Origin of the sequence: Streptomyces sp. NPDC000594 (genome assembly GCF_040299965.1) — a bacterium.
GTDB lineage: Bacteria > Actinomycetota > Actinomycetes > Streptomycetales > Streptomycetaceae > Streptomyces.
In genome coordinates this window covers 56,516-97,172 of the sequence record NZ_JBEPCY010000029.1, presented here as the reverse complement: position 1 = coordinate 97,172, position 40,657 = coordinate 56,516, and the positions used below count along the sequence as shown (strand labels likewise).

General features: G+C 71.6%; 34 protein-coding genes and 1 pseudogene (1 of these 35 only partly in view). 12 read left to right on the top strand and 23 right to left on the bottom strand.

The genetic code is table 11. The features are described from left to right. A pseudogene (locus ABT354_RS29350) lies at positions 1-215 on the top strand (2-oxoacid:ferredoxin oxidoreductase subunit beta); the annotation flags it as partial. Positions 216-381: 166 nt separating this feature from the next. On the opposite strand, the gene ABT354_RS29345 reads toward ABT354_RS29350, so the two are convergent. The 3 genes from ABT354_RS29345 to ABT354_RS29335 form a co-directional block, all read right to left on the bottom strand. Continuing rightward, on the bottom strand, positions 382-2,628 hold the full coding sequence (locus tag ABT354_RS29345) for a bifunctional serine/threonine-protein kinase/ABC transporter substrate-binding protein (protein ID WP_351499246.1): 2,247 nt from the start codon (positions 2,626-2,628) through the stop codon (positions 382-384). Between the two features lie 3 nt (positions 2,629-2,631). Then, complete coding sequence (locus ABT354_RS29340; RefSeq protein WP_351499244.1) at positions 2,632-4,839, bottom strand: bifunctional serine/threonine-protein kinase/ABC transporter substrate-binding protein; 2,208 nt, start codon at positions 4,837-4,839, stop codon at positions 2,632-2,634. A 269-nt stretch (positions 4,840-5,108) separates the two neighbouring features. Beyond that, positions 5,109-5,969 (bottom strand): hypothetical protein, encoded by an 861-nt coding sequence (locus tag ABT354_RS29335; protein WP_351499242.1) that lies wholly within the window; start codon positions 5,967-5,969, stop codon positions 5,109-5,111. A 275-nt stretch (positions 5,970-6,244) separates the two neighbouring features. On the opposite strand from ABT354_RS29335, the gene rarD reads away from it, so the two are divergent. Together rarD and ABT354_RS29325 are read left to right on the top strand one after the other, a co-directional pair. Beyond that, the gene (gene rarD / locus ABT354_RS29330) at positions 6,245-7,279 is read left to right on the top strand and encodes an EamA family transporter RarD (protein WP_351499239.1); all 1,035 of its coding nucleotides are present in this window, start codon (positions 6,245-6,247) and stop codon (positions 7,277-7,279) included. A gap of 160 nt (positions 7,280-7,439) precedes the next feature. Then, complete coding sequence (locus ABT354_RS29325) at positions 7,440-8,273, top strand: mechanosensitive ion channel family protein (protein ID WP_351499237.1); 834 nt, start codon at positions 7,440-7,442, stop codon at positions 8,271-8,273. Between the two features lie 93 nt (positions 8,274-8,366). Here the strand turns inward: ABT354_RS29325 and ABT354_RS29320 are convergent, their stop codons facing one another. Both ABT354_RS29320 and ABT354_RS29315 read right to left on the bottom strand, forming a co-directional pair. Beyond that, positions 8,367-8,756 carry a DUF6401 family natural product biosynthesis protein gene (locus ABT354_RS29320; RefSeq protein WP_351499235.1) on the bottom strand — a complete coding sequence of 130 codons (390 nt, stop codon included), beginning with the start codon at positions 8,754-8,756 and terminating at the stop codon, positions 8,367-8,369. A gap of 98 nt (positions 8,757-8,854) precedes the next feature. After that, positions 8,855-10,321, bottom strand: a complete 1,467-nt coding sequence (locus ABT354_RS29315; RefSeq protein ID WP_351499233.1) for an MFS transporter — start codon at positions 10,319-10,321, stop codon at positions 8,855-8,857. A 151-nt stretch (positions 10,322-10,472) separates the two neighbouring features. Between ABT354_RS29315 and ABT354_RS29310 the strand changes: the two genes are divergently transcribed. Then, a complete protein-coding gene (locus ABT354_RS29310; RefSeq protein WP_351499231.1) occupies positions 10,473-10,910 on the top strand; it encodes a winged helix-turn-helix transcriptional regulator in 438 nt (145 codons plus the stop codon). Here the strand turns inward: ABT354_RS29310 and ABT354_RS29305 are convergent. Further along, complete coding sequence (locus tag ABT354_RS29305) at positions 10,883-11,536, bottom strand: CGNR zinc finger domain-containing protein (RefSeq protein WP_351499228.1); 654 nt, start codon at positions 11,534-11,536, stop codon at positions 10,883-10,885. The two genes, ABT354_RS29310 and ABT354_RS29305, sit on opposite strands and share 28 nt — an antisense overlap. Before the next feature lie 21 nt (positions 11,537-11,557). Here ABT354_RS29305 and ABT354_RS29300 point away from each other — a divergent pair, with 21 nt between their 5' ends. Both ABT354_RS29300 and ABT354_RS29295 read left to right on the top strand, forming a co-directional pair. Beyond that, a complete protein-coding gene (locus tag ABT354_RS29300; protein WP_351499226.1) occupies positions 11,558-12,004 on the top strand; it encodes a VOC family protein in 447 nt (148 codons plus the stop codon). A gap of 431 nt (positions 12,005-12,435) precedes the next feature. Further along, positions 12,436-13,803, top strand: coding sequence for a M28 family metallopeptidase (locus ABT354_RS29295; protein WP_351499224.1), 1,368 nt, complete (start codon positions 12,436-12,438; stop codon positions 13,801-13,803). Between the two features lie 177 nt (positions 13,804-13,980). Here ABT354_RS29295 and ABT354_RS29290 read toward each other — a convergent pair whose 3' ends face one another. The 3 genes from ABT354_RS29290 to ABT354_RS29280 all read right to left on the bottom strand — a co-directional run bounded on the left by ABT354_RS29290 (position 13,981) and on the right by ABT354_RS29280 (position 16,465). Next, on the bottom strand, positions 13,981-14,850 hold the full coding sequence (locus tag ABT354_RS29290; protein WP_351499222.1) for an ABC transporter permease: 870 nt from the start codon (positions 14,848-14,850) through the stop codon (positions 13,981-13,983). A gap of 58 nt (positions 14,851-14,908) precedes the next feature. Then, positions 14,909-15,850 (bottom strand): ABC transporter ATP-binding protein, encoded by a 942-nt coding sequence (locus ABT354_RS29285; protein WP_351499219.1) that lies wholly within the window; start codon positions 15,848-15,850, stop codon positions 14,909-14,911. Positions 15,851-15,994: 144 nt separating this feature from the next. Then, entirely contained in the window at positions 15,995-16,465 is a 471-nt protein-coding gene (locus ABT354_RS29280; protein WP_351499218.1) for a hypothetical protein, read from the bottom strand. A 308-nt stretch (positions 16,466-16,773) separates the two neighbouring features. On the opposite strand from ABT354_RS29280, the gene ABT354_RS29275 reads away from it, so the two are divergent. The 3 genes from ABT354_RS29275 to ABT354_RS29265 are packed head-to-tail and all read left to right on the top strand — an operon-like array spanning position 16,774 to position 20,074. Next, positions 16,774-17,043 carry a hypothetical protein gene (locus tag ABT354_RS29275; protein ID WP_351499216.1) on the top strand — a complete coding sequence of 90 codons (270 nt, stop codon included), beginning with the start codon at positions 16,774-16,776 and terminating at the stop codon, positions 17,041-17,043. Continuing rightward, on the top strand, positions 17,036-17,662 hold the full coding sequence (locus tag ABT354_RS29270; RefSeq protein ID WP_351499214.1) for a DUF6879 family protein: 627 nt from the start codon (positions 17,036-17,038) through the stop codon (positions 17,660-17,662). Before ABT354_RS29275 ends, ABT354_RS29270 begins: the two co-directional genes overlap by 8 nt. Further along, positions 17,663-20,074, top strand: coding sequence for an ATP-binding protein (locus tag ABT354_RS29265; protein WP_351499265.1), 2,412 nt, complete (start codon positions 17,663-17,665; stop codon positions 20,072-20,074). Between the two features lie 80 nt (positions 20,075-20,154). Here ABT354_RS29265 and ABT354_RS29260 read toward each other — a convergent pair whose 3' ends face one another. From ABT354_RS29260 to ABT354_RS29250, 3 genes are read right to left on the bottom strand one after another with little or no spacing between them, the layout of a single operon-like run. Beyond that, complete coding sequence (locus tag ABT354_RS29260) at positions 20,155-20,352, bottom strand: DUF397 domain-containing protein (RefSeq protein WP_351499263.1); 198 nt, start codon at positions 20,350-20,352, stop codon at positions 20,155-20,157. A 23-nt stretch (positions 20,353-20,375) separates the two neighbouring features. Further along, positions 20,376-20,588 carry a DUF397 domain-containing protein gene (locus ABT354_RS29255; RefSeq protein WP_351499212.1) on the bottom strand — a complete coding sequence of 71 codons (213 nt, stop codon included), beginning with the start codon at positions 20,586-20,588 and terminating at the stop codon, positions 20,376-20,378. Continuing rightward, positions 20,585-21,415: a helix-turn-helix domain-containing protein gene (locus ABT354_RS29250; protein ID WP_351499210.1), complete on the bottom strand. Its 831-nt coding sequence runs from the start codon at positions 21,413-21,415 to the stop codon at positions 20,585-20,587. The genes ABT354_RS29255 and ABT354_RS29250 overlap by 4 nt, the downstream gene beginning before the upstream one ends. A gap of 532 nt (positions 21,416-21,947) precedes the next feature. Between ABT354_RS29250 and ABT354_RS29245 the strand changes: the two genes are divergently transcribed. Further along, positions 21,948-22,190, top strand: a complete 243-nt coding sequence (locus ABT354_RS29245; RefSeq protein ID WP_351499208.1) for a hypothetical protein — start codon at positions 21,948-21,950, stop codon at positions 22,188-22,190. A gap of 741 nt (positions 22,191-22,931) precedes the next feature. On the opposite strand, the gene ABT354_RS29240 is transcribed toward ABT354_RS29245, so the two are convergent. The 3 genes from ABT354_RS29240 to ABT354_RS29230 form a co-directional block, all read right to left on the bottom strand. Continuing rightward, entirely contained in the window at positions 22,932-24,239 is a 1,308-nt protein-coding gene (locus ABT354_RS29240) for a LolA family protein (RefSeq protein WP_351499206.1), read from the bottom strand. Between the two features lie 391 nt (positions 24,240-24,630). Then, complete coding sequence (locus ABT354_RS29235; RefSeq protein WP_351499203.1) at positions 24,631-25,647, bottom strand: CHRD domain-containing protein; 1,017 nt, start codon at positions 25,645-25,647, stop codon at positions 24,631-24,633. A 272-nt stretch (positions 25,648-25,919) separates the two neighbouring features. Then, positions 25,920-26,930 (bottom strand): polyprenyl synthetase family protein, encoded by a 1,011-nt coding sequence (locus ABT354_RS29230; protein WP_351499201.1) that lies wholly within the window; start codon positions 26,928-26,930, stop codon positions 25,920-25,922. A 241-nt stretch (positions 26,931-27,171) separates the two neighbouring features. Between ABT354_RS29230 and ABT354_RS29225 the strand changes: the two genes are divergently transcribed. Then, positions 27,172-29,151 (top strand): CocE/NonD family hydrolase, encoded by a 1,980-nt coding sequence (locus ABT354_RS29225; protein ID WP_351499199.1) that lies wholly within the window; start codon positions 27,172-27,174, stop codon positions 29,149-29,151. 71 nt (positions 29,152-29,222) lie between these two features. Continuing rightward, positions 29,223-30,449: a fumarylacetoacetase gene (gene fahA, locus ABT354_RS29220; protein WP_351499197.1), complete on the top strand. Its 1,227-nt coding sequence runs from the start codon at positions 29,223-29,225 to the stop codon at positions 30,447-30,449. A 73-nt stretch (positions 30,450-30,522) separates the two neighbouring features. On the opposite strand, the gene nuoN is transcribed toward fahA, so the two are convergent. The 8 genes in view from nuoN to ABT354_RS29180 are tightly spaced (at most 11 nt apart) and all read right to left on the bottom strand, a layout consistent with a single transcriptional unit that may run on beyond the window. Then, positions 30,523-32,172, bottom strand: a complete 1,650-nt coding sequence (nuoN, locus tag ABT354_RS29215; protein WP_351499195.1) for an NADH-quinone oxidoreductase subunit NuoN — start codon at positions 32,170-32,172, stop codon at positions 30,523-30,525. Continuing rightward, positions 32,169-33,740, bottom strand: a complete 1,572-nt coding sequence (locus ABT354_RS29210) for an NADH-quinone oxidoreductase subunit M (RefSeq protein ID WP_351499193.1) — start codon at positions 33,738-33,740, stop codon at positions 32,169-32,171. Before ABT354_RS29210 ends, nuoN begins: the two co-directional genes overlap by 4 nt. 5 nt (positions 33,741-33,745) lie before the next feature. Beyond that, complete coding sequence (gene nuoL, locus ABT354_RS29205; RefSeq protein ID WP_351499191.1) at positions 33,746-35,641, bottom strand: NADH-quinone oxidoreductase subunit L; 1,896 nt, start codon at positions 35,639-35,641, stop codon at positions 33,746-33,748. Between the two features lie 11 nt (positions 35,642-35,652). Continuing rightward, positions 35,653-35,952, bottom strand: coding sequence for an NADH-quinone oxidoreductase subunit NuoK (nuoK, locus tag ABT354_RS29200; protein WP_351499188.1), 300 nt, complete (start codon positions 35,950-35,952; stop codon positions 35,653-35,655). Next, positions 35,949-36,875 (bottom strand): NADH-quinone oxidoreductase subunit J, encoded by a 927-nt coding sequence (locus ABT354_RS29195; protein WP_351499186.1) that lies wholly within the window; start codon positions 36,873-36,875, stop codon positions 35,949-35,951. Before ABT354_RS29195 ends, nuoK begins: the two co-directional genes overlap by 4 nt. Continuing rightward, on the bottom strand, positions 36,872-37,459 hold the full coding sequence (nuoI, locus tag ABT354_RS29190; RefSeq protein ID WP_351499184.1) for an NADH-quinone oxidoreductase subunit NuoI: 588 nt from the start codon (positions 37,457-37,459) through the stop codon (positions 36,872-36,874). The genes ABT354_RS29195 and nuoI overlap by 4 nt, the downstream gene beginning before the upstream one ends. Continuing rightward, positions 37,452-38,843, bottom strand: a complete 1,392-nt coding sequence (gene nuoH / locus ABT354_RS29185) for an NADH-quinone oxidoreductase subunit NuoH (protein WP_351499182.1) — start codon at positions 38,841-38,843, stop codon at positions 37,452-37,454. Before nuoH ends, nuoI begins: the two co-directional genes overlap by 8 nt. Continuing rightward, on the bottom strand, positions 38,840-40,657 hold the 3' portion of the coding sequence (locus ABT354_RS29180) for an NADH-quinone oxidoreductase subunit G (RefSeq protein WP_351499180.1). It continues 687 nt past the right edge of the window; 1,818 of the gene's 2,505 nt are visible here — the last part of the coding sequence; its start codon lies beyond the right edge, outside the window; the stop codon is at positions 38,840-38,842. Before ABT354_RS29180 ends, nuoH begins: the two co-directional genes overlap by 4 nt.

The window sequence follows — 40,657 nt, the reverse complement described above, 5'->3', positions numbered from 1 at the left end:
ACGCCCACCACCCCTCCCCCACCACCGCCTTCGCCCTCTCCCGCCTCGCCGACCCCGACACCCTCCACCACACCCCCATCGGCATCCTCCGCGACGTAAAGCGACCGGTCTACGACGACCAGATGGCGGACCAGGTGGACGGTGCGATCGAGCGCGGCAAGGGCGATCTGGGGGCGCTGCTCGCGGGCAACGACACCTGGACGGTCGTGGGCTGACACCGCCCCGCTGTCCCCTGTACTCCCCTGTATTCCCCGCCGTCCACGGCCCGGTGAGCGGGCCGGGCCATGGACGGCGGGCCACCGTGGGGACGGGGCTCGGGGCCCGGCGGGGACCATGGCGGGTCCACACCGGGCGGGTGGCGCGGTGGCGCGGGACCGGCGGTCAGAGCCGGTCGGAGGCCGGGGGCACCACCGTGCGGTACGGGCCGAGGAAGCGGGCCCGGCCGCCCTCCACCCGATAGGTGTATACGCCCCCGAGTCTTTCGTCCAGCAGCTCGGTCTCCTGCCGGAACGCCAGGGTCCGCACCATCCCCCGGTGGCGGACCTTCCGCAACCTCGTCATCAGCGAGGACCGCCGGGGCCGGGGGGTGTCCAGCTCCCGTATCCCCTGGGCGGCGAAGCCCACCGCGTCAAAGGTCTCGGCGGCGTACCGCTCGGGTGGGGAGACCTTCCAGCGTGCGCGATAGGCGGCGGTGAACGCCTTCGCCGCCGCGCCGGTCAGCTTCGCCGGGTCGGCGAAGGCGGCGCCGAGGATCCAGCCCTCGGCCGCGTCACCGGCCCGTTGCAGGAACTCCGGTTCCAGCACCGGGCCGAGGGCTCCGCAGAGCCCCGTATGGCCCGCCTTCCGCAGGGCGAGGGCGAGCAGGGCCGCGCGGGCCGGGGAGAACCCCACGTACAGCACCGCCTGGGCGCGGGCCGCCCGTACCGCCCGCGCCGCCGGGCCGAAGTCCTCGCTGTCGGCGGCGACCGTGGTCCAGTCGGGCACCCCCGACGCGGGCGGGGTTTCCCGCAGCCCTTTGACGATCTCCCAGGTCAGATCGCCGGCCGCGCGGTCCTCCACCACGGTGAGCCGCTCGACGCCGGCCCGCTGGAAGTACGCGCGCAACGCCTCGCTCAGGAACGAGTCCTGGACGCGGAGTTCGAACGTACCCCGGCGGGCGAGGTTGGCCACCTCGGCGGCGGAGGCGAAGGAGAAGGTCAGCAGCGGAAGGCTCAGTTCCAGATAGCCCGGCCGTACGGCGTCGGCGATGGCCCGGGTGGTCAGCCCGGCCACCGCGAGCACCCGGGAGTCCGCCCCGAACTCCTGGACCACCGAACGGGCCCGGCCGATGTCACCCCGGTCGTCCACGACCTTCAACGACAGGTCGAAGGGGCGGTTCGGGTCGGCGTTGAAGGCGGCGACCGCGAGCTGGGCACCACGATGCTGGGCCCGTCCGTCCGCCGCCCGGGGGCCGCTGAGGTCGGTCTGGAGGCCGAGGACATGGCGGGGGCGAGCGGTCCCCCCGACCCCGTCCGTCCCATCCGTCCCGTCCGTGGAACCGTCGCCGGAGGGGCGGGTGACCAGCCAGGTGGTGAACCCGCCCGCACCGGCCACGGCGGCCGCCGAGCCCAGGACGAGCAGCCGGCGCGACGGCCCCGGCCGCTCCCCTGGGCCCGGTTCCGCTTCCCCTTCCGCTTGTGGCGTCCGAGGGAGCGGTACGACCGTGGGCTCCGGTACGGGCAGCTCCAGCACCCGTGCCGAACGCTCGGCGATCAGTGCCGGAAGCCCGGCGGGCAGCCAGCCGTCCACCGGGTCCGAGCCCGCCGCCGGGGCGCCGGTCCGGGGATCGGCGAGCGCCGCGCCCAGCTCCCCGGTGGTGGGCCGCAGCGCCGGATCCTTGGCCAGACAGGAGCGGATCACCTCAAGGAGCCCCGGCCGGATCCCCTCCAGATCGGGTTCCTCATGGACGGTGCGGAAGACGACGGCGGCGACCGTCCCCGTACCGAAGGGCCGCCGACCGGTGGACGCGTACGCCAGCACACACCCCAGCGAGAAGACATCGCTCGCCGGGCCGATGCCCGCCGCCCCGGCCGGTCGGGCCTGTTCGGGCGAGAGATAGCCCGGTGAGCCGATCATGGCGTCGGTCGCGGTGAGCGCGGTCGCCCCGGCGGAGCGGGCGATCCCGAAGTCGATCAGCCGGGGGCCGTCGAGGGCGAGCAGCACATTGCCCGGTTTGACGTCCCGGTGGACCAGCCCGGCCCGGTGGACGGCGGTCAGCGCCTCGGCGAGCCGGCCGCCGAGGACCCGTACCGCCGTCTCGGGCAGGGGCCCCTCGGCCGCGACCGCCTCCACCAGCGAGGGGCCGGGGACGAACTCCGTGGCCAGCCAGGGTTCGGACGCCTCCGGGTCGGCGCCGGTGACCCGGACCACCCAGGGTCCGGTGATCCGCCGGGCGCTCTCGGCCTCCCGCCGGAACCGGGCCCGGAAGCCGGGGTCGGCGGCGTGCTCGGCGCGGATGACCTTGAGCGCGGCCAGCGCGCCGCCGGGGGTACGGGCCAGATAGACCACGCCCATGCCGCCCGCGCCCAGCCGTCCGACCAGCCGGAACCCGGCGATCGTGGCGGGGTCCCCGGTTCTCAGTGGATCCATCCGTCAGCCCCCGCTCCGGCCGGGGCTCCGGGTCGGTGCCTCCGACATGAACTGGAAGCGGCCGTTCCTGACCATGTGGAGGCTGGTGCCCCACCCCTTGCGGAACCCCTTCTCCGGGTCGAAGACATAGTCGCCCATGACGCCCCGGTGGCGGCGGGCGCGCAGCGCGGCGCAGAGGTTGCGGCGGTCCGGGCGGGCGGCGCCCCGGGCCTCCTTCACCATCTCGGCGATCATCATGGTGACGGCGTCGTACGCCTCGGCGGCGTAGTGGCCGGGGGCCCCTTGGTAGGCGGTGCGGTACGCGGCGACGAACGCCTTCGCGGCGGCACCGGGGCGCCGGGCCGGGTCGCCGACGGGAGCGGCGACGACCCAGCCCTCGGCGGCGTCGCCCGCGAGCCGCAGGAACTCCGCGCTCAGCGTGTGCGGGCCGGCGAGGCGGGGGCCCTGGAAGCCCCGGTCGCGCAGCTCCCGGGCGGCCTGGGCGGCGGACTTCGCGGGGCCCGCGTGCACATAGGCGTCGATGCGTTCGGCCAGCATGCTGTCGATGACGGAGCCGGCGGCGCCGACGGCGGCGGGCACCACCCGGGGGTGGGGGCGATGGCCGAGTTGTTCCCCCAGGACAAAGTTGGCGATGTGCACCTGCTGCCAGGCGTAGGAGTCGTCGGTCCGGTCCATCAGCAGTCCGGGGCGGGCGGTTCCGGTCTTCTTCTCGCGGTAGTACGACTGGAGGAACCAGGTCAGCTGGATCGCCACGATCACATGGTCCGGGACGACCCGGATGAAGGACTCGCTCTCCTTCGTGGTGAGCACGTTGTACCCGGCGGAGACCGACATCAGCGGCAGCAGCGCCTCCTCGTAGACGGGGAGCGCGCGCTGGGTGGTGTAGTCGCCGGTGGAGCCGAGCACGGCGGCGACGGCCTTGTCCTCGGCCATCCGGCGGGCGGCGGTGAGCGCCTTCTCCCGGTCGCCCGCGTCGTCGGCGACGCGGATCGCCAGCTCGAAGGGTTTGACGGTACGGGTCTCGTACGCGGCGAGGGCGAGGCGGGCGCCGCGTTCCTGTTCGCGACCGATGGCGCGCCGGGGGCCGGAGAGGTCGGCCTGGACGCCGATGACGACCCGGGGGCGCCGGGGGCCGCCGGGGCTCCGGCCGCCGTTGTCGCGCAGCCCGGCCCAGAGGCCGATTCCGGTACCGGCGGTGAGGAGCGCGCCCCCGGCCGCCAGCAGCAGCCGCCGGCGGCCGGGCGACGGCTCTGCCTCCGGTACGGGGGGTTCCGCCGGGGCGGCGGGCGCGGCGGTGGCTTCGATGTCCGGCAGGGCCAGCATCCGCGCCGAGCGCTCGGCGATGGTGTGGACGACGGCGGGCGGTAGCCAGTCGGCGCGGCGCCCGGGGGCGTCCTCGGCGAGCAGCTCGGCGAGGGCGTCGGCGGTGGGCCGCAGTGCGGGGTCCTTGGCGAGGCACTCCCGCAGCAGGGCGGCGAGGCCGGGCTCGATCCCGGCGAGGTCGGGTTCGTCGTGGACGGTGCGGTAGAGCAGGGCGTCGACCGCGCCCCGGCCGAAGGGGAGCCGTCCGGTGACGGTGTACGCCAGCAGACAGCCCAGGGCGAAGACATCGCTCGGCGGGCCGATCTCCGGGCCCCGGGCCTCGGCCTGTTCGGGGGCGAGGAAGCCGGGGGTGCCGACGACCATGTCGGTGGAGGTCAGCGCGGTGGCGTCGGAGGTGCGGGCGATCCCGAAGTCGATCAGCCGGGGGCCGTCCACGGCGAGCAGCACATTGCCGGGCTTGACGTCCCGGTGGACCAGCCCGGCCCGGTGGACGGCGGCGAGCGCCCGGGCGAGGGCGACCCCGAGGATGCGGGCGCTGCGCGGGGGCAGCGGGCCATGGGCGGCGACGGCCTCCGCGAGGGAGGGGCCGGGGACGAAGGCGGTGGCGAGCCAGGGCTCGGGCGCCTCCGGGTCGGCGGCGGTGACGGGTACGGCCCAGGGGCTGTCGACCCGGCGGGCGGCCTCGACCTCGCGGCGGAAGCGGGCCCGGAAGTCGGGGTCCTCGCGCTGGTCGGCGTGGGTGACCTTGACGGCGGCGAGTTCGCCGGTGGCGGTACGGCCCAGGTAGACGACGCCCATGCCGCCCGCGCCGAGCCGTCCGAGCAGTCGGTACCCGGCGACGGCGGAGGGGTCCCCGGCGACCAGCCGCCCCAGCCCGGACGGGGACACCCTGCCCCCGCCCGGCCCCTGCGAAACCGCTCCGGCGGGCCCCGGGGCGGGCGTCGGCGGGCCGAATCCCTGGGGACCGCCGGACAGCGGAGGCCCGAAGCCGGGCGGCACCGCGTCCATGGCGTCCGGCCCCGGGGAGTCGGCGGGGGCCGGGGAGTCGGCGGGAGCCGGGGCGTCACGAGGGCCCTCGGAAGGCCCGACACGTGGGTCATCGGAAGACTCGACGCGCGGGTCCCCGGGAGGCTCGGCGTGCGGGTCCACGGGGTCGCTCATCGGCGGGCCTCCAACCGGCGCTCCAGGCGGACGACCATCCCGGACAGGGCCTTCGCCTGGGCCAGGCGAAGGGACTCCCCGCTGTGGCCCTTCGCCCCCTTGGCGACCGCCGCCACCGTGATCTGCCCCACCCGGGACTGGAACCACCCGTAGCCGTGCTTCCCGGGGAACTCGTCGGTCGTGAAGACGCCGATCTCCCCCAGGGAGTCATCGGCGTCGGTATACGTCTCCTCGCCGATGGAGCTCAGCCCGCTGACCCTCTCCCCCTCCCGCAGCTTCTGCGCGGGGCACCGCAGCGCCTCCTCCAGCGTCCCGGCCATCTCCCAGTCCGCGGCCCGGACATCCCGGTGCACGGTGACCGTGGCGGCGACCCGGACCGGCCCCTTGCCGCCCCCCGCGGGCAGCTCGCTGTGGGCGGTGACACTGGCGAGCACCGTGTCCGGCAGGGTGCCGCCGCGCCAGCCGCACCCCTCGTCCAGGACCGGCCAGTACCCCGGCGGGCTCAGACGGGGGCTCCGCTCCACAAAGTCCGCGCCCCACAGTTCGGGCCCGGCGACGATCTCCCCGGCCAGCTTCCGGGCCTGCGCCGCCGTCCTCGGCAGACGCTCCGGGTCGGGCTCGAAACCGGTTCCCCGTGTCGCCGGGGCGCCGGCCACCGCCGCCGCCGCCTCCTCCGCCGCGAGTTTCCCCGTACCCCCCGTATCCCCCGTACCGCTCCCGGATACGGAGTCACCGCCACCGGATACGGAGTCAGCACCCCCGCCCGGCGCCCCGGACCCCGCGCAGCCCGTCCACAGCAGCGCCCCCGCCAACACGGCGGACGCGGCCCGCAGCGTCCTCCCGTATGTGTGCGTCATGCTCGCCCCACCACACGTTCCCCCAGAGTCACGACGTTCGGCGGGCCCCGCCCCGGCAGTCTCCGGCGGCGGCCCGGTCCCCCCGGTCCATGCGCACCTCGGCCACTCGGTGAGCGACTGCTGTGACGCCCGGTACGACCGGCTGGTTCCCGCCGCCTCCGGGCCGGGTACGCCACGCGTCGTCATGCCAGTACCGTCATGCGATACGGGTATGACACCCCGGCTTCCCGGCGCGTACCTTCGGAGCCTTGGCACGCTCAGGACAGGAGGCCCCCGTGAGGCCGGACGGCGAACAGCGGGCGGGACTGCTCTACGGACTCGGCGCCTATGGGATGTGGGGGATCGTCCCCCTCTTCTGGCCCCTGCTCAAGCCCTCGGGCGCCCTGGAGATCCTGGCCCAGCGGATGCTCTGGTCGCTGGTGTTCGTCGCCGCCGCGCTGCTCGTCCTGCGGCGCATCCAGTGGGCGAAGGACCTGCTCGCCAGCCCCCGCCAGCTCGCGCTGCTCACCGTCGCCGCCGTGGTGATCACCATCAACTGGGGCCTCTACATCTGGTCGGTCAACACCGAACGGGTCGTCGAGGCGTCCCTCGGCTACTTCATCAACCCACTGGTGACCATAGCCATGGGCGTCCTGCTGCTGAAGGAACGGCTGCGGCCGATGCAGTGGGCGGCGGTCGGTACGGGTCTGCTCGCCGTCCTGGTGCTGGCGATCGGCTACGGCCGGCCGCCCTGGATCTCGCTGGTGCTGGCCTGCTCCTTCGCCGTCTACGGCCTGGTGAAGAAGAAGGCGAACATCGGCGGCCTGGAGTCGCTGGCGGCGGAGACCGCGGTGCTCTTCCTGCCCGCGCTGGCCTTCCAGCTCTGGCTGGCCTCCCGGGGCGAGGCGACCTTCGGCACCGAGGGCGCGGGCCACGCCGCGCTGCTGGTGCTGACCGGGCTGGTGACGGCGGTCCCGCTGGTCTGCTTCGGCGCGGCGGCGATACGGGTGCCGCTCTCCACCCTGGGGCTGCTCCAGTACCTGGCCCCGACGTTCCAGTTCCTGCTGGGGGTCCTGTACTTCAAGGAGGCGATGCCGCCGGAGCGCTGGGTCGGCTTCGGCCTGGTGTGGCTGGCGCTGACCGTGCTGACCTGGGACGCGCTGCGGACGGCCCGGAGGAACAGGGTCACGGCGGCCCGGCTCGCCACCGAGGCGCTCCCGCCGGAGGCCGCCCCGGCGCTCCCCCCGGAGGCCGCTCCCGTGCTCCCCGTGGAGGCCACCCCGGCCCCGGCCCCCGCCCCGGAGCGCGCCGCGGGCGAGCGCTCCCCCTGACCCCACACCCCGGACCGCCGGGGACACCGCCGACCGCTGATTACCACTCCATCGGCCCATTCCCGGCCCTGGGCACAGGCACCCCCCGCCCCGCCGGTGTTACGACCGAAGTCGAGGCCCCGGCGATCGGGACCCGGTCAGCGGACGGAGTGAGCACCCCATGTCCCAGTCCCTCGCCCTCTCGGTCGACTTCAGTCAGGGCTTCACCGACGCCTGGTCCGCGGTGGCCCAGTTCATTCCCAAGTTCATCGCGTTCCTGGCCATCCTGATCATCGGCTGGCTGATCGCCAAGCTGATAGCCCGGGTCGTGGACCGGCTGCTGCGCCGCGTCGGCACCGAACGCCTCGCGGAGCGCAGCGGCATCGCGAACACCCTGCGGGGCTCCAAGTACGACGCCACCGGGATCGTCACCAAGATCATCTATTACGGGCTGCTGCTGATCGTGCTGCAACTGGCCTTCGGGGCCTTCGGACCCAACCCGATCAGCCACCTGATCACCGCCGTGGTCGCCTGGCTGCCGCGCGCGATCGTCGCGCTGGTGATCGTGGTGGTCGCGATGGCCATCGCCCGCGCGGTACGGGACATCATCCAAGCGGCGCTCGGCGGGCTCTCGTACGGCAAGGTGCTGGCCACCGTGGCCTGGGCGTTCATCGTGGCCCTCGGGGTGATCGCGGCGCTGGGCCAGGCGGGGATCGCGACCGCGATCACCGGGCCGCTGCTGGCCGCCGTGCTCGGCACGGTCGCGGGCATCCTGATCGTCGGTGTCGGCGGTGGCCTCATCGGCCCGATGCGGCAGCGCTGGGAGGGCTGGCTGACCCGCGCCGAGCAGGAGTCGACCGGGGCACGGGACCGTATCAGCGCCTATCAGCAGGGCCGGGCGGACGCCCAGGCGGGACAGCCCGCCCCCGGCGCCCGGACGGCGGGCGGGCGGACGACGGGCGGGCGGCGCACGGACCCGGGCGCGGAGGGCCGCGAGAACATCGACCCCATGTGAACACCCCTGTACACCGGGGCCCCGGCCGGGAGGACGGCCGGGGCCCCGGTCCCGCGTTGATGCGCGGGCGCGGGCGTGGGCGTGGGCGTGGCTTCAGGCGGAGAGCAGGTCGTACTCCCGGACCAGCCAGCAGACCGCCGTCAGCCGCAGTGTCGCGAAGTCGTGTCCCACCGGCTCGGACCAGTCCGTCTCGGTGAGCCAGTCGGTGAAGCCGAGCACATAGTCGGCCAGATCCTCCCGGCGCACACGGCTCCCCGCGTCCGGCTCCCGGGGCGGCGTCCCCGTGTCCGGCTCCGGGAGCAGCTTCAGGGGCCGCCGGGGTACGGGGATCAGGGCGTCCCGTACGGCGGCGGCGTGCTGGTCCACGGCGGCGACGAGCCCCGGCTCGAAGGCGAACTCCGAGAGCCGGGGCAGATAGGCCGCGACCACCCCGACCAGCGGGCAGTCGGAGGCCGGCCCGCCGGCGGGGTGCGACATCTCCATGGCCCCACGGTACGGTCCCGGCGACCCGCCGCCCGCGTGACCTTCCTCGCATCCCGGCCGAAAAGGACACGCGTCGAGCGGCTCGGCGGACCGGTAGTTCAGAGGATCAGCGGGGCGGGCTCCGACCGGGAGCCGACGGGACCGGTGGGTATCGCGGTACGGGGCTTTCCGCCGTTCCGGCCGGGGAGGGCGAGCGCCAGGCCCATCAGCGCCAGCACCGCCGGGACCACCAGCGCCGCCCGGAAGGCGTCCAGACCGGTGCCCGCGAGGCCGTGCACCGCCGTCACCGAAGCGACCCCGACCGCCGCGCCGAACTGGGTCGCGGTCTGGAGCAGCCCGCCCGCGAGCCCCTGCTCGCCGGGGTCGACACCGTCCGTCGCCGCGATGGTCAGCGGCCCGTACGCCAGACCGAAGGAGACCCCCAGGAACAGCAGCGACGGCACCATCATGGCGTAGCTCCAGTCCGCGCCGAGCGGCAGGAAGAGCAGATACGCGAGGGCCGCCAGGACGAAGCCCCAGACGATCACCCGGCCATGGCCGTACCGGTTGACGAGCAGCGGGGTGACGGTCGGTGCGAGCACCACGTCGATCCCCATCAGCAGCAGCGCGAGCGAGGTCTCCAGGGAACTCCAGCCGCGCAGCTCCTGGAGGTAGAGGGTGAGCATGAACTGGAAGCCGAAGAAGGCCCCGAAGAGCAGCAGCGCGCCCAGGTCCGCCCGGACCAGCGGAGCCCGGCGGAGCAGGGCGAGCCGGACCAGCGGGGCCGGGACCCTCCGTTCCACCAGGACGAAGACGCCCACCAGCAGCAGCCCCGCGCCGACCGCCGCCAGGGTGAGGGCCCAGCCTGCGAGGCCGTGTTCCAGGCGCACGATCCCGTACGTCAGCAGCAGCATCGCCCCCGCCGCCGTGGCCGCGCCCGCGAGGTCGAAGCCGCTCGTCCGCATGGGCTCCCGGTCATGGGGGACCAGCCGGACGGCGGCCACCAGGATCACCCCGCCCAGCAGCACCGGTGCGAAGAAGACCCAGCGCCAGCCGAACTGGGTGAGCAGCCCGCCGATGACCAGCCCGAGCGAGAACCCGCCGGCGGAGGTACCGGCGTAGATCATCAGTGCCCTGTTGCGCGGCGGGCCCTGCGGATAGGAGGTCGTGATCACCGACAGTGCGGCGGGGGTCATGAACGCGGAGGCCACCCCGGTGACAAAGCGGGAGACGATCAGCATCCAGCCCTCGGTCGCCAGCCCGCCGAGGGCGGAGAAGACCAGGAAGACGACGAGCCAGGCGAGGAACATCCGGCGGCGGCCCAGCAGATCGGCGGCCCGGCCGCCGAGCAGGGTGAAACCCGCGTACCCGATGACATACGCACTGACCACCCAGGCCGCCGTGCCGGTGGACAGGCCGAGGTCGGCGCGGATCTCCGGGACGGCGACGGCGAGCATGGCGACATCGATGCCCTCCAGGAAGACCGCGCCGCAGAGCACGAGCAGCAGGGCCCAGGCGCGTCCCGAGAGGGCGGCGGTACCGGAGGGCGGGGAGGGTGGGGACGGGGGCAGCGGATGTGCGGACATGACGACTCCACGACGACGGCACACGGCAGGGGCGGGGGAAGGAGACGGGCCCGGGGCGGGAGCGGAGCGCGGAGACGCGCCGGCTCGGTTACTTCCCATGGGGCCGGTTCTCTCTTGTAACCGTCTCGATCCTGGGGCAGCATGGCCTGTCATGGAAGTAGGCACTTCGAAGTCACCGAGGCACCCTGCGGTGACCGACTTCCCCGACGCCGGGGATCCGGACCCGTTCCAGTGGGACACCCGCGAGGGATGCGAGGTCCGGCAGATCCTCGACCGGGTGGCGGACAAGTGGTCGCTGCTGGTCATCGCCCTGCTCGACAGCCGGGTGCTGCGCTTCACCGAGCTGCGCCGGGAGATCGACGGCATCAGCCAGCGGATGCTGACGGTGACCCTGCGCCAGCTGGAGCGGGACGGGCTGGTGACCCGGACGGTGCATCCGGTGGTACCGCCCCGGGTGGAGTACGCGCTGACGCCGCTCGGCTGCACGCTGCACACCACGATCCGCTCGCTGGTGACCTGGACCGAGGAGCACCAGAACGAGATCGCGGCGGCACGGGCCGCCTATGACGCCCGGGACTCCTGCGACTGAGGCTCCTCCGGACGGGCCCGGTGCGCGCGGACCTTGTGACGGTTGCCGCACCGCTCCATCGAGCACCAGCGCCGCCGCCCCGGCCGCGAGGTGTCCACGAAGAGCAGCCCGCAGTCGTCGGCACCGCACTCCCGTACCCGTTCCGCGTAGGGGCCACCGAACAGCTCCACCGCGTCGCGCGCCACCGCCGACAGCAGCTGTGAGCCGTCGACCCCGGACACCCAGTCGCGCCCGCCCGACGGGGTGAGACGGGGGACGGGCGAGGGCCGGGCCGCCGCCTCGTTGACCACGGCCAGATCGGCGACGGGCAGCTCCCGGCCGCTCACCCGGGCGCGGGTGATCCGCAGCAGGGCGTCCCGGAGCCGCCGGGCGTCCGCCAGCTCCCCAGGGGTCACCACCGGTTCGAGCCCCGCCGGCAGCCGGCTGAGCTCCGCCCAGGCCACCAGATCGGCGGGGGTGTGCAGCGACTCCCACTTCGCCAGCTCCCCCGGCCCCCCGGTGAGCAGCAGCTCAAGACAGAGCGCCCCGGGGTCGAAACGGAAGCTCTGGCCGTCCCCGGGACGCAGCACCAGCCCCCGTGCGCCATCCGCGCCCCGTACGGCCTTTCCGCTTGCTGCATCCTTCATGTAACCACTATAACTGGTTTCATGACCTTGCACTGGAAACTCACCATCGACGCCGGGGACCCCATCGCCCAGGCCGACTTCTGGGCCCGGGCCCTCGGCTATGAGGTCGAGGACCACAGCGCCCTCATCGGACGCCTCAAGGAGCAGGGGTATCTGCCGGAGGGTCAGACCACCGAGGCGTACGGGCGCGAGGTCTGGCGCGATTTCGCCGCCGTCCGGCATCCGGACGACCCGGTCGACGAGAAGGGTGTGGGGCTCGGCCGACGGCTGCTCTTCCAGCGCGTTCCGGAGGCCAAGTCCACCAAGAACCGGCTGCACATCGATGTGCACCCCGGGCCGGAGCGCCGCGAGGCGGAGGTGGCCCGGCTGGAGGGGCTGGGCGCGAAGGTGCTCTACCGACAGGAGCAGCACGGGGGCAGCTGGACGACGATGGCCGACCCGGAGGGGAACGAGTTCTGCGTGGAGTGAGCCCTCGGCCCCGGTCCGGGGGCGTACCCGGGGGCGGTCCGGGCGGGGCGCGCGTACGGCACGGAGGCAACCCGGCCGTACCGCGCCCCGCCCGCACTCCGTACCCCGGTGGGGTCATGGCCGTACCCCGGCGAGGACCCCGCCGTCCTCTATCCGAACGTAACTGACCGGTTTCCGCCCTTGACGGTGGAGCGAAGTCTCGCTGAACTCTGGGGACGCACCGCGCACTCCGTGCACCTGCCGCCCTCCACCCCGGGCCTTCAGGGCCCTTGGCGGCACTCCGTGCCGTATCGAACCACCGCACCGTCGTACCGTCGTACCGCACCGTCGAACCGCACCGCCGCACCGTCGCTTCAACGCCTCGGAATCCGCCGTTCCGAGGGCATCGCGCTCTTCCGTCCTGTCCCCACACGGAAATACGGAGCCCCCGAATGAAGCTCGCCGCCCCCCGGCGCACGGCCGTCGTTGTCATGGCCCTGGCGGGTCTGCTGGGCACGGCCGCGCCGGCCGTCACAGCCGCGCCCGCCGCCCCCGGCACCGTCCCGGCCGCCCCCGGGACCGCACCGGCCACCACCGGCACCTCGTCCGTGCAGGCCCTCGCCGCCCCCGATATACCGCTCGCCAATGTCAAGGCGCATCTCGCCCAGTTCCAGGCGATAGCCTCGGCCAACGGCGGCAACCGCGCCCATGGCCGCCCCGGCTACCGGGCCTCCCTCGACTATGTGAAGGGCAAGCTGGACGCGGCCGGATTCACCACCACGATCCAGCAGTTCACCGCCAGCGGCGCCATCGGCTACAACCTGATAGCCGACTGGCCGGGCGGTGACCCGAACCAGGTCCTGATGGCCGGCGCCCATCTCGACTCGGTCTCCGCCGGCGCGGGGATCAACGACAACGCGACCGGCTCGGCGGGGGTCCTGGAGACCGCGCTGGCCGTCTCCCGGGCCCAGCTCCAGCCCACCAAGCACCTCCGTTTCGCCTGGTGGGGCGCGGAGGAGCTGGGACTGGTCGGATCCCGGTTCCATGTCAACAACCTTCCGGCGGCCGAGCGTTCACGGATCTCCGCCTATCTCAACTTCGACATGATCGGCTCGCCCAACCCCGGGTACTTCGTCTATGACGACGTCCCCGCGATCGAGAGCGTCTTCAAGAACTACTTCACCGGTCTCGGCGTCCCCACCGAGATCGAGACCGAGGGCGACGGCCGCTCCGACCACGCGCCCTTCAAGAACGTCGGCATAGCGGTCGGCGGGCTCTTCACCGGGGCGGGCCGGGTCAAGACCGCCGCCCAGGTCCAGAAGTGGGGCGGCACCTCCGGCCAGGCGTTCGACCGCTGCTACCACCGGGCCTGCGACAACACGGCGAACGTCAACGACACCGCACTGAACCGCAACAGCGACGCCATCGCCCACGCCATCTGGAGCCTGGGCACCACCGGGACCAACCCGCCCGGCACGGTGCGCGAGAACGCCGCCGATGTCGCCATCCCGGACAACGGCGCCGCCGTGACCTCCGCCGTCACCGTCTCCGGACGCGGCGGGAACGCCCCGGCCGCGCTGCCGGTGAGCGTCGACATCAAGCACACCTGGCGCGGGGACGTGGTCCTCGACCTGGTCGCCCCGGACGGCACGGTCCTTCCGCTGAAGAGCGCGAGCACCAATGACTCCGCCGACAACGTGATCGAGACCTATACCGTCGACGCCTCCGCCGAGAGCGCCGACGGGGAGTGGCGGCTGCGGGCGCGGGATGTCTCCGCGCAGGACACCGGCTTCATCGACAGCTGGCGCCTCACCCTCTGACCCCTCTGCCCTCCGCTCGTTCTCTTCTCATCTCGCACCCTCTCACCGCCACCCCCCACAGACTGCCTGCGTGTGCGCCCTCAGCACACGCAGGCAGTCATGTCCGGCCCCTTCTTCCGGCCCCTTCCGGCGCCGGTCGGGCAGCTCCGGAGGCCGGTCAGGCAGCTCCGGGGCCCGTCAGGCGGTGATGTCCCGCGAGGTGAACCGGGCCCATGCCGCCGAGCCGAAGACGGCCGTGTAGAGCAGCTGGAGGCCCAGATTCCGCTGGATGTCCTCCCAGTGCACAGGGTCCCGCAGCAGATCCGCGAAGGACATCCAGTGGTGCGGGAAGAGATACGGGTGCACCATGTCCAGCTGCGGTACGGACCCCAGGATCTGTACGGTGATCAGCACCCCCACCGTGGTGGCCATCGCCGTGATCCCGCTGCCGGTGAGCGTGGAGACAAAGAGCCCGAGCGCGGCGAACCCGGAGAGCGACAGGGCGACGACCCCGGCGACGAGCGCCGCCCTCAGCAGCCCCTCCCCGAAGGAGATGGTGGTGCCGGAGATGGTGGTGACCTCCCCGAGCGGGAAGAGCAGCGCCCCGACCACCAGCCCCGAGACGGCCACCACCAGGGTCGCGACCAGGCAGAAGACCAGCGTGGTGACATATTTGGCGAACAGCAGCCGGGTCCGGCCCGCCGGGGCGACCAGCAGATAGCGCAGGGTCCCGGCGCTCGCCTCGCCCGCGACGGCGTCCCCGGCGATCACCCCGACCGCCATCGGGAGGAAGACCGGCAGGGTGGCGGCGAGCGCGGCGAAGACCAGGAAGAGCCCGTTGTTGGTGATCTGGCTGATGAAGGCGGGCCCGCCGCCCTCTCCGCCCCCGCCGCCGACCGATCCTCCGTCGCCCGTCTCGATCCGTACCGCGACCCCGATCAGTACGGGGACGGCGGCGAGCACCCCGAGCAGGGCGAGGGTGCGCCAGCGGCCCAGGGTGACCAGCAGTTCGGAACGGAAGAGCCCGAGGCTCCACAGCGCCCTCCGCCCCCCACTCGTCTTACTCATCCCACCCGTTTTACTCGCCTTGTCCGTCCTACTCGCCTTGTCCGTCTTCTCACTGGTCTCACTGTGCGACATCGAATCCCTCCCCGGTGAGCGCGACGAAGGCGTCCTCCAGTGAGGCCCGTTCGACGCCGAAGCCCCGTACCCGTACCCCGTCCCGGACCAGGGCGGCACAGAGATCCGACAGCTCCGCCCCCTCCCCCGGCGGCTCCCCGGTCACCCGGTCGCCGTCCTCGACAGCGACCTGGGCCACTCCCAGCTCCTTCAGCAGCCGGGCCGCCTGCCCGGTGTCGGGGGTGACGACGGTGAGCCGGCTCCGGGCCCGGGAGGCCAGCTCGGCCACCGGGCCCTGGACGATCAGCCGCCCCCGGGCCATCACGGCGGCATGGGTGCAGACCTGCTCGATCTCGTCGAGGAGATGCGACGAGAGGAACACCGTCGTCCCGTCCGCCGCCAGCGCGCGGACCAGGGCGCGGATCTCCCGCATGCCCTGGGGGTCGAGCCCGTTGGTGGGCTCGTCCAGGACCAGCAACCTGCGCGGCTGGAGCAGCGCGGCGGCGAGCCCGAGCCGCTGCTTCATCCCGAGCGAGTACGCCTTGGCCTTCTTCCCGGCCGCCTGCCCGAGCCCCACCCGCTCCAGGGCGGCGCCCACCCGGGCACTCCGGGTACGGGGATCGGCGGTCGGATCCGCCGCGTCGTACCGCAGCAGATTGCCCCGGCCGCTCAGAAACCCGTACAACGCCGGCCCTTCGATCAGTGCCCCCACCTTCGGCAGGACACTCCGGACCGCCCGGGGCATGGGCTCACCGAGCACGCTGGCGGTGCCCGAGGTGGGTTCGATCAGCCCCATGAGCATGCGGATCGTGGTGGTCTTGCCGGAGCCGTTGGGGCCGAGGAAGCCGAAGACACTGCCCGCCGGGACGGAGAGATCCAGACCGTCGACGGCGAGCTGCCCTCCCCGGTAGCGCTTGGTGAGACCGTGGGTCTCGATCACCGCTGTCATGCATCAGCCCCCGCCGTCGTCCGGCCGCGCCCGGAGTGAGTACGCGGCGCCCGCCCCCTGTACGAGGGTACGGCGACCCGCTCACCCGTTCCGGCTCCTCGGCCGACCGTCAGCGGTTTCCGGATCTCAGCCGCTCATCGGGGCTCAGACAGTCGGCGAACTGCCCACGGACCACCCGTTGAGCCATCCCTTCGCACTCACCGAGTGGGCATCGTGCCGAGTCAGCCCGATGCAGACCGACCAGGTGGACGCTTCGACCCACTCTGCCGAGCAGATCCAATGGCCCATGTTGACACCGGACCTCCACATGCTCGCGTCGGCCTGCGCGAGGAACGAGGTGGACCGGTTGTTGCGTACGATCACCGCCGTATGCACGCCGATCCCCGTTCCGTTCGCCGCCCTGACCGCGCAGACCCGCCCGATCACACCGGTGGTGATGGTCCGGGAATCTCCGCACCGCCACAGGCTGGAGCTGACGGTGATCGGATCCACGTCGCCGTAGTGCCCCCAGACCCCGGCCTCCACCGCCCCGGCGGGGGCGGCGGTCGCCGGGGCCGTCCCGAGAACAGCGGCGCCGGCGGTGGCCAGCCCGACGATCGCGCGTGTAACACGCATGATGATCCCTGTCTGCCGATTTTGGTGGGAACCAAAAAGGCTAATTCACCAAATCCCTCTACCTCAGGCACAGTTCGGCCGATGTGGCCCTCATTGGCGCGTTCGCGCGGAGCGGGCGGGGCGAGGGAGGTCACTCATCCGGGCGCCTCGCGCCTGGTTCGGCGGCCCCTGCGGCGGGAGGGACGTCAGGACATGGCGGCCTGGGACCTGGCAACCGACACCTCGTGACATGACGTGACAACAGCTGGCCTTCCGCAGCAGCACGGGACTAGCCTGGATCCATCCTTCCCTCCGTCATGGGAGTGCTCATGGAACGACTGTGGGAAGCCGACCCCAGCGCCTCATTCGCGAGGCGATTAGGGAAGTCGGCCGAAGAAGACGAAAAATCCCAGGGCAAGACCGGTTGCCCGGACATCTGGGAACTCGACAACGGTGACGTGGCGATCATCGGCCGCGATCTCACCGAGACCTACGCAGCCCGCCTACCGCAAGGTGTCAGCCTTTCCCATGATGAGCGCCTCGTCATCATCCCCGGATCCATGCTCCGTGCCGCGAAGCCCGACATCCCCGATGTCTGATCCCGGCCCGCCGCGATTCGACCGCTCACGCGGAAAATTCCTCCGTCTCGACGACTACGAGGCGGACTTCGCCGCACATCAGAAGACGACCCTCAACCAGCACGGCTGGAAATTCGAACGCCTCCAGCACTTCGAGGAGACCAGCGCCAGCCGCAACGCCCTGCGGCGGGGGGACTGGGAGGAATCCCTGCGGCTGCTGGAGGATGACCGCCCGGAGCTGCTGGAGGACAGCGCGTACGACCGGGAGCGCGGTCACTACTTCCACCGTGTGCGGGTGGCCGAGGAACCACTGACGCCCTATATGCAGTGGGAACTGCACGCACTGCGTGTCCAGGCAGAATGCGGCCTGAAAATCCGGGTCATTCCCGCCGATGCCATCGGTGGGATCGAGAAGCGCCTGCTCCTCCCCGAAGTGGTGATCCTCGGCGATCAGGTCCTCTATGACGTCGTCTACCGGGATACCGGCGAAACAGAGGGAGCGGTCCGCTTCACCGACCCCGAGCTGATCGGCCCCTGGGTCTCCTTCATCGAAGGTTTCTTCGCCGTCGGCGAGGACATGCTCACCTATTTCGACCGCGTGGTGGCACCGCTGCCTCCGCCACGACTGTCCGGGGAGTGAATCATCACCAGTCGTGACGAACGCGAGCAGGGCCCGGGAGATTCACTGGCCGATCTCTCGGGCTCGACCCGCGATGTCGTACAGGCGCGAAGCGTCACCGGCGGCATCCACTTCCACGGCGGAGCGAGCGGAAGAGACGGCCATGAGCCACGGCCGCCTCGCCAGCTACCGGGCGACATCAGCAATTTCGTCAATCGTACGAGCGAACTGATCCAGCTCGAAGCCCTCCTCGCCCCGGAACCGGCCGGCCGGCCCCCCTCCCTCTGTCTGATCGTCGGCACACCGGGAGCGGGAAAGACCTCGCTCGCCCTGCACTGGGCCCATCGGGTCCAGGACCGTTTCCCCGATGGACAGCTCTATGTGAATCTGCGCGGCTACGACCCCCAGGAGCCGGTCACCCCACAACAGGCCCTGCGCGGCTTCCTGACCGGACTCGGGGTGCCACCCGACGCGGTTCCCACCGATCTGGAGGCCGCAGCGGCCCTCTACCGGTCCCTGCTGGCCGACCGCCGGGTCCTCGTCGTCCTGGACAACGCCGCCACGGCCTCCCAGGTCCGCCCGCTGCTGCCCGGCAGCCCTCACTGCCTCGTCCTCGTCACCAGCCGTGGACGGCTCTCCGGGCTGACGGTCCGCAACGGCGCCCAGCGGATCACCCTGGGCACCCTCCCCGAGGACGAGGCGGTCACCCTGCTGCGCGCGGTGACGGCCGGCTACCGGCCGGAGGACGAGCCGGAGCGGCTGCTCGAACTCGCCCGGCTCTGCGCCCGGCTGCCGCTGGCCCTGCGAATCGCCGCCGAGCGGGCGGCCACCCACCCGCACGCCGACCTGGGCGAGCTGGTGGCGGACCTGCGGGACGAGTCGGCGCTCTGGGATGCCCTCAGCACCGGCGACGACGAGGAGGCGGAAGCGGTACGGACGGTCTTCGCCTGGTCCTATCGCGCGCTCGCCCCCGACGCGGCCCGGCTCTTCCGGCTCCTCGGGCTGTTTCCGGGGCCCGGCTTCGGACTCGGAGCGGCATCGGCCCTCATCGGCCTCGCCGAGCGGCGCACCCGGCAGCTTCTGGATGTCCTCGTAGGTGCCCATCTGGTGGACCAGACCGCCCCGGGACGCTACGAGTTCCATGATCTGCTGCGGGCCTATGTCACCGATCTGGCGCGCGTCGAGGAGACACCCGAAGCCTGCTCGGCGGCGACCGGCCGACTGCTCGACTGGTATCTCCACACCGCGTGCGCCGTGCGGAAGGTGATCGCCCCGGACGAGGCCCCGGTCGACACCGGCCCCCTCGCCGAGGGTGTCACCCCGCCGTCCTTCCCCGACTACGACCGGGCGGTGGACTGGTCCGAGCAGGAGCAGTCCAACTTCCTGCCCGTCGTCCGCCTGGCCGAACGCTCGGGCTTCGACCGCACCGCCCAACTCACCGCCGAAACCCTGTTCTACGCCCACGCCCCCTCCGCCCCCGCCGCCGACTGGATCGTCGTGGCGAAGCTCGGACTCTCCGCCGGCCGGCGTCTGGGCGACCGCGCCGGTGAGGCCAGGCTGCTGCACTTCCTCGGCTTCTCCCACCGCCAGATCAACCAGCTGCGGGAAGCCTTCGACTGCCATGAGAAGGCCCTGGCGATCCAGCGCGAACTACGGGACCGGGCGGGCGAGGCGGAAACACTCAACGCCCTGGGGCTCGCCTGTGCGCGGGCACGCCGGCTCCACGAGGCGGAGAGCTGGTACGACCAGGCGATGGAGCTGTTCCGCGAGCTGGACGCCACACCGGACGAACTCACCGTCCTCTCCAACCGGGCCGGAGCACGGTACGAAGCCGGTCGCCTGGAGGAAGCGCGCGCGGACCTCGGCATCGCCCTGCCCGCGCACCGTGACGCCAACCGCAGGCTGCCTCTCGGGGACGCGCTGTACACCTCCAGCATGGTCCACCGCGAACTCGGCGACCTGACGGAGGGCCTGCGGCTGGCCACCCAAGCCGTCGAACTGGCCCTGGAGATGCGGGACCACACCCTGGAGGGCTACTGGCTCCTCTCCCTGGGCGCCGCCCAGCGCGCCCTCGGCGAGCACGGTGACGCCCTCGCCTCCTATCACCGCTCCGCGACACTCCACCGCCGCCTCGGCGACCGGAGCCGGGAGGCCTTCGCCTGGCAGGGCACGGGCGAGACCTACCTGCTCATGGGACGCCCCCGGGAAGCCTCGGACTTCCTGGACCGGGCGACAGCCGCGCACTCCTCACTGGGCGACCCCTGGAACCAGGCACTCGCCCTGACCAGTTGGGCGGAGGCTTTGGCGGCCGGGGAGGACACCGTGGGCGCGAGGGAGCGCCGGGAGCAGGCGCTGAGGCTGGTGGGCGAGTTCGGCGACAACCGGGCGGCGGGGATACGCCTCCGGCTGGAGGACCGGCCGCCGGAGGCATGACGGGCACGGTGACACGGACGAGCCCCGCCGGGGCGCTGGCCGCTGGGCGGATTCCAGGGGGCGGGGCCTCCGCGTGCGTGCTAGAGGTCGGTGGAGCGGGCGAGGGCGACCAGGCCGGCGAAGGCGTCGGTAGTGACCATCAGCACCGGCCCGGCGGGACGCTTACTGTCACGGACCGGGACGGTACCGGTCGCGGCGCACTCAGGAGCCCACTCGACGCAGGACCCGCCGCTACCGCTGTAAGAGGACTTGATCCAGCGAAGAGAGTCGTTCGCGATCGTCACGAGGTCCCCTTTCGTAGCTACTCGATCACGGCGGCGGAGCGGGCGAGAGCGACCAGGCCCGCGAACGCATCGGTGGTGACCATGAGCACGGGGCCGGTGGGGCGCTTGCTGTCCCGAACGGGGACGGTACCGGTCGCGGACGCGTGCACGGGTGCCCACTCGACACAGGCGCCGCCGCTGCCACTGTAGGAGGACTTGAACCAGCGGAGAGAGTCGGTCGTGGTCGTCACGAGGTGCCCTTTCGTAGCTGTTCGATCATGGCGACGGATTTCGCCTGTGAGAGCGCGCCTACCTGGAGTTGATGGTAGTCCCTCACCAGTGGGCGTACGAAGGTGATCTCACGGTCCAGGTACCCCTGCGTCTGCGACTCGACATACGCGGCCGGGGACCCATTGGCCAGCGTCAGCAGAATCACCAGCCGGTTGAAGGGGCGCCGCTCCCCCATGGAGTACGGCGCGATCTGAAGCGCCGTGTTCGACTGCTCCGCGAACTCCAGTAACCGCGTGTACTGGGCCGACATGACCTCGGCGCCGCCCACCTGGCGGTGGATGCAGCTCTCGTCCATCACCACGGAGATCAGCGGCGGAAGAGTCCGCGACAGGGAGACCTGGCGCCTTATCAGGAGACTGATCCGCTCTTCGGCCTGCTCGGGAGTGAGGATGCCCCGCCGGACGTGATCGGCCTCGATCGCTTCCGCGTACTCCCGGGTCTGAAGCAGCCCGGGAATCAAAGCGGCCTCAAAGAGCCGGATCTCCTCGGCTCGCCCCTCGCACTCCACATACTCCGGGAAGCCCTCCAACAGGGCATCGGACCGGAGCGCCTGACTCTGGCGTTCGAGCCGATCGCCCGAACCGAACGCACGATCAAGCCTTTTGGCGAATTGCTTAGTTGCTGGTCTGCGGCCAGTTTCCACGGCGGACACATGCGATCCCGTGCACCTGATGCGCTCCGCCAACTCTTCCTGAGTCCATCCGCGCTCCTCTCTCATCGTGCGGACGACCTGCCCGAACTTATCGCGCGGCGACCTCTCGGGATCCAACTCCTTGCGGTTCACCATGCCATGCACCCTGACTTTCCCAGCGGTTCCGATCAGTTGAGTAACGACGGACTCTAGGCCACGCTGAAGTCATCCGGTAGCGGAAAGGCTACGGAGAGGAGTTCTCGTGGTGAGTCAGCCGCCCCCGCGCCCGATTGAGCCCGCCGGGGACAGTCCTCTGCTTCTGGCCCTCCGCCTGCGAATACGCCGTGATCACGAACTCCGTGCGCGGTTCGGTCCGTTCCACGACACGGTCAAAAGGGCACATTCGTGCGAGAGCGACGAGGCAGGTCGATAGCCCGCACGGTGGCGATGCTCGCGGCGTGGTCGCTTTCGGTAGGCCTGCACACCTTGAGCCTGGCCGAGCGGCTCTGAAAAGCCCCGTCCTCCGTGGCCCGCTGGTTCAGCGGTGATCCTCTCCGGGCCACGGAGGGCGGTTCCCCAAGCGGGGTCCGCCCTCACCCCTGCCCTGGGCGGGCCCCCGGGCCCCGGCCGCCATCCCGCACACGCGGCCGGGGCCCACACCCCCACCTCACCCTCAAGGGAGACAGCCATGTCCCTCAACGCGACACCAGCACCCGACGGCCCCTACGGTCTCCGGATGATCCGCCTCCGGGACTGCGACAGCCCCCAGCCCGCGCTGATCGTGCCCCGGGTCGCCCTCACCGTCTTCATCACGGACGCCCGAGCCGGAAAGCTGGACCACCTCCTGGCCACCGACGCGGAGATGGCCGAGGCACGCAAGACCGCCCGCTGGTCCCACGAACACGAGACGGCCGAGCCGGACCTTCTCTGACCCCTCCCCGTCGCGGACCGCCCGCACCCCCGGGGCCCGTTCCTCGTGACACGAGGTCGGGGGGTGCAGGGTCGCCCCCGCAGGGGACCGGCGGACGGCCCCTTCCGCTGGACCTTCTCCTCAGTCTGCCGGCCCCGAGGAGGTGAGCCCGGAGGCCACCGCCCCCGCACCCGCGAAACACCTCGCTCCAAGCCCCTGGGTACGGGCCGCCCGCACAAATCAAGCCCGTCCGGCGCTTGAGGACGGACCCCAGGCCCGAGCAGCCTCGGGCGAACGTCGGGGGCCAGCCCCCGAAGCCCCCGCTCCTCAATCGCCGGAGAGGCTTGATTTTGAGGCCCCCACGCCTCAAGCGCCGGAGCGGCTGAGTTTCGAGGCTCCTACTCCTCAAACTCCCCCAGACTCCGTCCGGGGGGACCCCCATGGGGCTGAACTTGGACCGTCCGGGGGGGGACACCCACGAGGCTGAGTTTGCTCACCTCAGCCACAATCGGGGGGCCAGGGTGCCAATTTTCAGCCCGTCCGGCGATTGAGGACGGACCCGAGACCCGAGTCACCTCGGGTGGACGTCGGGGCCAGCCCCGAACCCCGCTCCTCAATCGCCGGAGAGGCTTGAGTTTGAGGCCCCCGCGCCTCAAAGGGCGGCGAGGCTGGGTCAGGGCAAGGCCATCGCCCAGACGCAGGCCGCCCCGCCGTACGGGAGTACGGCGGGGCGGCCGGGGCGCACAGGCGCCCAGGAAGACTTCACTTGGCGGCGTTCGCGGCCTTCACCAGGGCGTCCTGGGTCACCGCGCCGACGTACACCGTGCCGTCGTCCGTCATCAGCGCGTTCACCAGGCGCGAGGTGAAGATCCGGCCCTGGCCGAACTCCCCGTTCACCCGGTCGCCGAACATGTCGAGGACGCCACCGAGCTCCTCGGGCACCTCCCCCTTCGAACCCTCCGCGCCCGCGAGGAGACCGCCGCCAGGGGCCTTGAACGTGGCGATGGAGGTCCAGTCCTTGCCGAGGATGTCGAGCCCGCCGCCGAGCCCGCCGCCGGGCAGGCCGCCCGCGAACTCGTTCTCCAGCTCCTCCAGGCCGACGCCCAGCTCCTTCTCGAACTCCTTCAGCTCCTTCTCGCTCGGCTTCCCGGCACGGGGCCCGTCGGAGTCCTCCGCTCCGCCCTCGACGACCTTGGCCCCCTTCGGCGGGGTGAAGTCGAAGAGCGCGGGGGCGGGCTTGGCGAAGTTGACCTTGGTGAAGCCGATGTCGATCACGGACTTGCCGCCGCCGCTGGGGTTGACGGTGAGCTTCAGCGGGGTGCCCGTCTCGGAGTCGACCGAGATCCGGATGGAGCCGATGGTGGAGCCGCTCTGCTTGGGCTTGATCGCGAGCTGGTAGGCGTCGCGCCCGGCGATCTGCGCGGTGCCGTCGACCGTGACCGAGGTGCTGGAGCCGTCCGCCGCCTCGATGACCGCCTTGGCGAACTCCTGCGGGGTGGTGGGGATGTCCCCGGAACCGGAAGGGGCACCGGAACCCTTACCGCCGACGGAACCCTTCTCGCCGAGGCCCGTCTCGTGGTGCACCTCGTTGCTCTCGCTGTTGTACGCCCACAGCTCGTCGCCCTTGTGGACGATGCTGTACTCGGAGGTGTCGTCCAGCAGGGAGATCTTCTGCCGGTCCGGGCCGTCGACGGCGACCCGCAGGGTGTGGGTGCCGGTGGCCAGCTCGGCCAGCTTCTCCTGGGGCTCCGCCGAGGGGGAGCCGCCGCCCTTGCCGCCGGGGACGAGGCCCTCCAGGCCGTCCAGGCCGGGCAGTCCGAGATCGCTGCTGATCTTCACCGTGCCGGAGAGGCTCCGGGTCTCCGACGCGGCGATCTTCTCGATCAGCTGCTGGGCGGTGACCTTCGGCAGGTCCGGGTCCCCGGAGGCAGCCAGCGCGGGCACCAGCCCGATGGTCGCCGCCGCGACACCGGCCACGGCGATGGGGACGGCGTACCGGGCCGCCTTCTTCCGGCGGCCGACCGCTTCCTCGCCCTGCTCGGTGCCGTGCGCGCTGTCGTTGGCTGCCATGGTGTGCCCTACCTCCGTGGTCGGTCGGATGCGGTGGTGCCGGACGGTGTGTGCCGCCCGGGGCCGGGCCGCGCTCGCCCTGATGCGGTGTCCCCCCGGGGCGATGTATCCATCACACCAAACGACCGTCGTTCCGGCGTCCCTCCCCGGGTGCAACTTGGCGTACTGCTCAGGGATGACGGAACACCACGGCGCCTCCCCCTTCCAGTAGGGGAGGCGCCGTGCGGGGGGTGGGGGTGCGGTCAGGGTTCACTTCCGGGCGAAGGGGTCCGTGTCACAGAGCGGAGGGATCGGTTCCCTGGTGGAGGGATCGGCTCCCTGGTAGCGGGATCCGTTCCGGAGCGGAGGGATCCGTCGCGGAACGGAGGCATCGATTCCCTTACGGAGGCGTCTACTTCTGGATGAACACGTAGTCCGCGCCGTACGCGACCTTCGCGATGGCGCCCTTGGCGCAGCTGCCCTTGGGCGCCACCCCACCGACCGTGTTCAGCCGCAGGATCTCGTGGCTCTTGGCCAGCAGGCCGGTCCGCTTGCCGGACTGGGTCGCCTTGAGGTCCAGCTCGGGGATGTTCTTGGCGCCGTTGTCGGTCCGGCTGATCAGGCTGCCGGTCACCGCGCTGCGGTCGGGCGCGATCCACTGCGGGGTACCGGAGTTGGGGGCGATGAAGGAGTGGGCGATGTTGCCGCCGAGGACCGCGGCGACATCGCGCTGCTGGAAGGACCAGCCACCGGTCGCGGCGTCCTTCTTGCACTCGTAGATCTGCTGGCCCTTGACCACCGACGCCTGGAAGTTGTCGAGCGCCTTGGCGAACGGGAAGCCCCGGGTGACCTTGTGGTACTGGGCCCGTACGGCACCGCCCGGGAACTGCTTGGTGTGCAGATTGGCGTAGAAGTCGCCGGGGTTGGCGACAAACGCCTTGAGCAGGGCCTTGTCCTTGACTTGGACGGTGCCGGTCACGGCGCCCTTCCAGCCGTCCAGGTACTTGATCTTGCTCAGCAGCGGGGTGAAGTCGATCTTCACTCCACCGTTGGCACCACGCTTGCCCTGGTGGATATGGAGCGCGCTGGGTGTGTCGACGCCGCGGAACTTCACCGCGACCGACACCTTGTCCCCCTGGACCTTCACAAACTGGAGCGCCTGGCCGTCGCGGTCGCCGACGGCGGGTCCGCCGGCCACCGGGACCTCGTTGGCGCCGTTGAGGCTGGCGGCGAAGTACCAGGCCTTCGCCTTGGACGAGGCGGCGGCACCCTGGGCGACGACCGTACCGGCCCCGTGTCCGGCATGGGCGCCGGCCGAGGTGGAGCCGCTCTTGCTGTCGGCGGCGAAGGCGGGCAGTACGGCGAGGCCCACACCGGCCGCGGCGACCACAGCGGTCGTGCTGACAAGGATGGTCTTGGTGCGCTTCATCAGGAAATCTCCCCGTACCGCTGCCGACGCCCAGTGCGTCGGCTTCTGGGCATGAGTACGCGGGGGTCCCCAGTCTGGACTCAGTCCAAAAATATGGGCTGTATCACAAGGAGTTGATTGAACCGTGGAGCAAAATCCGGCCGTGTGACTCGGTGGCCCGGAGCCACGGAACGGAGGAGCGGAGGAATGGAGGAATGGAGGAATGGGAGAACGGGAGAACGAAAGCGCCCCGGGACGGTCCGTCCCGGGGCGCCCGCTCGATCACAGCCGACTCAGCCGGCCCGGTGCACCACCGCGTCGCACAGCTCCTCCAGCGCCGCCTTCGCCGTGCACTCCGGCAGCGGCGCCAGCGTCGCCCGCGCCTCCTCCGCGTACCGCACCGTGTCCCGGCGGGCCTGCTCCAGCGAGGGATGGGCCCGGAAGCGCCGCAGCACCTCGGCATGGCGGGCGTCGTCCGCGAGATCCCCGTCCAGCAGCTCGATCAGCTCAAGGTCCTCGGGGAGTCCCAGCACCCGGGCCCGCTCGCGCAGCCGGAGCACCGGCAGGGTGGGAATGCCCTCGCGCAGATCCGTACCGGGGGTCTTGCCCGACTCATGGGAGTCGCTGGCGATGTCGAGGACATCGTCGGCGAGCTGGAAGGCGACCCCGAGCCGCTCCCCGTACTGGGTGAGGATGTCCACGACCCGCTCGTCGGCCCCGGCCATCAGCGCGCCGATCCGCCCGGAGACCGCGATCAGCGAACCGGTCTTGCCCGCGATGACATCGAGATAGTGCTCGACCGGGTCACCGCCGTCGCGCGGTCCCGCGGTCTCCAGGATCTGCCCGGTGACCAGCCGCTCGAACGCCTCGGCCTGGATCCGGACGGCCTCCGGGCCGAGGTCGGCGAGGGTGTGGGAGGCACGGGCGAAGAGGAAGTCCCCGGTGAGCACCGCGACCGAGTTGCCCCAGCGGGCATTGGCGCTGGACACCCCGCGCCGCACCTCGGCCTCGTCCATCACATCGTCGTGGTAGAGCGTGGCGAGGTGGGTCAGCTCCACCACCACGGCGGCCGGGACGACCCCCGGGGCGTACGGGTCGCCGAACTGCGCCGCCAGCATCACCAGCAGGGGCCGGAAGCGCTTGCCCCCGGCGCGGACGAGATGCTGCGCCGCCTCCGTGATGAAGGGCACCTCGCTCTTGGTGGCATCGAGCAGGCCCGCCTCGACGGCCGACAGTCCGCTGTGGACATCGGCCTCAAGAGCCTGGTCCCGCACGCTCAGCCCGAACGGCCCGACGACGGTCACGAGGTGGTCTCCCTGTCTGCTGATGATCACACGGATTGTCGATGTGTCGGTGGATTCACTCAAGTCAGCGTATCCGGTCGGCTTTCGATCACCGTGAGCGCCTTCCCGCCTCCACCGGTATGTTCGTGATCAGCGCATACGACCAGAAAAGGCCCATTTCACCAAGATCCGCGACCGGCCGGAAACAGCGCCCGGCCATGGCTCCCGCGACGGGCCGACCACCGTGCAACGAGGCCCTGCCATGCCCCACCGCCTTCGGTTCCCCCATGAAACCAGCCAACAGGACATCCGGATCACCCTCCGCGACGGAGTCGCCCTCTTCGCCCGCCTCTGGCGCCCGATCACCGATGAGGCTGTCCCCGTACTGCTGGAGTATTCGCCGGAAAGGCTGACGGACACGACGGTCCCACGCGACGCGGAACGCCACCCCTGGTACGCGGGGCACGGCTATGCCTCCGTCCGCGTGGACGCCCGCGGCCATGGCAACAGCGGCGGTCTCCCCGACCCGGCCGGTCTCCCCGGCTCCCCCGCCACCCTCGCCGACACCGTCGAGGTGATCGACTGGCTGGCCACCCGGCCCTGGTGCACCGGCCGCGTCGGCATGCTGGGCATCGGCTGGGGCGGCGCCTGCGCCCTCGCCACCGCCGCCCTCGCCCCCGAACCGCTCGCCGCCGTCGTCGCGGTCTGCTGCGGCGACGACCCGTACGACGACAGCGGCTGCTACCGGGGCGGCGCCGTCCTCGCCGAATCCCTCCACTCCACCGCCGCCGCCCGGCTCGCCGCCGGCTGTCTGCCGCCCGACCCCGCCCACACCGGCGACGGCTGGCGCGACCAGTGGCTCGACCGGCTCGCCGCCATCGAACCCCCCGCCCACCACTGGCTCGCCCACCAGCTCAGGGACGACTTCTGGACCGGCACCCCCCAGAGCGACGCGCGCGCCGCCGTCCTCCTCGCGGGCGGACTCCACGACCCCGCCCGCGACGCCGTACCGCGCCTGCTCACCACCCTCCCGCCCGACCGGGTCCGCGCCCTCCTCGGCCCCTGGACCCACCAGTACCCCGACCGGGGGCTCCCCGGCCCCGCCATCGGCTTCCTCCAGGAGACCCGCCGCTGGTGGGACCGGCATCTGCGGGACATCCCCAACGAGGTGATGGACGAACCACCCCTACGGGTCCGGCACGACGCCCCCGATACCCCCGGCGGACCCCCCGGCCGGTGGACCGCCGTCCCCGGCTGGCCACCGCCCGGGATCACCCCCGTGGTCTACGAGCTGCGCGGCGCCCCCGTCCTCGTCGACTCCCCCCAGAGCACCGGCTCCGAAGCGGGCCCCTACCGCACCGCCGACGGCACCACCGGCGGCGACCAGCGCGCCGACGACGCCCGCTCCGCCTGCTTCGAGTTCGCCGTGACCGACACCCCCCTGGAGATCCTGGGCACCCCCCGGGTCACCCTCCGGCTCTGCCTCGGCGTCCCCCACGGCCTGGCCGTCGCCCGCCTCTGCGACATCGCACCCGACGGCACCTCCACCCCCGTCACCTGGGGCGTCCTCTCCCTGGCCGCCCGCCATGGCACCGACCGCGCCCATGCCTGGCCCCCCGGGACCACCGAGAGCGTCACCTTCCCCCTGGCGGTCACCGCCCACACCGTCCGCCCCGGCCACCGGCTCCGGCTCGCCGTCTCCTCCGCCTACTGGCCCTGGGTCTGGCCCGAACCGGACCAGGCCGGGCACCGTCTGGAACCGGAAGGCTCCTGGCTCGAACTCCCGCTCCGCGAAGCGGAGGACACCCCGGTCGCCCTCCGCTCCCCCGGCGGCGAACCGGAACACTCCCCTACACCCCTGATCGGCTCCGCCGGCACCCTGGACGGCGAACCGCCCACCCGGGTGCTCACCCGGGACCTCGACAGCGGCGTCTGGCGGCAGGAGACCCGCCCCGGGCCCGGCGGGACCCGCGTCCACCCCGACGGCCTGGAGATCACCGAGGAGGCGCGGGAGACCCGTACCGTCCAGGAACGCGACCCCGGCTCCGCCCGGCTGGAGACCACCTGGCGCATCCGGCTCCACCGGCCCGCCCTGCCCTGGGACACCACCGTCGAAACCCGCTCCGTACTCTCCCGCGACGGCGGCGACTTCGTCCTGTGGGACGAGGCCGTCTGCCGCGCAGGAGCGGAGATCGTCTTCCATCGGACCTGGGAGAAGAGGATCCCCCGGCTTGCCGGATGATCGTGCTCTGCCGGGCGGACGACCCCACGTCGTACGGTGTCCTCACCCCAAGGAAAGCGAGGCAGGCACCGATGTCCGAGCAGAGCCCGCTCGAACTGGCCGGGGACGATCCCTTCGGCCCGCACAACCTCCCCTACGGCGTCTTCAGCACGGCGGACGACCCCGAACGACGGCGCCTCGGCGTCCGCGTCGGCAACCATGTCCTCGACGCGGGCGCCACCGCGGCGGCGCTCGGCTCCCCGTACACCGCCCTGCTCGGCGGCGACGGCCTCACCCCGCTGCTGACCGCCGGACGCACCGCCTGGCGCGATGTACGGCGGGCGCTGACCGCCTGGGTGACCGTCCCCGCCCACCGCTCCACCGTGGAGCCGCTGCTGATCCCGGTCCCCGAGGTCACCATGCGCCTCCCGTACGACGTCGCGGACTATGTCGACTTCTACGCCAGCGAGCACCACGCCACCAATGTGGGACGGATGTTCCGCCCGGACGGCGAGCCGCTGACCCCGAACTGGAAGCATCTGCCCATCGGTTACCACGGCCGCGCCGGCACGGTCGTGGTCTCGGGCACCGAGGTCGTCCGCCCCCACGGCCAGCGCAAGGCCCCCACCGACCCGGCACCGGTCTTCGGGCCCAGCGTCAAGCTCGACATCGAGGCCGAGGTCGGCTTTGTCGTCGGCGTCCCCTCCGCGCAGGGCCGGCCGGTGCCGCTCGCCGCCTTCCGCGACCATGTCTTCGGCCTGTCGCTGCTCAACGACTGGTCCGCGCGCGACCTCCAGTCCTGGGAGTACGTACCGCTCGGCCCCTTCCTCGGCAAGTCCTTCGCCACCTCGGTCTCCGCCTGGGTGACCCCGCTGGAGGCGCTGGAGGACGCCCGCTGCGCCCCGCCGGTACGGGACACCGCGCTGCTGCCCTATCTCGACGACTCCGGCGAGGAGGAGCCGGGCGGCTACGACCTGCGGATCAGCGTCGCCGTCAACGGCCAGGTGGTGGCCGAGCCGCCGTTCGCCTCGATGTACTGGACCGCCGCCCAGCAGCTCGCCCATATGACGGTCAACGGGGCCTCGCTGCGCACCGGGGACCTGTACGGCTCCGGTACGGTCAGCGGCCCCGAGCCGCATCAGCGCGGTTCCCTCCTGGAACTGACCTGGAACGGCCGGGACGCCCTGGAGCTGCCGAAGGGGAACCGGACCTTCCTGGAGGACGGCGACGAGGTCACCATGACCGCCTGGGCGCCGGGTCCGGACGGGGTACGGGTCGGTCTGGGCGAGGTGACGGGCCGGGTCGTCCCGGCGGCGTAACCCCCCACCACGACAGCGCGAGGGCCCGGGACCGACACGGTCCCGGGCCCTCGCCCTGTCGACAGAAGGGTGGCTAGCGGACGAACACCCCGGCCTGGCCCGCCAGATCGAGGAAGTACTGCGGCGCCACCCCGAGCACCACCGTCACCACGACCCCGAGGCCGATCGCCGCCGTGGTCATCCCCGAGGGGACCGCCACGGTGGGCCCGTCCGCCTGCGGCTCGCTGAAGAACATCAGCACGATGACCCGGATGTAGAAGAAGGCGGCCACCGCCGACGACAGCACACCGACCACCACCAGCGCCCCGGCACCGCCCTCGGCCGCCGCCTTGAACACGGCGAACTTCCCCGAGAAACCGGAGGTCAGCGGGATACCGGCGAAGGCCAGCAGAAAGACCGCGAAGACCGCGGCCACCAGCGGCGAGCGCCGCCCCAGACCGGCCCACTGGGAGAGATGGGTGGCCTCGCCGCCCGCGTCCCGTACCAGGGTGACCACGGCGAAGGCGCCGATGGTCACAAAGGCGTAGGCGCCCAGGTAGAAGAGGACCGAGGAGACCCCGTCCTCGGTCACCGCGATCACCCCGACCAGGATGAACCCGGCATGGGCGATGGAGGAGTACGCCAGCAGCCGCTTGATGTCGGTCTGGGTGACGGCCACGATCGCACCGCCCAGCATGGTGACGATGGCGACGCCCCACATCACCGGGCGCCAGTCCCAGTTCAGCCCCGGCAGCACCACATAGAGCAGCCGCAGCAGCGCCCCGAAGGCGGCCACCTTGGTCGCCGCGGCCATGAAGCCGGTGACCGGGGTGGGGGCGCCCTGGTAGACATCCGGGGTCCACATGTGGAACGGCACCGCGCCGACCTTGAAGAGCAGCCCCATCACGATCAGCGCGGCGCCGATCAGCAGCAGGGCGTCATTGCCCATGGTGTCGGCGAGCGCCGGGTCGATGCTGCGGACCGTGCCGTCGATCACATCGGCGATCCGGGCGTACGAGACGGAGCCCGCGTACCCGTAGATCAGGGCGACGCCGAAGAGGAGGAAGGCGGAGGAGAAGGCGCCGAGGAGGAAGTACTTCACCGCCGCCTCCTGCGACAGCAGCCGCCTGCGCCGGGCCAGCGCGCAGAGCAGATACAGCGGCAGGGAGAGGACCTCCAGCGCGATGAAGAGCGTCAGCAGATCATTGGCGGCGGGGAAGACCAGCATTCCGGCGATGGCGAAGAGGGCCAGCGGATAGACCTCGGTGGTGGTGAACCCGGCCTTGACCGCCGCCTTCTCGCTGTCGCTGCCGGGGACCGCGGCCGCCTGGGCGGTGAAGGAGTCCACCGGCCTGCCATGGGCCCGGGGGTCGAGCCCCCGCTCGGCGAAGGTGAGCACGGAGACCACCGATGCCAGCAGAATGGTGCCCTGGAGGAAGAGGGTCGGGCCGTCGATGGCGATGGCGCCCATCGCCGCGATGTTCACCTTCGAGGTGCCGTACCCCGCCTCGGCGAGGGCGATCACCGCGGCGAAGGCGGCGGCCAGCGCCACCAGCGCCAGGGCCACCTGGGTGCGATAGCGCAGCCGGCGCGGCAGGAACGCCTCGAAGAGCAGGCCGACGACGGCCGCGCCGACGACGATGAGGATCGGCGCCAGCTGGGCGTACTCGATGTCCGGGGCGGGGATCTTGTCGACGGGCCCGGCCGCCGTCGTCCACAGGGTGTGGACAGCTCCTGGGCTCACTTGGCCGCCTCCACATCGGGCCGGGGGTCAGTCTTCTGGACGTCCGACAGGGTGTGCTCCACCGCCGGGTTCACCACATCCGTCAGCGGCTTGGGGTAGACGCCGAGGACGAGCAGCAGCGCGATCAGCGGTGTGATCACCGCGAGTTCCCGCCGGTTGAGATCACGCATCGGCGCCACCTCGGCCTTGACCGGCCCGGTCATGGTCCGCTGGTAGAGGACGAGCGTGTACAGCGCGGCCAGCACGATGCCCGAGGTCGCGACGATCCCGGCGACCGGATAGCGGGCGAAGGTGCCGACCAGCACCAGGAACTCGCTGACGAACGGGGCGAGTCCGGGGAGCGAGAGGGTGGCCAGGCCGCCGATGAGGAAGGTCCCCGCGAGCACCGGGGCCACCTTCTGCACCCCGCCGTAGTCCGCGATGAGCCGGGACCCGCGCCGGGAGATCAGGAAGCCCGCCACCAGCATCAGGGCGGCGGTCGAGATCCCGTGGTTGACCATGTAGAGCGTGGCGCCCGACTGCCCCTGCGAGGTCATCGCGAAGATCCCGAGCACGATGAAGCCGAAGTGGGAGATCGAGGCATAGGCGATCAGCCGCTTGATGTCCCGCTGGCCGACCGCCAGCAGGGCGCCGTAGACGATGCTGACCAGTGCCAGGACCACGATCACCGGGGTGGCCCACGCGGAGGCCTCCGGGAAGAGCTGGAGGCAGAAGCGGAGCATCGCGAAGGTGCCGACCTTGTCGACCACGGCCGTGATCAGCACCGCGACCGGGGCGGTCGCCTCCCCCATGGCATTGGGCAGCCAGGTGTGCAGCGGCCAGAGCGGCGCCTTGATCGCGAAGGCGAGGAAGAAGCCGAGGAAGAGCAGCCGCTCGGTGTTGGTCGCCATCTCCAGCTGGCCACTGGCCCGCGCCTCGGCGATCTCGGAGAGCGAGAAGCTGCCCGCGACCACATAGAGCCCGATGACCGCGGCCAGCATGATCAGACCGCCGACCAGGTTGTAGAGGAGGAACTTGACCGCCGCGTACGACCGCTGGGCCGCCGCGTTCCGGTCGGTGCCCGCGTGGGCCCGGTCGCCGAAGCCGCCGATGAGGAAGTACATCGGGATGAGCATGGCTTCGAAGAGGATGTAGAAGAGGAAGACATCGGTGGCCTCGAAGGAGAGGATCACCATCGCCTCGACCATCAGGATCAGGGCGAAGAAGCCCTGGGTGGGCCGCCAGCGGCTGCTGCCGGTCTCCTGGGGGTCGGCGTCGTGCCAGCCGGCGAGGACGATGAACGGGATCAGCAGCGCGGTCAGCGCGATCAGCGCCACCCCGATGCCGTCCACGCCCAGTTCGTACCGGACCCCGAACTCCGCGATCCAGGAGTGGGACTCGGTCAGCTGATAGCGGTCACCGCCCGGTTCGAACCGGATGAAGACGACCGCGGCGAGCGCCAGGGTGACCAGCGAGAAGAACAGCGCCACCCACTTGGCCGCCGTCCGCCGGCCCGCGGGCACGGCGGCGGTGACGATCGCACCGATCGCCGGGACCGCGGCCGTCGCGGTCAGGAGGGGAAAGGACATGGCGATTACACACCCCTCATCAGCAGGGTCGCGGCGACCAGTACCGCCGTACCGCCGAACATGGAGACGGCGTACGAGCGGACATAGCCGTTCTGGAGCTTGCGGAGCCGGCCGGAGAGCCCGCCGACGGAGGCGGCCGTGCCATTGACCACGCCGTCGACCAGGGTGTGGTCCACATAGACCAGCGAGCGGGTCAGATGCTCACCGCCCCGGACCAGGACCACATGGTTGAAGTCGTCCTGGAGCAGATCGCGGCGGGCCGCCCGGGTGAGCAGCGAGCCGCGCGGCGCGGTGACCGGCACGGGGCGGCGCCCGTACATCATCCAGGCGATGGAGACGCCGATGACCAGGGCGACCACGGTGAGTCCCGTGACGGTCGCGGCGCTCATCGGCGGATGGCCGTGCTCGGCGCCGGTGACCGGCTCCAGCCAGTTCAGGAAGCGGTCGCCGATGGAGAAGAAACCGCCCGCGAAGACCGAGCCGAAGGCCAGGACGATCATCGGGATCGTCATCGACCTCGGTGACTCGTGCGGATGCGGTGGCTTCCCCTCGGCATCGGGCTGCCAGCGCTTCTCCCCGAAGAAGGTCATCACCATCACCCGGGTCATATAGAAGGCGGTGATGGCGGCGCCCAGCAGGGCGACCGAGCCCAGGATCCAGCCCTCGGTGCCGCCCTTGGCGAAGGCGGCCTCGATGATCTTGTCCTTGGAGAAGAAGCCGGAGAGCCCGGGGAAGCCGATGATGGCGAGATAGCCGAGGCCGAAGGTGACGAAGGTGACCGGCATATAGGTGCGCAGCCCGCCGTACTTCCTCATGTCGACCTCGTCGTTCATGCCGTGCATGACCGAGCCGGCGCCGAGGAAGAGCCCCGCCTTGAAGAAGCCGTGGGTCACCAGGTGCATGATGGCGAAGACATAGCCGATCGGTCCCAGACCGGCGGCGAGGACCATATAGCCGATCTGCGACATGGTCGATCCGGCGAGCGCCTTCTTGATGTCGTCCTTGGCGCAACCGACGATCGCACCGAAGAGCAGGGTGACCGCGCCGACGATCGCCACCACCAGCTGGGCGTCGGGGGCGGCGTTGAAGATGGCACCGGAGCGGACGATGAGATAGACGCCCGCGGTGACCATGGTGGCCGCGTGGATCAGGGCCGAGACCGGGGTCGGGCCCTCCATCGCGTCCCCCAGCCAGGACTGGAGCGGCACCTGCGCCGACTTGCCGCAGGCCGCCAGCAGCAGCATCAGACCGATCGCCGTCAGCGTGCCCTCGCCGGCCTCGTCCACCGAGCCGAGCACCGGCCCGAAGGCGAAGGTCCCGAAGGTGGTGAACATCAGCATGATGGCGATCGACAGACCGATGTCACCGACCCGGTTGACCAGGAACGCCTTCTTCGCCGCCGTCGCCGCGCTGGGCTTGTGCTGCCAGAAGCCGATCAGGAGGTACGAGGCGAGGCCGACGCCCTCCCAGCCGAAGTACAGCAGCAGATAGTTGTCGGCGAGGACCAGCAGCAGCATCGCCGCCAGGAAGAGGTTGAGATAGCCGAAGAAGCGGCGGCGGCGCTCGTCGTGCTCCATGTAGCCGATGGAGTAGACATGGATCAGGGTGCCGACCCCGGTGATCAGCAGGACGAAGGTCATCGACAGCTGGTCGAGCTGGAAGGCGATGTCCGCCTGGAAGCCCTCCACCGGGATCCAGCTGAACAGCCGCTGGTGCAGGGCACGGTCATCGGCGTCCTTGCCCAGCATGTCCAGGAAGAGCACCACGCCGACGACGAAGGACGCGGCGGAGAGGACGGTGCCGATCAGATGGCCCGAGCGGTCGAGGCGCCGCCCCCCGCACAGCAGCACCGCCGCCCCGAACAGGGGCACGCCGACCAGCAGCGCAATCAGGTTTTCCACGGTTCAGCCCCTCACAGCTTCATCAGGCTGGCGTCGTCGACCGAGGCCGAGTGGCGGGAACGGAAGAGGGACACGATGATCGCGAGCCCCACCACGACCTCGGCGGCGGCGACGACCATCGTGAAGAAGGCGATGATCTGGCCGTCGAGATTGCCGTGCATCCGGGAGAAGGCGACGAGCGCGAGATTGCAGGCATTGAGCATCAGCTCGATACACATGAAGACCACGATGGCGTTGCGCCGGATCAGCACACCGGTGGCGCCGATCGTGAACAACAACGCCGCCAGATAGAGGTAGTTGACCGGGCTCACCGGTGGGCCTCCTCGTCGTCCCGGTCCCGGTCGTCGGTGCTCGGCTCACGGTCACTCGGCTCACGGTCACGGGGGGTACGGTCACTCGGGTTACGGTCGTCGGGGCCATGGCCCTCGCGCCCGAGCCGCTCCTCGGAGCGCTGCTCCAGCGCCCTGAGGTCACTCAGCGCCCGCTCGGAGACATCGCGGATCTGGCCGCGCTCCCGCAGGGTCGCGCTGACGGTCAGCTCGGAGGGGGTGCCGTCGGGCAGCAGACCCGCGATGTCCACGGCGTTGTGCCGGGCGTAGACACCGGGGGCGGGCAGCGGCGGCAGATGCTTTCCCTCGCGGACCCGCTCGGCGGCCAGCTCGCGCTGGGTCCGGGCCCGCTCGGTGCGCTCCCGGTTGGTGAGGACCATGGCACCGACCGCCGCGGTGATCAGCAGGGCGCCGGTGATCTCGAAGGCGAAGACATACTTGGTGAAGATCAGGGCGGCGAGGCCCTCGACATTGCCGCCGTGCTCGCTGTTGGCCGCGCCCAGCCCGGTGAACTCCTTCAGGGAGGCGTTCCCGATGCCGGTGATCAGCAGCACCCCGAAGCCGAGGCCGCAGAGGGCGGCCATCCAGCGCTGGCCCTTCAGCGTCTCCTGGAGGGAGTCGGCGGCGGTGACACCGACGAGCATCACGACGAAGAGGAAGAGCATCATGATCGCGCCGGTGTAGACGACGATCTGGACCACGCCCAGGAAGTAGGCGCCGTTGGCGAGATAGAAGACCGCCAGGATGATCATGGTCCCGGCGAGGCAGAGGGCGCTGTGCACGGCCCGCCTCATCAGGATCGTACAGAGCGCTCCCACCACGGCGACGGTCCCGAGCACCCAGAACTGCACGGCCTCGCCGGTCGAGGTGGCCGTGGCGGCCAGGGTGATCGCCGGGCCGTTCATGCGTCCACCTCCTCGCCCTTCTCGCCCTTCGAGGTGGCGTCCTGGACGACCGTGCCGGGCGCGGCCTCGGTGACCACCCCCCGGTAGTAGTCGCCCTCGTCCATCCCGGGGTAGAGAGCGTGCGGGCTGTCGACCATCCCCTCGGTCAACCCGGCGAGCAGCTGCTCCTTGGTGTAGATGAGGTTCTCGCGGGAGCTGTCGGCCAGCTCGAACTCATTGGTCATCGTCAGCGCCCGGGTGGGGCACGCCTCGATGCAGAGCCCGCAGAGGATGCAGCGGGCGTAGTTGATCTGGTAGACGCGGCCGTACCGCTCACCCGGGGAGTAGCGCTCCTCGTCGGTGTTGTCCGCGCCCTCCACATAGATGGCGTCCGCCGGGCAGGCCCAGGCGCACAGCTCGCAGCCGACGCACTTCTCCAGCCCGTCCGGGTGGCGGTTGAGCTGGTGCCGGCCGTGGAAGCGCGGCGCTGTGACCTTCTCCTGCTCCGGGTACTGCTCGGTCAGCCGCTTCTTGAACATGGCCTTGAAGGTCACGCCGAAGCCCGCGACCGGGTTCTGGAACGACTCCTCCGGTTTCTCAGACACCGTCAGCCTCCTTTCCTTCGCGAGTTCCCTCACTGAGAGTGTCGGGTCCACCACTGACAATCAGCTCGCGCTCCCTGCGGGGGCGCCTGCGCGGCACCGGTGGAAGGCTCTGACCGGGCAGCGGCGGTACGGGGTAGCCGCCCGCCATGGGGTCGAACTCCTCCGCCGCCTCCCTGGCCTCGGCCTCGGCCCGTTCGGCCTTCTCCTTGTTGCCCCGGAAGAGGTCCACCAGGAAGGAGAGGAGCAGCAGGGTGATGACCGCTCCGGCGACATAGAGCACGATCTGCTGGAAGTCGTAGTTCTCGTTCCGCAGCGCCCGGACGGTGGCGACGAGCATCAGCCAGACCACCGAGACCGGGATGAGGACCTTCCAGCCGAGTTTCATCAGCTGGTCGTAGCGGACCCGGGGGAGGGTGCCGCGCAGCCAGATGAAGAAGAAGAGCAGCAGCTGGACCTTGATGACGAACCAGAGCAGCGGCCACCAGCCGTGGTTGGCGCCCTCCCAGAAGGTGGAGATGGGGTACGGGGCGCGCCAGCCGCCGAGGAAGAGGGTGACCGAGACGGCGGAGACGGTGACCATGTTGACGTACTCGGCCAGCATGAACAGCGCGAACTTGATCGAGCTGTACTCGGTGTTGAAGCCGCCGACGAGGTCGCCCTCGGACTCGGGCATGTCGAAGGGGGCGCGGTTGGTCTCGCCCACCATGGTGACGACATAGATGATGAAGGAGACCGGCAGCAGCAGGATGTACCAGCGGTCGGCCTGGGCCTCCACGATGGCCGAGGTGGACATCGATCCGGAGTAGAGGAAGACGGAGGCGAAGGCGGCGCCCATGGCGATCTCGTACGAGATCATCTGCGCGCAGGAGCGGAGCCCGCCGAGGAGCGGATAGGTCGAGCCGGAGGACCAGCCCGCCAGCACGATGCCGTAGATGCCGATGGAGGCGACCGCGAGGACATAGAGCATCGCGATCGGCAGATCGGTGAGCTGCATCGCGGTGCGCTGGCCGAAGATGGAGACCTCGTTGCCCGCCGGCCCGAAGGGGATGACCGCGATGGCCATGAAGGCGGGGATGGCGGCGACGATCGGCGCGAGGATGTAGATCACCTTGTCCGCGCGCTTGACGATGACGTCTTCCTTCAGCATCAGCTTGACGCCGTCGGCGAGCGACTGGAGCAGTCCCCAGGGGCCGTGCCGGTTGGGGCCGATGCGCAGCTGCATCCAGGCGACGACCTTGCGCTCCCAGACGATGGAGAAGAGCACGGTCACCATCAGGAAGGCGAAGCAGAAGACCGCCTTGATGAGCACCAGCCACCAGGGGTCGTTGCCGAACATGGAGAGGTCCTCGGCGGCGAGCAGCACCGGGGGTGCCTGGGGGGTCATGCGCGCACCTCCGGCGCCTCGGTGGCGGGCGGCGCGTCGGCCGGGGCGATCCGGACCAGCTCGCCGGGGTGGGCACCGGTGTCGGAGAGGACGCCGCCGCCGGTGGAGTTGAGCGGCAGCCAGACCACCCGGTCGGGCATGTCGGTGATCTCCAGCGGCAGGGTGACGGTCCCGGCGGGGCCGGTGACGGCGAGTCCGGTGCCGTCACCGACGCCGGTCTCGGCGGCGGTGGCGGCGGAGAGCCGGGCGACGGCGGCGTGCCGGGTGCCCGCGAGGGCGGAGTCGCCGCGCTGGAGGAGCCCCTGGTCGAGGAGGAGGCGGTGGCCGGCGAGGACGGCCTCGCCCTCGCCCGCGCGGGGCAGCGGGCGGGCGGTGCCCAGCGGCTCGGTGGCGCCGGGGCCGCGCCAGGTGCCGAGGCGGTCCAGCTCCCGGCGGGCGGCGGTGATGTCGGGCAGCCCGAGGGGGACGTCCATGGCGTCGGCGAGCATATGGAGCACCCGGGTGTCCCCGGGGGCGAGCCGGCGGGTCATCTGCTCGGGCTTGAGCGCGGCCTCGAAGAGCCGTGCCCTGCCCTCCCAGTTGAGGAAGGTGCCGGACTTCTCGGCGACGGCGGCCACCGGGAGCACTACGTCGGCGTGGGCAGTGACCTCGCTGTGCGCGAGTTCCAGCGAGACCAGGAAGCCGGTGGCGGCCAGGGCCTCGCGGGCGCGGGCGGGGTCGGGCAGATCGGCGATCTCGACGCCCGCGACGAGCAGGGCGCCCAGTTCGCCGGTGGCGGCGGCCTCCACGATGGCGCCGGTGTCCCGTCCGTAGCGGTGCGGGAGGTCGCGCAGCCGCCAGATCTCGGCGACCTCCTCCCGGGCGCGGGGGTCGGTGGCGGGCCGGCCGCCGGGCAGCAGGGCGGGGAGCGCGCCCGCCTCGACGGCGCCGCGTTCACCGGCCCGGCGCGGGATCCACACCAGGCGGGCGCCGGTGGCGGTGGCGGCGCGGACGGCGGCGGTGAGTCCGCCGTCCACCCCGGCGAGGCGTTCGCCGACGACGATGACGGCGCCCTCGGCCCGCAGCGCCTCGGCGGCCTCGGCTCCGGGGCCGTCGAGGCCGATCCGTCCGCTGAGGGCGTCCAGCCACTCGGGCTCGGTGCCGGGCGCGGCGGGCAGCAGGGTGCCGCCCGCCTTGGTGAGACCCCGGGTGGCGTGGCTGGCCAGGGCGTAGGTGCGCTGGCCGTGCCGGCGGTGGGCCTTGCGCAGCCGCAGGAAGACCCCGGCGGCCTCCTCCTCGGCCTCGAAGCCGACGAGCAGGACGGCGGGCGCCTTCTCCAGGGAGGCGTAGGTGACGCCCGTACCGTCGAGGTCGCGGCCCTTTCCGGCGACCCGGGAGGCGAGGAAGTCGGCCTCCTCGGCGGAGTGGACCCGGGCGCGGAAGTCGATGTCGTTGGTGTCCAGGGCGGCGCGGGCGAACTTGGCGTAGGCGTAGGCGTCCTCGACGGTGAGCCGGCCGCCGGTGAGGACTCCGGTCCGGCCCCGGGCGGCGATCAGCCCGGCCGCCGCCCGCTCCAGCGCCTCGGGCCAGCTCGCGGGCTGGAGCGCGCCATCGGCGTCGCGCACCAGCGGAGTGGCGATCCGGTCGCGGCCCTGGGCGTAGCGGAAGCCGAACCGCCCCTTGTCGCAGATCCACTCCTCGTTGACCTCGGGGTCGTCGGCGGCGAGCCGCCGCATGACCTTGCCCCTGCGGTGGTCGGTACGGGTGGCGCAGCCGCTGGAGCAGTGTTCGCAGACGCTGGGCGAGGAGACCAGGTCGAAGGGGCGGGAGCGGAA

Coding starts and splice junctions, on each gene's coding strand:
- fahA (WP_351499197.1), top strand. CDS start 29,223: ATGTCCGAGCAGAGCCCGCTCGAACTGGCCGGGGACGATCCCTTCGGC.
- ABT354_RS29240 (WP_351499206.1), bottom strand. CDS start 24,239: ATGGCAGCCAACGACAGCGCGCACGGCACCGAGCAGGGCGAGGAAGCG.
- ABT354_RS29195 (WP_351499186.1), bottom strand. CDS start 36,875: ATGAACGGCCCGGCGATCACCCTGGCCGCCACGGCCACCTCGACCGGC.
- ABT354_RS29275 (WP_351499216.1), top strand. CDS start 16,774: ATGGAACGACTGTGGGAAGCCGACCCCAGCGCCTCATTCGCGAGGCGA.
- ABT354_RS29310 (WP_351499231.1), top strand. CDS start 10,473: ATGGAAGTAGGCACTTCGAAGTCACCGAGGCACCCTGCGGTGACCGAC.
- nuoH (WP_351499182.1), bottom strand. CDS start 38,843: ATGACCCCCCAGGCACCCCCGGTGCTGCTCGCCGCCGAGGACCTCTCC.
- ABT354_RS29280 (WP_351499218.1), bottom strand. CDS start 16,465: ATGCGTGTTACACGCGCGATCGTCGGGCTGGCCACCGCCGGCGCCGCT.
- ABT354_RS29210 (WP_351499193.1), bottom strand. CDS start 33,740: ATGTCCTTTCCCCTCCTGACCGCGACGGCCGCGGTCCCGGCGATCGGT.
- ABT354_RS29320 (WP_351499235.1), bottom strand. CDS start 8,756: ATGGAGATGTCGCACCCCGCCGGCGGGCCGGCCTCCGACTGCCCGCTG.
- ABT354_RS29335 (WP_351499242.1), bottom strand. CDS start 5,969: ATGACGCACACATACGGGAGGACGCTGCGGGCCGCGTCCGCCGTGTTG.
- ABT354_RS29305 (WP_351499228.1), bottom strand. CDS start 11,536: ATGAAGGATGCAGCAAGCGGAAAGGCCGTACGGGGCGCGGATGGCGCA.
- ABT354_RS29225 (WP_351499199.1), top strand. CDS start 27,172: ATGCCCCACCGCCTTCGGTTCCCCCATGAAACCAGCCAACAGGACATC.
- ABT354_RS29300 (WP_351499226.1), top strand. CDS start 11,558: ATGACCTTGCACTGGAAACTCACCATCGACGCCGGGGACCCCATCGCC.
- ABT354_RS29270 (WP_351499214.1), top strand. CDS start 17,036: ATGTCTGATCCCGGCCCGCCGCGATTCGACCGCTCACGCGGAAAATTC.
- ABT354_RS29250 (WP_351499210.1), bottom strand. CDS start 21,415: ATGGTGAACCGCAAGGAGTTGGATCCCGAGAGGTCGCCGCGCGATAAG.
- ABT354_RS29245 (WP_351499208.1), top strand. CDS start 21,948: ATGTCCCTCAACGCGACACCAGCACCCGACGGCCCCTACGGTCTCCGG.
- ABT354_RS29235 (WP_351499203.1), bottom strand. CDS start 25,647: ATGAAGCGCACCAAGACCATCCTTGTCAGCACGACCGCTGTGGTCGCC.
- ABT354_RS29290 (WP_351499222.1), bottom strand. CDS start 14,850: ATGAGTAAGACGAGTGGGGGGCGGAGGGCGCTGTGGAGCCTCGGGCTC.
- ABT354_RS29325 (WP_351499237.1), top strand. CDS start 7,440: ATGTCCCAGTCCCTCGCCCTCTCGGTCGACTTCAGTCAGGGCTTCACC.
- ABT354_RS29345 (WP_351499246.1), bottom strand. CDS start 2,628: ATGGATCCACTGAGAACCGGGGACCCCGCCACGATCGCCGGGTTCCGG.
- ABT354_RS29295 (WP_351499224.1), top strand. CDS start 12,436: ATGAAGCTCGCCGCCCCCCGGCGCACGGCCGTCGTTGTCATGGCCCTG.
- ABT354_RS29315 (WP_351499233.1), bottom strand. CDS start 10,321: ATGTCCGCACATCCGCTGCCCCCGTCCCCACCCTCCCCGCCCTCCGGT.
- ABT354_RS29285 (WP_351499219.1), bottom strand. CDS start 15,850: ATGACAGCGGTGATCGAGACCCACGGTCTCACCAAGCGCTACCGGGGA.